The organism is Leptospira paudalimensis, assembly GCF_026151345.1.
Classification (GTDB): Bacteria; Spirochaetota; Leptospiria; order Leptospirales; family Leptospiraceae; genus Leptospira_A; species Leptospira_A paudalimensis.
In genome coordinates this window covers 346257-403927 of the sequence record NZ_JAMQPR010000001.1, presented here as the reverse complement: position 1 = coordinate 403927, position 57671 = coordinate 346257, and the positions used below count along the sequence as shown (strand labels likewise).

The window sequence follows — 57671 nt, the reverse complement described above, 5'->3', positions numbered from 1 at the left end:
ATGATTCCACAAAAAATCTTTTGATCAAAAAAATTCGCAAAGGTACATCCAATTTTTTAAAAACACAAGCAATGTCCAAAGAAGAATCCCACCAATGTATACAAAATGGATTCAATTTGATATTGGAAAATAAATACAAAGAAACAAATGTATTTTTATTTGGTGAGATGGGAATTGGGAACACCTCTTCTGCTTCGATGATTTTATCTCATTTAACAGACATTCCACTTTCAAAACTGGTTGGAAAAGGAACAGGTTTAAATCAAGAAGGGAAACAATCCAAACTTCAAATTTTAGAACGGGCATTCCAAAGAACAGGAAAATTAACGGATCCAATGGAAATTCTTTCTGAATTTGGCGGATTTGAAATCGGAATGATGGCTGGAGCGATGTTAGGTGTCGCATCCGAACAAAAACTTTTCCTTGTAGATGGTTTTATCACTACCGCTGCGTATTTACTTGCTTATCACTTAGATCCAAACGTAAAAGACTATGCAATTTTTTCTCATGTTTCTGATGAAGAAGGCCATATCATTGTTTTGAACCACTACCAAATAAACCCATTGTTAAGACTGAATTTAAGATTGGGAGAAGGAAGTGGTGCTTTGGCCGCTTACCCACTTGTCGAACTCAGTATTCAATTTTTAAATGAAATGGCTTCCTTTGCTGATGCAGGGGTAAGTGAAGCAGATAAAAAAGTATAATACATGATCCGATACATTGCTCTAGAAATTCGATTGTTCTTTATTTGTTTGGCTTTTTTGACAAGAATTCCATCTCCAAGCTGGATTGGATTCAAAGAAGAATGGTTACACAACTCGATAAAATATTCACCTAGTGTTGGTTTACTACTTGGTAGTATACAATTTGTCGTATTCCTATTTTTCCAATTTTTATTTGGACCAACAATTGGCTTCACAATCTCTCTTGGTTTTTTACTGATCCTAACAGGAGCCTTTCACGAAGATGGATTTTCTGATTTTTGTGATGGGATCGGTGGAGGATGGAAAAGAGAGGATATTTTACGCATTATGAAAGACAGCCGTGTTGGCAGTTTTGGTGCTGTAGGAATATGTCTTCTTGTTTTACTAAAAGTACTCGGAGCGAACGAAAGCTTTTCCTATTTCCAAAGAAAAAACCTTCCGATGATTTCGAATCTTACTAACGATTTTCATCTAATTAGCGTTTGGTTGTATTTTGTAAGTGCCCACACACTCAGTCGCTTTTTATCAGTTTTTGTAATGAAACTTTTGCCGTATGCAAAGGAAGAAGGTTATGCCAAACCGATGGCAAAAGAAATTACTTGGCCTCAAATCCAATTTGCAAGTCTTTTGGGAGTTTTACCGTACTTGTCTCTTGCTTATCTACATCCTAATTTTTTCTTAAGTCTTTTGTGTATCATCCCAAGTTACATTTATATGGTTCGATTGATGAAACAATGGATCCAAGGTTTTACGGGGGATTGTCTTGGAGCAGTCCAACAAGTTGTGGAAACTTGTATTTGGATTTCAGGAGTATTTATATGGAACTTTATTTAATCCGCCACCCAGAAACCATAGCACCTAAGGGAACTTGTTATGGTCGTACAGATTTTCCACTCAAATACCCAGTGGAAGATACAGCCGACTCAACCTTTTCTTATTTACCACCTAACTTTGATCATTTTATAGTTAGCCCAGCACCTCGTGCAGTCAAATTAGCAAATGCCTTACTCTCTAAATACAATCCAAATCAGAACCGATTGGATCTTGTGATGCAAACCGATGAACGTTTGTTAGAAATGAACTTTGGTGATTGGGATGGAAAACTTTGGGAAGAAATTCCAAGAAAAGAAACCATTCCTTGGATGAAAGACTTTGTGAATGCCCGAACACCAAATGGAGAAGCATTCACCGATCTAATCCAACGAGTGGATTTGTTTTTAGAAGATTGGAAACCAAATGGGATTTTGAATCAAAAATGGGAGAAAAAACACAATCAAAAACTAAACTCTATGATTGTTGTATGCCATTCGGGACCCATTCGAGCTATCCTATGCCGGATCAAAGGAATTCCACATGAGGAGGCATTTAAGTCCCCAGTGGATTTTGGTTCAGTTCATAAAATTGAAATTTAAGAAGGTATTACACCTTCTTTTTTTCACCTAACGGGCCTAATTTGGCAAGGATCAGTTCGTTTACCAGTTTGGGGTCAGCTTTGCCTTTTGTTTCTTTCATCACTCCACCAACTATGGCACCTAACACACGATCCTTTCCATTTTTCCAACCTTCTACTGATTCAGGTTGGGATTCTAACACACGAATGACAATTTCTTCCAAAGCTTTATCATCCCGAACTACCTTGAGACCTTTTTTCTCGACAATGGATTCTGGTTGGTCTTTCGAAGTTAACATATCTTCAAAAATGGTTTTGGCAATTTTTCCTGTGATCTCTCCTGAGTTGATGAGCTTCACAAGTTTTCCAATGCGAACTGGATCGATGGCAAATTCTTGGATGGAAATATTTTCTTTATTCACAATTCCTAAGATTTCATCTTTGACCCAGTTGGATGTTTTTTTAGCATCACCAGAATTTACAAGAGCCTCTTCGAAGTACTCTGCAATCTCTCTTTCACTGGTTAAGACTTCTGCATCATACTCAGGAAGACCGAGCACAGTTTTATAACGTTCCTTTTTTTGTCTCGGAAGTTCCGGAAGTGTTTTTCGAATGTCCTCAATAAACGAATCCGAAATTTGAATCGTTGGTAAATCAGGTTCCGGAAAATAACGATAGTCATGGCTCATTTCTTTGGAACGCATGGGAATCGTTTTGAGAAGAGTTGCATCCCAAAGTTTTGTCATTTGTTTGAATGACTCACCTCTAGAATAAACATCCTTTTGCCATTCCACTTCATAATCGATCGCTTGTTTTACTGCCTTAAACGAGTTTAGGTTTTTGATTTCAACTCGTGTACGAAATCCTTTTTCCCCTTTGGGACGAATGGATACGTTGGCATCACAACGAAGGGAACCTTCTTCCATATTACAATCCGAAACTTGGATATATCGAAGTATGGTTTTTAATTCGTTTAAATAGGCATAAGCTTCATCAGAGGAACGAAGGTCTGGTTCGGATACAATTTCAATCAGCGGAGTTCCCGCGCGGTTGTAATCCACGTAAGATCGATTGATGGATGGATCATGTGAGTGGATGAGTTTTCCCGCATCTTCTTCCATATGGATCCGAGTAAGAGGAAGGAACTTTTCTTCCGTTTCGCCTTTCAATTGGATATGAATTCCACCTTTGGTTGCATATGGTTTATCAAATTGCGAAATTTGGTACCCCTTAGGAAGGTCTGGATAAAAATAATTTTTACGATCAAATTTTGTGAATTGTGTAATTTCGCAACCGAGTGCCACACCTGCTCTCACTGCTTTTTCAAGCACAACTTCATTTAACACAGGCAAGGTGCCTGGAAGTGCAACACATAATGGAGAAATATGAGTATTGGGACTACCACCAAATTCGTTAGTGGCAGTGGAGAAAATTTTTGAATTGGTATTGAGCTGGACGTGAACTTCCAGACCGATGATGACTTCGTATTCCATGGTTTGGTAACAGGATTTTCACGGAAAATGAACCTGGCAATTCAAATTCCGTCAGTTTTTAATCCAAGGGGTCTGGGACCGTTTGTAATACCAATTTATATAGATTTTTTTGTTCTCTTGAGATCCCAATTTCCCCACTTTGGTGGAGTTTTTTGGTGAACTCGGAAAGTTCTCTCACCCTCGATTCAAATGCCAGACCAATTTTTTTATCTTCTAGCGCTATGTGTGAAAGTAACCAATTCCTAAGATCTTGCACCAAATGTAATCCCACTCGAGGATTTCCCAATTTATATTCATCATTTCTCATTTTGATAAATTCAATAAAACGTTTGTGTTGGTTCATGTGTTGCACAACATCCGTATACCGAAAGTAACGCATTATTTTATCTTCCACACCAAAATGATCTTTTGTATACTCAATTGCTTCAGCGATCACTTTATGAAAAGTCTCACTGGAACCATCACCTAACTTCAAGGAATGATCCAGTTCAACTATCATCTTGAGTAACCATATATGTTGTAAATCAATGATGGGTATACCGGTTGATAGATTATATGTTTTCCAAATATTCCGAATTTCTTGGATCGTATCTATCGCCTGTTCATGTAAAGAAATGTTTGTGGTATCGATTTGAACAATATTTTGGTAAATCAATAGTTGTTCTTTTGAAACCGGATACTTTCCAGACTTTAATAACTGATTACAATATGATTTTAAATCAAAATTAGATGCTTTAAAAAATTCTGCATAATCGGTATCATCATGTAAAATATGTTGGAATAACCATTTTTTCAGGATCTGTAAAATTCCAAGAGCAGCCATCTGGCTATTTTTGGCTTCATAGTATTTTTCCGTTAGTCGCTCAACAAATTTCCTATGTCCAAGTACATGTTCTTTGAAATTAGGATAATTGAAATGTTCCAATATATCCTCCTCCAAAGCGAAATGTTCTGCCACATAATCCAAAGCCTTTCGAAAGGAAGAATGAACATCGATATCTGAATTTGTTTTTTCAGCCTCTACAATTTCTTCTTCTAACTCTAAAATGATATGCACAAGCCAAACATGTTGTAAGTCAATGATGGGAATGCCAAGATGAAAGGGTTCACTCAACCAAGTGATACGAAGAGAATCAAAATGTGCGGAAGAATCCTTTTGCATGATTCCACAAAATTCCGCCACCAAATGTTGTCACGGAAATTGAGGAAAATCCTAAGTTGATATTTATCATGACTTTAGAATCAAACAAAATTCGAAACCTGGGAACTCAGATGTATGTGATTCTAAGTCGAATTTGAGAGTCATCCCCGAGAATCGCTCGGGGATGACTTATGTTTTTGAAAAGAATTTTTGTTTTATACAAAAAACTTTGTAGTGAGTTTCACCATAAGTCTCACAAAACCAGAGTAAGGTGGGTACATCAATTTCGCGATCGAAGCTTTTGGTGTTTGTAAGACCGACCTTTCATGTGAAAAGGTTTTGAATCCAAAAACTCCATGGTAACTTCCATGACCTGAATGGTTCACTCCACCGAACGGTAAATTTGGATTTACCAAGTGTAAAATGACATCATTGATCACTGCTCCACCTGAACTTGTTCTTCGGAGAACATACTTCGAAGTACTTCTTTTCTTTGTAAAAATATACAAAGCCAAAGGTTTTGGTCTTTCGTTGATTACGTGAATTGCTTCATCTAATGTTTTATAAGTGACGATTGGAAGTAGTGGTCCAAAAATTTCATCTTCCATAATCTTTGCATCTAACGCAACATTGGTGAGAATTGTTGGTGCGATAAAGTTGTCAGAACTTCTAACTTCTCCACCGTACGCAATTTTTGCACCTTTTTTCACTGCATCATCGATATAGGAAGAAACTCTCGAAAAGTTTTTTGCATTTACGATACGGCAAAAATCAGTACTTGCTGTAAAATTCTCAGGTTTGGATTTAAAGAAACTTTCAGTAGTTTCCTTTGCATGTTTTACAAATTCATCTATCTTCGATTCTGGAATGAGTAAATAATCAGGTGCCACGCATGTTTGTCCTGCATTGAGAAACTTACCCCACATAATTCGTTCAGCAGCCACTTTCATGTCAGCATCTTCTGCGATAATGGAAGGTGATTTACCACCTAATTCCAATGTAACGCTAGTTAAATTTTTGGCAGCTGCCGCCATAACGATTTTTCCGACAGGTGTAGATCCGGTGAAAAAGATATGATCAAATGGAATTTCAAGTAATGCAGTTGCAACACTCACATCACCTTCAAAAACCGCTACTTCCTCTTCAGAGAAAACTTCACCTAACATTAAGTTAATCACATTTGCTGTGTTGGGAGTAAACTCAGATGGTTTTAACATAACCGTATTTCCAGCTGCAATAGCAGCCGCAAGTGGTGCAATTGCTAAATGGAATGGATAATTCCAAGGAGCAATGATGAGACAAACTCCTTTTGGTTCATAAACAATCCGACTTGTTGCTCCAAGAAGAGTTGGTGGAGTCATCACATTTTTCGGACGCATCCAATGTTTTACGTGACGAATCGCATCGTTAATTTCTGCAATTGTTGGTAAAATTTCTGTAATGTCCACTTCACCAGCAGATTTTCTAAAGTCTGAATGAAGTGCTTTTTGAATTTCAGTTTGGTACTTTAAGACAGCTGACTTTAATTTTTTAAGTTTAAGGATTCGAGTTTTAAAGTTCGTCAATCGAAGTTCGAGTGACTTTTTCTTTTGTGCATTAAAAATACGGTCTATGTCTTTTGGAGTAAAACTTTTGGTTTGGATGACGGCAGTGTTGCTTACATTGGCCGTGGAAAGAGTAGCTTGGGTCATGGGAATCTCCGTATTACTGACTCTCGTTCAGTTAGAGAGGAAATTCAAGAACTTTTTCACCATTGAGGGCGAATCTATGTCTTTTTTATGCCAAAAACCCCTTCCCAAAACCAGGTGGTGGCCCATTTTGGATGTATTGTTTTGCCCGTTCTAAATAAAGGTTGGCTGCCTTATCTGAAGGATCTTGTTTCAAAACAGAAGTAAAACCTGATTCCGCTCCTTTAAAATCACCGTCCCAAAAAAGATTTACACTTTCTTCAAAAAGTTCTTTCGTTTGGATTTTTAAATGGAATGTTTCTTCCACTCCATCAACTAACACCTGCGCAATTCCTATTAACTTCTGTTTGGCTGGAATTTTAATAAAATCCAATAATCTATGTGGGTAAGAATCAGGTTCCTTTAATTCCAAAAGTGCATCTAAACTTAAAATGATTTTTGCTCCGTACTTTTTTGTCATTGATTCTAATGAGTTGGCAACTCCCATTGAGTCAGACAGAACCGCTGATTCAATCCTTTGTTCTTCTCCAACAATCCCTAACATAAGTTCACCGAAGTGAATACCAACTCCGATTTGGATCTCACCAACTCGGTGGTCATGACTTTCTGCATTCCATTTCGCAATCGTTTTATGCATTTGGATCGCCGCAGACAGGGCATCTTCCGGCTCTTTTTCAAAAAGTGCAAAGATAGCATCTCCCACATATTTTTCGATAAATCCATTATGAGAACGAATGATAGGTCCAACTTGTCTTAGGTAATCATTCAAAAACAAAAACGTTTCTTCGGGACTCAGTGTTTCTGAAATTGCGGTAAAATCTCGGATATCAGAAGAAAGAACTGACATTTGTTTTACGATGAAATCTCCTCGTTTTACTCTAGAATCCACTTGTTTTGAAAAAAGTTGGATCAAACGTAAAGGAACAAATTTCGCATATACTTCGTTTGATGCTTCAAGGCGATTGTTTACATCAATCAATTCATTCGTTAGAGTATCCATAGAGGAATAAAAACGTGCATTGCGTCGAGCAAGTAGGATACTTTGAAACAAAAAGAAAACAAAAAGTGAAAATGGCATAAGAGGTTGTGCTTGAAACCAATAATTTCCTGCCATCAAATCATGAGTGGATCCTAACATTAAGATTAGTGATCCATAAAACACCAAACTGCTGTCACGTTTTCTTTGGCGATAAATTCGAAGGATTACATAAAAAGAACAAATACTAAAAAATAAAATAAATACTTGGGAAACAATATTAGTTGTAGTAAACAATTTTGGATCTGTGAGCAAAATGAACAAAACATATGTTACACTAAAACTCCAACAAAACTTTAACATCCAATTTGGAACTTCTGATTTTCCAGGAAACAAACTACGCAGATAACTTAAGAAAAAACAAACAAGTAGTGGAGCTGATGTATAATCCAATACCTGCATCCATTTCCAAGAAAAATCAGGAAATGCATACACAATGTAAAAATTATCTAACACAACCAATCGTAAACCAGTGAACAAACAAAAAAGTGCAAAAAACAAAGAACTTTTCTCTTCTCTACGAAAGAAAAATACTGTTAGTTGGTATAATGCCATTGTAAGCATTGCGCCAAAAACAAAAACTTCACCTGCAGAATAAATTAATGATTCATTCTGTATGACTTCTTTTGTACCAATTTCAATTGGTTTGCGGTATCCTCCGCGTGCATGATGGAAATTACTTACAACATAGATGATTTCTTGTTCGTAGGATTCTGGTTGGAATGATACATATTGGATTTGGTATTTTGGTTTTGCCGAAATTTCATCCATACCAACAACACCAGAACTTGCTATTTTTTGCCGATTGATGTACAACTCATAAGCACTTGTCGCAGGTTGAACTCTCAAATAGTAACGAATGTTTGGATCAGGCACTTTAACTAACAATCGAAAGCTAGCGTATCCATCTCCACCTTCCCCTTCTGGACGGACAGAATTCCAAGACGAGGGAACTTTTACATATGTTTTCTGATTTGATTCAATTTTTTGAAATAAGGAATCTCCATACAATTCATTCCAATAAAATTCCCATTCCCCATTGAGTGAAATTTTTTTATGAGATTCCACATACACATCAGGGATTTCCAAATATCCAAGTTTTGCTTCTTTCGCATTACTATAATTACACGAGAACTGGATAACGATTAGAAATAGTAACCCAAAGAATGGAAATGACATTGGAATTGGTTTTATTTTTCCCATGCGGATACTCCATCCCAGTCTTCTCCAACACCTGCTGATTGGTAGTATTCACACCTTTCGATATAAATCTTTGCGGCAATGTCATCTGGGTTGTTTGCATGGACTTCTCTAAATCCATTTAAAGCTGAATTAAAATCAGCACGTTCGTAATCAAAAATCGCTGCTTCAAATTGTTCCCTGTAGGCTATTTTTTGATCCGAGATAGAATCGATTCCTGGGATCAATACTTCGGCAATCATCACTGTTTCTTGTTTGCCTTTTACACGAACAAAATCTAAAATTCGATAGGGAATTGTATCTAAATCCTCATGTAACATCAGTGAAGTTAAACTTACCAGAATCCTCGCATTGTATTTTTTTGTTAATCCTTGGATACGACTCGCCAAATTGACAGTATCTGATATCACAGTTGACTCGAGCCTTTCTTCTTCTCCCAAAATCCCAAGCATCGTATCCCCTGAGTGGATTCCTATGCCTGCATGTAATGGTAAATAACCAAAACCCCTTCTTCTCTCATTGTATTTTTCCAATTCCCATTGGATATCTTCTGCAGCTTTGATCGAATTTTGTATCCCACCATCAAATAGTGCCATTACAGCACTTCCAATGTATTTATCGATGAATCCATTATTTTTACGTACACAAGGTCCAATACGTCCCAAATAAGAATTTGTAAATAAAATTCGGTTTTCCAGTGGAATGGAATAAATAATATCCCAATATTCCCAAATATCCGCGAACAAAACTGTCATCTCTCGCTCGCTACTGTCACCTAACTTTACTTCTTCGATACTTTCTTTTCCTAAATGAGTCAAAAAATCTCGTGGAATAAATTTTGCATAAAATCGATTCGTTAATATAAATTGTTCATTAATAGATTCAAATTCTTCTTTCAGGAGAATTTTTTTGCGAACCGTTCTAGCCGTACGAAGTGTCACAATTGTGGACTGAACTCCAAAGAATAGAAATACTGCAATCTGTGATAAGGATGATTCACCTTCACCTGTATAAGCGAGGAATACATCATACACAAATCCAAAAAATAAAATCAGATATCCTAAAAAGAAAATATGAGAATCGGGTAAACCTTTTGCCACCATTTGGTACAATCGGATTCCAAGAAAAACTGCGTATACAATCCCTAATACTTGGAATACGACTTCAAATTCTGTATAAAACTCTGGTTTGATGATGAGTCCATATACCAAAATAAACTGAACAAAAGCACTAAAATAACGAATGAGTCTCGTTTCGATAAAACGTGGGAAAAGACCGTCAACAAACCATAAAAACAAAATTCCCAAAACAAATACGGATGCATACTCTACATAGATAACAAGTTCCCAAGGTATGTTTGGAAACATCGCATAAATGGTTTTACTTCCTACAAACGGTAACCGAAAGGCAAACACCAAACAAAAGAATCCAAAATAAAATGCTTCTCTTTGTTTATTCCGATAGAAAAACAAAATAAAATGATACAATCCAAACATAAACAAGGCACCAGTCAGTGCAATGTCCATTGTACTCTCAGCTAAAATATAGTTTTGTACGGTTTCGGCAGTTCCAAAAATAGGTGCATTTGGTAATCCACCTTCCTTGTGATGGAAATTACTCACTTCGATTTTGATTTGGATGTGGTCCTTAGTGACAAATGTAAAACTTTGTCCTTGTGCAGAAGGAATAGTTGTCTTTTTATCTTCACCTGGAAATCCAGAGAGCAATACCCGATTACCTGCTGTTATACGAAAACTCGTCCTCACTTCCGGAAGGTACAATGAATAAATTTGTGATTCATCGGGGAGTAAAATATCAAGAATGTAAGTTCCATACCCTTTCCCATCGATCATATTCGAACGTAAGGGAACATCATTCCAAAGTGATGGTACGGGTAACAGGGTATAACTGGTATCAGGTGCCAATTCCCCCAATGTATGAGGATAAAATTTCCATTCCCCTTGTAGTTTGATGGCCTTTCCTGTTTTCCATGGGAAGGAACGAAGGTCGAGTGTTCCAGACGTAACTTCCTTAGAAGGAGTCACAAGTTGGCATGCCACTGTGAGGAAAACGAGGCAAAGAGTGATACGATTGAAAAGGGTCATCCCTATCCTTCAGAGACATTTCAGACCCTTATTTGGAAAGGAAGTTTTCAAAATGAAAAAAATAATATTTTTTGGTTTGTACGAAGCAATGAGTAAGCTATTATGTCACCTAAATGGCACATTCTTCCGGTCCCAACAAAGCCGCACTGGCATACCAAATTTTAGGCCAATACTTACCGGATGAAGTGTTCGCCCATCTGACTGATGCAGAAATCGAATCTCTACTTCTGAAAGTAGAGATGAATCCTTCCCCGACAAAAGGCCAAGAAAAAGACATCTTACTCTCGTTCACCCATTTCCTTCAAAAAAAAGGAATCCGTTCGAATCCGAACCAAGGAATCCAAACATTCCTCGCAGGGAAACCTAACCCAACCACTGCGAAACAAAATGAGGCAGAATTGCCTTACCTTGGTTTCCAGAACCCAATGGTGGCAAAACCAAACATGCCGGTGGGAAAACCAGAAACAAACGAACTTTATTCGTTATTGGAAGAGATCCTCAAAGAAGAGGAGAACAAACAATCAGGTCCACTTTGGGCTGAATTGCCAAAATTTTCCGTTGAAATGCTTCAAAATATCACTCGAGACGAATCTCCCGAAGTGGTAGCAAGGGTTCTCAGCTTTTCGGACCCAGAATCTGCCTCCGAAGTCCTTGCAGAATACCCTGAAACTCATAGAGAAGAGATCATTTTGGCACTTGCCGAAATTGACTACCACTCGGACAGAGAACGGGACCAACTCGATCGTTTCCTACGCTTCAAAATGGAACTGATTGAGAAAAAAATGCCAGTTTCCAAAATCCGAAGTCGCAAAGCCAAAACCGCAGGGGAAATTCTCACTAGACTTCCTTTTTTGCCATCTCAAAATTTAATTGAACGAATTCAGAAAAAAAGCCCTGAATATGCCGAAACTATAGTAGAACACTACTTTCGTTTGGAAGACCTCCTTCATTTAGGAAGGACAAGTCTCACTCGTTTTTTTTCTGAGATCCACCCCCTTGTCATTGCATGTGCATTGAAAGGTGTTGAGACTGAATTTCGCGACCAAGTGTATTCCAATTTGGAATCTTGGCTTGTGAAAGAGATTAAGATCGAATGGGATTCGTTAGGTCCTGTTTCACTGGCAGAGATTGAAGAAGCCCAAAAAGGGGTTCTCGATCGTTTGCGGGAAGCAATGGATGAAGGCAAAGTGAAACTTTGGAGATTGAAGTAAGGATATGGCAAAACTAGTATTTAAACCCATTCAAATTGCCGACTTACAAGAAGAAGTTGAAATCCAACTTCCTGATAAGTACAAAAAATTTCATAAGACCGACGAACAAGAAGACTTCGAGATAGACCAAGAAGGGAATATCATCGAACAATACCAAGGTCCATCGATTGAAGAGATCGAAGCGGAACTCCAAAGGTATCGCCAAGAAACTGAAGAACAAGTCCGCCAATTATTAGAAGATGCTAAAAAACAAGCAAAAGCCATTGAAGAAGAAGGTAGAACCAAAGCCTTCCAAATGGTTCAGGACTCAAAAGAAAAAATCAAATTAGAAGAAGATTCTGGCCGAGCCAAAGCGGAACAAATCTTAGATCGTGCGAAGATGGAAGTCGAACGTATGATCAAAGAAGCCGAAATGAAACAGGCTGAGATCGAACACGAAGCCTACCAAAAAGGATATGATGCAGGTCGTGAAGTTGGTTTTAAAAAAGGCCAAGGGGAAGTAAGACGACTCATTGACCGATTGGGAACTATCATTGGTAAAGCAATCGACATTCGTGAAGAGATGATTGCCGCTTCTGAAAAACAAATGGTGGAAATGATTCTTGTCATCGCAAGAAAAGTTATCAAAGACGAAATCATTGAACGTAAAGAAATTGTACTCAATAACATTCGTGAAGCGATGAAACGAATCAAAGACCGTGACCGTATCGATATTCGTGTAAACTTTGCTGACTTAGAACTCACAACAGCACATAAAGACGAACTCATCAAACTGATGGAATCACTCAGAAAAGTAAACATCTACGAAGACTCACGTGTCGACCGTGGCGGTGTGATCATCGAAACAGATGTGGGTGCTATCGACGCAAGGATTTCCACTCAGCTCAAAGAAATTGAAGAGGCAATTCGAAACGTAGAACCAATATGATTTCGAAAACCCGTTTTTCCCAATTTTTCCTCGGGTTCTTACTGTTTTTGTCACCAACTATAGCAAGTTTGGTGGCAGAACCATGCGGAACCATGATCACATCCTTTGAAAAACCAGTGGTTTTAAAAACAGATTGGTTATTTAGAAAGGGAGACAATTTAGATTGGCGTGATGAGTCAGTTGAAGAAAGTTTTTGGGTCAAACGTTCCGTGCCTGATTATGGAATTTCTAAAACAGAAAACCTAACAGGGTACCACTGGTATCGTTGTTCTTTTTATTTACCTGACAATTACACAACTCCTGTAGAACCAATTGCCATCCAATTAGGTAGAATACGTGACATTGATGAGTTTTATTTGAATGGAACTTTGATTGATAAAACAGGAACTGTTTTACCTAGACTAGAAGTCGATTTTCAAAAAATCAGAATTTATTCTCTTCCTACACATTTACTCAAACCAGGATTAAATGTGATGGCCATTCGGATTTATGCAGCTACAAACCTAAATGGATTAAAGGAAGCTCCCACAATTGCAAAAGAACGATTGTTACGTGAATCGGTATTCTCAAAAGAACTCTTTGCGATGGTTTGTGGTTATGTTTTTATTTTTATGGGAATTTACTTTTTAGTAGGTTCCATTGTTCGCGGAAGAGCTGGGGAAAATTTCTTTTTTGCATTATTTTCAATTTTTATGGGAATTTATGTTCTCATCCGCACTCAACATAGAGATATTTTATTTGAAAGTTTTACTTGGTCATATGTCGCAGAACTTTTAGTCCTCATTTGTTTACCTGCATTTTTCATTAACTTCATGCACCAATATTTAAAATTGAAACGTAATATTGTCTTACTTGTGTATGAAGTGTTTTTATCCGTACTTTTTATCATCACACTATTTTTCAGAAATCCAAAAACATGGATCTTGGTGATTGCTCTCTTTAATTATGCATTACCAATTGCAATGGGACTTGTGATTTACTTATTTGTTAAAAATGGTAAAACAAATATTAAAAAAGTTAAATTTATACTCATTGGGATCGCTTGTTTATTACCTACAATATTAATCGATAGTTTGTCCGCTTTGGAAATCATCATTTCCATGCCTGGCACTTTATACTTGGGATTCTTAATTTTTCTAGTAATGATATCAATCCAATTATCAAACGATATAGTCATTGGATTGGAAAATTTTATAGAACAAGAAAAAGAACTTATCCAAATGGAAAGAGTCAAAACCGGTTTTCTTATCAACTTATCTTCCGAATTTAAATCGGGAATGGAAAAAATCAAATCTGCAATTGAGAATATCACTACTAATCAAACTAAGTCTCTTGCGAAAGAAGTGGTAAAACCTTCTGCAAAAAAAGCCGCTAAGAAAAAATCAAAAGTTACGAACACAAAACAAATTGGGGATCCTGTTAAACAAGCAGAAGATCATATATCTTACATGAGTTATATGGTCGAGGAAGCAATCTTACTGCGAAAACTGGAAGAACGAACCTATATTCCATTTTATGAAAGTTTCTCGGTATTAGAGTTGGTAAAAAACTGTGTTGCCAGTGTAGAAAATCATTTAGGCCAACATCGAAAAAATACCTTTATTGATATAAAACCAAATGATTTAGAAATTTATTTTCCAAAAGAATTATTGTTCTGTATTTTAAGAAATTTGGTAGAGAATGCATACCAATACACTGATCCAAAAACAGACATTCATATTGATTTTTTTAATCGAGATGGATTTCATCAATTGATAGTGATGGACGAAGGTATGGGCCTTAGTCAAATAGAAATGGAAACTATTTTTCAGAAATTTGTAAGGGGTTATCGTGACAAAAAAAATGAAATCCCTGGTGCAGGAATTGGCTTAACTTTAGTAGAAGCATCAACCAACTTTTTATCTGGAACCGTTAGTTTAAAATCAAGCGAAGGAATGGGAGCCAAGTTCACAATACATATCCCAGAAAAACCAAATAAATGATATCCTTACCATTTCGTCGCCTAGTTCTGCTTTCTATTTGCTTCATTTCACTTCATTGTTCACGTACAACTGATGAATCAACCGTTGTATTAAAGTTAGATGGTGAAGATTGGGGAATATATTTTAATGATAGTGCAGATTTATTAAACCCAGAATTTAATCCAAATAATTTGGACATCACAACTGTTCCAAACAATTTCCGAAATTTAAATAAATCCTATAGAGGTTCAATTTGGATTCGAAAAAGTTTTGAAATTACGACAGAACAACACCAAAAGTCATTAGCCTTACAATTAGGGAAAGTGTATCAGTCGGACGAAGTTTTTGTCAATGGTGTTCTAATCGGTAAAAACAATTCTGCCTTTGGAAAAGACCCTGAAGAATATTCGTTTGGAAGGCCTAGAATCTACCCTATTCCACATGATTTATTGCTTGAAGGGGAGAATGTTTTAATCATAAAAATTGATTCATCTCTTTCCACTTCGGCGGGTATCATTACTGGACCAATCAGAATTGTAACCTATGAAGAAGCAATAAACGGAAATTTATATGATTCACTTGTCGAACTCATTTTCGTAGGTTTTTATCTATTCATTGCTTTGTTTTTCTTTATTAACTTTTTTAACCTAAGAGAGAATAAAGAATACTTAAGTTTCAGCGTATTGGCTCTTATTTTCTCAGGATATGAATTATGCAAAAACGAAGTTAGATTCTTAATTTTTAATGATTTTGCAATTTTAAAATTTTTAGAATATTCCTTTTTACTTATATTGCCTTACGGTTTTATCAAATTCATTCAAGATTTTTTCGAATTAAAGCCGTTTAAATATCAAAGAATTTATCTCTTCTTTCAATTTTTCTTTATCCTCGTTTTTCTCATCATCCAAAACCCTGTGTTTTGGTATAACTTCATTGGATATTGGGATATCCATTTACTTGCTGTTATTGGCTACGCAATTTATGTAACGATACTAAAATTCCGCGAGCAAAAGAGAGGATCAACAATCCATTTATTGGCTCTTGTTTACCTGTTATACTCAATTCTAAAAGAAATTCTAATCGAAAGAGGATATTTAAACTCACCATCATCACTTGAAACTAGTTTTTTAGTGTATTTAATTTTAATGACCCTTGCTCTACGATTTCAGTTTTTGATGATGAAACGAAAACTCCAAAACCGATATGACAGATTAAAGGAAGCCGACTCACTCAGAGAAAAGATTTTCTTTTATATGGACGCAATGATTTCCGGTCCTTTAAAATTAATGAAAGATAAACTTTCAGAATACAGAGAATCATCTCAAAAAACAAAAGATAAAAACTTAGTAAAAGAAGTGATTGAAGTTCAATCTTCCATTGATAATGTCATGGACGATATCATTGAACTCTCAAGATTGGAAGTACTAAAAGAAGTCCCATTTAAAGAACAAGTTAATTTTGTATCCTTTATCAATGATGTAATTCCAGAAGATGACATTACATATTCAATTAAAGTAAATCCAGAAACTGAAATTCTTAATAGTTTAGATTTAATTAATTCTGTTGTAGTTAGACTAGTGGATTTTCCTCCATTTAAAGAATTTAATCATAATGATTTAATCATCACACAAGACCTAAAAGGGAATGTACATTTTAGATTCTTATTGTTCCACAGTAATTCCAAGGTGGCACAAAAATTATTCAACGAATTGTCCGAAAATTACAACCAACTCACCCCAATTAAAGTAAAATGGGCAATTATCCTAGAAATCGTACGTTTGTTAGGTGCAAAGATTGATTTTAAAATCATCAAGAAAAAATATCTAAAAATCGATTTGGGAATCTCAGCAATTGTTCCCGTTTCCGAATTACAACCGATCAAAGATTCAACTGCAGTTGGGATACCAAACCAAACAGCTAAAAAATCGGAAAAAGAAGATTGGAGAGTCACTTTAAAAAGAATTTGGAAATTTTTAAAGGAAACAGAAATCAAACTTCCTAACTTCAAAAAGAAGAAATAAAAATTGTTTCAATGATTATTAAATACATCACCAAATCTAGTCCCGAATCATTAATGAAAGCCTTTGCCGGATGTAAGGAGCTTACATATGATAAAGATGAATTTTTATTTCATGCGGGTGATGAAGTCACTCATATGGATCTCCTTGTCAATGGTGACTTACAGGTATTTAAATATGATGGAAATATGAATGAAGTCACTTTAACTTTTTTCAGACCAGTATGTATTGTGGCGGAATGGGCTGTTATCCAAGGGATACCTTATCCAGCCTCTGCAAGGTTTACTAAAAAAAGTACAATCTTAAGGATGCCACTTTCAGAAGTTCAAAATCGACTAAATTCTAATATTGAACTTAACCACATTCTAATGCACTCATTGATGAATAAAATCGAAACATTAAATTTGGCAATAAATCGTGGTCTTACCATGGATGCAATGCAAAGAGTAGCACATTTCCTTTTTTATGGAACACCCGATTCCCTGGCTTTAAAACAAACGCAAATGGCTTCCTTACTTTATTTAAGACCTGAAACTTTCTCAAGGATATTAAAACAACTGAAAGACCAAGGACTTGTTGATACACAGAAAGGTGAGATTACAATTTTAGACAAAGAAGGGCTCTTGAAAATTTTGGCTTAGTACTTGATTTGTATCAATGAAATGATACTCCTTTCAGATAGTATTAAAGTATGAAACAATCTTTTTTTCAAAACAGTTTCTGGAACACAGCGTTTCGCCCTTTTTTTTGGTTTGGATCAGTTTTCGGAATCTTAGTCATTTCAATTTGGATATTCATACTTTCGAATATTCTTAAAAGCCAAATTCAGATCAATGCCATTCATTGGCATTCCTACGAAATGGTATTCGGTTTTACCAAAGCCATTGTATTAGGATTTTTATTCACTGCCGTTCAAAATTGGACAAATTCAACCATTCTAAAAGGGAAAAATTTATTTTATTTATTGGCCTTTTGGTTAATTGGAAGATTTTCATTCTATTCGTTTGGTTTTTTAAGTTATCTTTCGTTTGGGTTTGATATCTGCTCGGATATCATGGTAATCTACTTACTTGTTCCAAAGTTAATTGTTCCTACCCAAAAACACAACAGGCCAATCTTATACCATTATGCTCTTTTTACCATTTTCCATATTCTGAGTGCACTCTCTGCTTATTCCATTTTAGACCCAGAGAAAACATTACTATTTATCCACCTAAGTATCTTTGTTGTGTTATTTCTAATCCTCATCATAGGCGGACGAGTTGTACCATTCTTTTCAGGTGTCGTCATCCAAGGGTATTCATTTAAACGAATGCCAAAATTAGAAACATTTCTAATCTATCTTCCATTTATCTTTTATCTGACAAAACTAATACAATCATATTTTGAGGCGTACATTTTAAGATCCATTTCCTACTTACAAGGAACAGGTTTTACAATATTGGGAATTTTATCTTTTATAGTTGGATTTTCTTTATTTGTCTCGAATACGATTCGATACATTTCATGGAAACCTTGGAAATCCTACCGAAGGCCTATCCTTTGGATTTTGTACTTAGGTTACTTTTGGGTGTGTTCAGGATTTTTACTTTATAGTTTAGCTGAATTGAATCTATTCCCAATCTCATCAGCCATTCATAGTTTAACAGTTGGTGGTCTTAGTGTATTTATTTATGGAATGATCACAAGAGTGAGTTTGGGTCATACTGGAAGAGCTATCGTTGCTTCACCTCTCACTGTTTTTGCTTATATTGTCTTAAATGTTAGCGTAATCATTCGAGTTATTTTACCACTCTTCAACCAACACAAATATGCATATTATCTGTCAGGAATAGGCTGGATACTGTGTTTTAGTTTATTTGTTATCCAGTATACAATCATTCTTTATTCACCTAGACCCGATGGCAAACCATCTTAATCGAAAGATTTAAATTTATTTCTCTTTCCCATTCATACTTAACTCTTAATGGCTCTTCTAAAAAATTCCTGTAAGGAATCGAGGAGCCTTTCTGGATGAAACAACATTTGATAACTCGCATTTCGCATCATCGCAGGGATCGTTGGTTTTTCCTCTGTTCCTATTGCCAAAGTATAAACTTGTACGCCGTTTAACAAACATTCACCCACAGCTTTATTCACATCCTCAATTCCATACTTACCTTCATACTGATCATAATCATTTGGTCTTGCATCAGTGATTAAGATGATCCATTTTTGCTTGTAACCAGAATCCTTTAATAGAGAATTTGTGTGACGAAGTGATGGACCCACCCGAGTGTATCCGATGGGAGACAAAGGGCCTAAACGATCTCTGACTACCATCCAAGATTCGTTCATTTGTTTTAAGTGAATGAATTGATTGTGATTTCTCGTTCGAGAGTAAAAACCAGCAATGCCAAATGGAATTTTTAATTCTTCCAAACACTCAGAAAACAGTAATAAACTTTCTCTTTCCACATCCAAAATTCGTTTATCGTGAATCCAAGAATCGGTAGATAAACTTAAATCCATTAAAAAGTATAATCCTATATCGGATACATCTCGAATAGGATTCATATAGATTGCTTCCGATGGGCTCTTCTTAGCTTTTAAATCTGCATATCGATCAACAAGTGCATCTAAGTCTATGTCAGCACCCGCAACCAATCGTTTTTTAATTCGAGTTTGGTTGAGTAAAGCAGTCATTTTTTTCTTTAATAATAATAGGGTGCGGTGTTGTTTTTCCAATACTCCAATTGCATAAGAAGAATCCAATGTTTTTGGAAATTCCTCAACCACAGAACAATAATTAGGTTTATATTGCTTTAATTTATAATCCCATTCTGGATATAAAAATGGTTTTTCATTGCTAGTATCTTCCAATATTTCCAGTAAGGTCCCTGCACCAGATTCACTTGTCCTTGTGGTATGAACCGGATCTTCAGTACGTATGATATGTTTGAGGTTTAGTTCCTCAAGAGCCTCCTCTTCCTCCATATCTTCTTCGCCATCAATGTCTCGCCACTGTCCATCAAACTCTTCTACAGTTTCAATTTTTTCAAAATTGTGACCAAGTGTATACTCTTCAATTTTTTTCTCATCTACTTCCAGTAATTCTGCTTCACTTGGATCTAACTTTTGTTTGGATTCTTTCGACTCCATTTTTTGTTTCTGTTTATCCGAAATAAAATCTTTACCTACAGGAAAGTTCATTTTCGAATTGGAAAGTGAAGTGTTTGCATGATAAAAACAGGAAACAATATTTTGGTATTGTTTTGGATCCTTATTTCTAAACATCAATCGATCCTTTCGAATTTCTTTCCAATCTAAATATGCACCAGGATATCGTTTCAGAAAAGAACGAAACAATTGATAAAATGTTTCCTTACCCAAACTGGTTTTGTTGGTATGTTCTTCTTTTAAATACGACAAATAGGCAAGTAGTATCCGTATTTGTATTTTAGTTTCCCTTTCTGTTAAATACCAATAGATTGTTTCTGGAAATTTAAGGAAATTTTCTCCAAGGGAAATGGCCTCACCACCATACACAATGGAGGTGGTTTCTTTTCGCAAAGTTTGAAGGTAACGAACAATTCTCGTTTCTTCCGACTCCATACGATATGGATAGTATGCAGATGGAGGTGTAAGTTTTGTTTTAAGTTTTTTCCAAAGTTTATGACCTTGGTAGAATACAAACTGATCCCATTCCAAAATGAATTCCTAAAAGATTAAATCAAAACTATCTTGTAAAGCCGTCACAGTATCTTCATCATCTGTTAAAGGTAGTATGATAGCAGTTCGACCCGCGAGGCGAGATGGTAGGCTTTTCCCCATCAGTTTGGCACATGATACTAGCAAACGTGTGGATACTGTTTCTGCAAGCCCCAACTCCGGTTTTTTCCTGACTAAATTTGCAAATTGCACTAATTTTTTGGCAATGGAATCAGAAATTCCTGTTTCTCCAATAATGATCTTTTCTTCCACAGATGGTTTTGGATATGGAAAATCCATACTGAGAAAACGTTGTTTGGTGGAAGGTTTTAGATCTTTAAACCCTTTCTGATAACCAGGGTTATATGATGCGACTAACAAAAAGTTTGGATGTGCAATGATTTCTTCGTTTTTTCTTTCAATGAATAATGTCCGTCTATGGTCTGTTAAAGAGTGAATGGTCACAAGAGTATCTGGTCTTGCTTCTGCAATTTCATCCAAATACACAATGGCACCTTCTTTGACACCTGTGGTAAGAGGACCATCCATCCAAACAGTGTCTGCACCTTTGACGATAAATCGTCCTACCAAATCAACAGCAGACGTTTCATCATTACATAAAATTGTAATGAGTTTACGACCCATTTGGTGTGCCATAAATTCCAAAAATCGAGATTTTCCAGAACCAGTAGGTCCTTTTAACAAAAGCGGCAGAGTATTCTCAGCCGCCATTTGAAAAATCTCTACTTCCTTACCTGTTGGTTCGTAATAGGGAATTTTTGTTGTTAACATAAGTTAATCTATATCACCTACATTTTTACCAACCGCTTCATTGGAAGGAAGACCATGTCGAATGAAATCAACTATGAAATATGTGATTCCAATTGTAAATAATGTAGCTGCAAGTAGCATTCCGATAAAATGGAACACGATTTCTTTTTGAACCACAAGAAAGTCCATTCCCAATTTACGTTCCAGATACACCTGAGTGATCCCTGCCACTGCCAACGCTCCAGTCATACCAACCATTCCAATATTGGATGCCCAGAATGCTAGATATCCAGACATACCGGTGAAAAGTTTACGACCTGTCATGTTTGGCATTGCATACGAAATGACAGCTAACACTAACATGGCGTAGGCTCCCCAGAATGCAAGGTGACCGTGCATAGCTGTGATGAGAGTTCCATGTGTCCATTGGTTAACCGATGGCCAAGTGTGTGCAAAACCTAGAAAACCAGCACCAATGAAAGACATCATCGCACTTCCAAGTGTCCAATAGAGTGCAATTTTGTTTGGATGGTCTTTTCCTTTTTTGCGATACATATTGAGAGCCCAGATTGCCATTCCGAGGAACGCAAGTGGTTCTAAGGCAGAAAAAATTCCACCGACCATAAGCCAATACTTAGGAGTACCGATCCAGTAGTAGTGGTGCCCTGTTCCTAAAATTCCAGAAAGAAACGTGAGACCAACAACAACATACAACCATTTTTCAATGACTTCCCTGTCCACACCTGTAAGTTTGATGAGTAAAAAAGCCAGGATACCACCCATGATGAGTTCCCAAACTCCCTCTACCCAAAGGTGAACAACCCACCATCGAAAGTAAGAATCCAAGGTTTGGTTATCGAAATAAATCATACCTGGGAGATACAGTAAGGCAGCACATAACAGACCAAAGAATAATACAAGTTGTGTTGTACTCCTTTTTTTGGCCTCCCAAATGGTCATAGCAATATTGAATAAAAAGGTTAAAACGTTGACAACGACAAGGTAATCAAGTGGCCTTGGAATCTCTAAAAACTTTCTACCTTCCCACCAATTAAAGTGGAATCCAATGATGGCAACAACACCCACAATAACCCAAGAAATCAGTTGGATGTATGCGAGTTTGACACTGTACAATTCTCGATCAGATTCTTCAGGGATGATGTAATAAGCAGCACCCATAAATCCTGTTAATAACCAAACAACTAATAAATTTGTATGTGTCGCACGTGCTGTGTTAAATGGAATATAATCATGTAATCCATCAAAACCAATACGAGCAAAACCCATGATAAAACCATAAACGATTTGTAAAGATAAGAGTAACATACAAGTTGCAAAAAACCAATATGCGACCTTTTGTGATTGGAATCTCATTGTTTCTCCTTATTTTAATGCAGAAAGATAAGTCACTATATCTTTTCTTTCTGTATCACTTAACGGCAACTTTGGCATATTTGTTCCCGGTTTGATCACTTGTGGATCTATCAACCATCGGTTGAGATAATCGACATCAAACTTTGATCCTACATGATCAAGTGCAGGTCCAACATTTCCTCCCTTGCCACCTACTGCGTGACAGGCGACACATAATTGAGAAAACTTTTCTGGTTGAGAAACTTTCACAACATTGGCAGTTGTTTGTGGAGGTACGGCAGTGGAAATTGAACCAACTGGGATATTTGGTTTTGGTGGCCAACCATTGGCATCAATTTTACCAACCCAATCTAGGAATGCGATGACTTGTCCCTTTTCTTCTTTGGTAAAATTGTATTTCACCATCTTACGTTCACCAGGGAACATTGCTTGTGGATCATCTAAGAATACATCGATCCAACTAACTCCCCTTCTCTCGACCACTTTAGTCAAATCAGGGGCATAATATGCTCCCTCTCCAAGTAAGGTATGGCAACCCATACAATTGTTTTTTTCCCAAATCTCTTTCCCTTTTAGCACATCTTCTGTTAAGTTTTGCGCATTGGTACGGGTATCGTTTTGTCGCAAGGTATCGATTGTGAGGAACACAAAGATAGCACCGAACAAAAAAGTTCCACCCAGAAAGAATGCTCTTGCTTGCGATTTTGAAAGCATCCTTACCTCCTTTTTTCCATTTTACAAATGTAAGTGCAGATTGTACAAATTGCCTTGATTCTAATCAAGTTCTAAATAAAAATCCTGTGTTAACATATGCAAGATACCGAATGGAATTCATTTTGAATAAGAATTAGAATCATTTAAATAGTTAAAATGGTTAAATTGTGGCGCAAACCGGACAATTTGAACGTTTTCCCCAATTTTGGAACCTTTCGGATCCATTTTACATGTGATTTTAGTTGAATATTCGATTATTTTAAATTTCTATAGTACGTAAGGAGAATGCATGAACGAAACAACTACCGAGGAAAATGATTCAATTTGGTACCCTCCTGGAGGAATTCTCATTTGGCTCATCGTATTTGTGGAAGTAATCACCTTCTGTATGGGGATTGGATCCTTAGTATATGACAAAACTCAAAATCCAGATGGTTTCCAAACCATGCAAAAACTTTTGCACAGAGAATTTGCTTTCTGGAATACAATTTTCCTGTTAACGAGTGGATTTTTATTAGCCATAAGCGTTTATGCAAAAGAAAACAAAAAAGAGATTCAATTTTTCTATGGAATGTTAGGTGCAATTTTCTTCGGATTTGCTTTTTTATTCCTCAAAAGTCTCGAGTTTTACGACAAATGGACTTTTGGTTATACCTTAGATACAAGTGTATTTTTTAGTTACTACTGGTTACTCACAGGTTTTCATTACTTACATGTGGCCGTAGGAATCATCATCTTATCAATTGTTCTTCTCAACCGCAAAACCATCACCCTTGTGAATTTGGAAGCGGGAGGAATTTTTTGGCATATGTGTGATTTGATCTGGCTTATCCTATACCCAGCATTGTATTTGATCCAATAAGAAAGAAGGTTTTATGTTACGCATTGTAATTACTTATATGATTTTACTCACAATCGTATATCTGTCGTTTTACGGGATGGGATCGTTTGTACCAGGTAATTGGAATTTGATACTGATGAGTGCACTCAAATTCCTTTTGATATCCTATGTATTTATGAATTTAGTACGAGCCCATTTTTTTTGGAAGTTGATTTTCTCAACTTTGATTTTTGTGTATTCGTTTGGGATCTGGTATTTCACTTAAAAATGATCCCAAATGGGAAACGAATGTGGTTTTTGAGGCAAATTTCCTGGTCGATTCAAAATGACCACTTGCATCCCTGCTTCACTTGCCGCATCCGCTTCTTCCACAATGTCTGTAAAAAAACGTATTTCACTGGGTAACGCAGAAAGTGTCTTGGCAATTCTTAAATAACTTTCTTTTTCCCGTTTTCCACCTACAGCTGTATCAAAATAAGAAGTAAAACACTCACGCATATCACCTAACACCGAATATTGGTAAATTAAAACTTGCGCTTCCACAGATCCAGAAGAATACACATGGTTTTGTTTTCCTTCTTGGATGGATTGTTTTAAAAATTTGGGAACATCCTCATAGACTGTACTTTTGATTTCTCCAGACTCATATCCCTCTTTCCAAATTTTTCCTTGTACTTCTTTTAAAGGACCAAATTTACGATCTTTCTCAATGAGATATTCAAAATAGGAAGGGACTAGATCTTTCGAAAGTTGCTTTGTGTTTTCATTTGGAAAATTTTGCGAACGAGATGGGTCCATTGAGAGTTTTTGTACGAACAATGGATCGTTTGCAGATAAATCTTTCTCGTATTCTGCGAGAATTTCCTTCCATTTCTCTTCTGAAAACTGATAGGTCTTTAAAAATGAATGGATGTGTTTTTTTGCATAAGGAAACAGAATCTCATGTACAAAGGCAATTGGTGCCGTTGTCCCTTCGATATCAAGTAAGTTATGTTTGATTTGCATTGTATCTATTTGTTTTCAATTTATGAATGAATCCATATTAGGAAACATTCTGTTTCATTAACAAATGCATTATTTTTTCATCTTTTTCATAATTGAATAAAACTAAAAACCAAGCTAAGGCACATGGAATCCAAAATAAAATTGAGATGGAAAGAGCAAGTCCCCTATCAGGTGTGAGCCCAAGAATCACAGCTGACATTACAGGTCCGAGACCTTTTCCTAAATCATCCGTTAGGTTGTAGATAGAAAAGATTGCACTTCTCGATTTTGGTTCATTTACGTTGAGTAATACAGCTCTAACATTTGGGCCAGTGACAGAGATCATAATTCCTGTTAATACATTGAGACCAATAAAGAGACCCATATGAGGAACAATATCAAACGAGTAAAGCAAAAGAATAGCAGGAAATACTCCAAAGAATGTAGTTCCCATACATAATAATGGTTGGTATGTTTTTTTGATATTGTACAAAAATTGTCCAAGCACTCCACCAAAAAAAGTTCCAATAAAAATTCCAATCGCAGCAAACGTAATCATACCAGCGGAAACTTCTTTTGTTAGGTGATATGTGTGTTCATAATAATCTGCTAAATAAACAAAAAATACACCCCAAGGAATACAGCCAGGAAGTCCTTGTAAAAAAGCACCAAGATTGGTTTTGTTTTCGAAAAGTAACTTAAAGTCTTTCAGCGTGATTTTATGAGAAAGTTCATCGGCTCCCACTTCTTCTGCTCCACCTCGTTTAGGTTCTTTACAGAAAAATAAATAAACAGCGACGAAGAAAAAGGAAGGTGCAGACATGTAAATAAAAGATGTTCTCCATCCATTGATGGGATCAGCTCCACCCAAAATTCCACCTAACAGCTGCCCTACTCCAACACCAAGACCCATAGCCAAAGACACATAGCCAGTAGCAATGGCACGAGATTGGCTAGAGAAATAATCTCCAATCAAACTAAAAAGTAATGGGAAAATTCCACCGAGTCCAAATCCACATAAGGTCCTTAAAATCAAAAACTGATCGAAGTTCTGTGCATAGGCAGTCAATAAACAAGGAATTTCACCTAACAAAACTGTTGCGATCAGTAAATTTTTTCGTGAAAATGCTTGGGAAAGATACCCCATTGACAGTGACACGAGTCCACCCAAGATAAAAAACAAAACAGGAATGATCCCACCAAATTTCCAATCCACTTCATTTGGATCTGTAATCCCTAAGGAAGCTCCAATGTTTTTCATATTGGGAGCAATTAAGTTTTGATCGCCAAACAGAAAGAAGGCCATGCCTAAAATCATCCAGAAGGCTAAAATCCCTCTTGGGCCATGGTTCACAAGTTCTGCAAGACCAAAAAACCGAAGATAGGTGGTTTCTTGTTTTGATTTTTTTTGGTTCATAAATTGGTTTTCCTTTCTGATTGTTTGCGATAGACAAAAATAAAAGACAGTGTAAATAAAAGTCCTAAGAATCCAATGATCGCAAAGGTAGATAAATCCCAACTCGTTAGGATAGATCCATTCCAAATTTCTGGGTTAGGAGAATTTGCCATTGTTGGAAGTGCCTTTCCTCCAACAAAACGAAATTCAACCTTTGCACCAAATTCGAGTGCATTTAATACATAAGCACTGAGACCTTTTGGAACATCTTTATCTAATTTCACCACAGGTGTTTTTTCACCTGTTTCCACTACCATATCTTGTGGTTTCACAAAGATAGGGTATTTACCGTTTTCTGATTCAATTAACATTCGTTCGCTGAATGAATCTTCAGAGTTTGGGATCAAATAAGAAACTTGTAATTCGGAACTTCCAGGTAAAACAGCCCGGTCCAAAATTCGTCCGCCATTTGGACCATCGGGTACACCCAGTGGAATCGCCATTTTACTACCTGGTTGTTGGAGTTGTGCCATAATCTCCGTTGCTTCTTTCGCAACCGAATATTCCAATGCACCTGACTTTGGATCATATGATTTTGGTGGATTACTGACATTATCGATGAGGAACAATTTAAAAATACGTAGTCCCTTTTTTTCTCGCATAACTTGCATTAAGCTTTTAATAGCCACTTGTTTTCGGTCTGCCCCTGAATCATATACGGTTATTTCTTGAGGAGAAGTACGAAACTTAGTTGTTGGCGGAATCATTTTATTATAATTTGCGCCTTGGTATTGGACTTGTAAAAGGATGGGTGCGCCTTCCGGTAAATCCATTTCTGGGAATCGAAATTTTCCAGACTGTGGGCCAATTTCTCCGAGTGGAACCATTGCCCCTTGTAAAGCCATCATCCGAATGGAATCAGCCTTTCCGAATCCTCTTGTGGTACCATTTTGAATGGTTCCAAAGATGGAAATTTTTTCCGCATAACTTGCGCTTGAGAGAAGAAAGAGGACTAAATAGAGAATACGATTGCTACGAAACATTTTGATACTTTTTCTCGTTCTTTCGGTTCCAATCCAAGTGAAAAAACGAAAGTTTTTAAAAATTTAGAGGCGACAAGAGAGGGTACTGGACATAATGCTTTAGATAGGAAAGGAAAACCCGGCTACATGAAGCAATTGAGCGAAATCGTTCACAATTCCTCAAAAGACGAGAGAGATATACTACTAGAATACCAAAATATCGATGTTTCCAAGTTAGAAACATTGAATGTTTTAGGAATTCCAATAGACAATGTCACAACAGATGAAGCGATTGCGAAACTTTTCCGCGTGCTTGAGAAAAAAGAAGGCATGCACCATGTTTTATTCTTAGATCCGATCAAACTCATGAGGATGCGTCCTAAAAAATCGCTCCACCGTATCGCCGAAAAAGCGGGTACCATCTTAGTTGAAGGTGCTGGCATTGGTTGGATGACAAAAGGACGATTAAAAGAAAGAGTCACACCAATTGCAGTGATGATGGATCTCATCCGACTTGCAGAACTCAAAGAATTTACCGCGTTTATCTTTGGCGCAAAAGATGAAATCGTAGAACGTATTTATTTTAATCTCACAAGGCACTTTCCGAAAGTTCGTATTGTTGGTAGGCACGCAGGCCATTTAGATCGCCAACGTGAAATGCGAGTGAAGGAAGCCATTCGTAAAACAGGACCTGATATTATATTCCTTGCCATGGACTTCCCTGAACAAGAAATTTGGATCGAAAACAACACAGGTTATTTTGGTAAAGCTGTTGTGATTGGTGTAGGTGGCGCCTTAGATATGTTATCTGGTGCTGACAAAAAAGCCCCTGAATGGTTCAAAGAACGTGGTCTAATCTGGTTATGGAGAATTATCGCAAGACCATACCGAATCCGACGTATGTGGGAAACGTTTTACTTTCTATTACTTGGAATTCGCGAACGTTTTCGCAAACAATAAAGTTTATTTTTTAATCTGAGCCAATCGATCCAGTGTAGGAGCTAACCAGTCTTCTAACAATGGTTCTCTATCTAGTTTGGCTCTAGCAAAAACCAAATCCTTATTTGAGTTGGCAATTTCACTTACGGAACCAATTTTACGCGCTGTTTCCATTGCTTTCCAATAGTATTTGAGTGCATTGATGGTATCTTGTTTTTTCTCATACACTGCACCTATATTATTGTAAAGTGCCGTTAAAGTCTCATACACTTCTCTATGATCAGAGTTTTCAGTGTCAATTCGACCAAGGCTTTGTTCCTTCAGCTCAAAATCATCCTTTAACTTCAGATAGTTGCCAAGTGCTGCATTGTATTGTCTTGTATAATAAAATGCATTTCCTTTCCCAAAGAGTAAGGTTGGGTTATTGTATATATCTTCTTCAGGGAGTTCTGCCCAAAAATCTAAACTTTGTGCAAAGTCACCATGGTTATAATCAATCCAACCTAAATAATAATAACATTCTCTAACAATCTTTGGATCTTTGGAAATATCACGGTCAAGAGCTGCGAGAAATGATTCACGTGCCATAAAAAGACCATTTCGTCTCTCTTTTTCTTCATAGGAAAGAGTTCCAATACTTCGTTCTGGATAGATTTTTTTGCCAGGGAACTCTCGTATATTGTCTGTTACGTTTATCCCAGCTGCTTCCAAAAATTGAATTTTACCTAAGTTAAACGAAATCCTTCCAGGACTTCCTTCAAGTAAGGTTTCATCTTCGTCCCTTTCTCCTAATCGATCACGATAGTTTTGGTATCGATCATCGGCTTCTTTTAAAAGTTTAACAGCTTCATCATAATCTTCTGTTTGGATATAATATTCAGCCATCAGTAAAACTGCTAAATAATGTCTAATATCATAAGTTGATGCTAGTTCTAATTGTTTTAGAGCACGAGCCGCTTCTTCTTTTTTGAAATAAAAACGTGCTCTTTGGTAATAACCTTCCGCAAATTTTGAACCACCATCTTTGCCATAAGCAATGTTTAGCAGGTATTCTACGTTATCATCAATCTCCATGCCTGTGACTTGGTCTTCAGGATTGATGTTGTATTTGATTCTTACTTCTTCAGAATCTAAATCAATATAAAAGGAAGCAAGTTTTGCCAAAACAAAAAGTGAAAGTTCGTCTTCAATGTTTAGAGCATTACGAACTTGTCTATGGTGGTTTAAAACATATTGTGGATTTTTATCACGTTTCCACATTTCAATATATGTAGATAAAATTCCACCGTGTCCAATTGGATTTTTTGGATACTTTTCAATGATATCGTTATAGTATTTAACAGCTGTTCCAAACTCTTGTTTGTTATAGAAAATTTTTGCAATACCAGCAATGGCATCAACATTATCAGGATCTCCACCATCGGTGAACACTCGTTTGAAGTATTCGATTGCAAGTTGATCATTTTTATATTTTTTGCGATTACTTCCAGGTGGAACTTCGATAAAGTCTTTTCTGTGAAAGGAATGAAAGGTTCCTAGTGCAATATAAGTATCAATATCATGCACATTGTATTTGAGGCGTGATGCAATGTAAGCACCGGCCTTTAATACCTTTCTTGGTACTTTATCTTGAGAGGTTAAATAAAATGCAAGTTCAGGGAGAGGTCTTCTACCAGCAGTTTCGACACCTGCGTCATTCCATTCCGTTTTTTTCGCAAAACTGATGTTTGGAACTTCTTTACGATTTTCCCAAGCACGTTTGTGTTCCTTGTCTTCTGGTTCATAACCAAAATCTGGTTCTACCTTCCCAAAACATTTTTCAAACGCTCTTTCATACAAACCTGCTTTGGTATAAGCAGTACAATATTTATTCAAAAACTCTAAGTTATGTGGGAAAATCTCTTCCCCTTTGATAAAATAATTCTCAGCATCAGCGAGTAATTTTTTCTTTTCTAGAGCATCAGTTTCATAACTGTATTCTTCTATTTTTTCAAGTCCAAGTGCATACTGCGCTTTCGCACGGTAAGGAACGATTACATACTTCCATAAAGTAATAATTCCAAATACTAAAAAGATAGCTGCTGCAGAAGATAAAATTGTCCTTCTGATTAACTCACGTTTGCGAGCTGCACCTTCTTTAGTATATGCATCTTTACTGGCAATGATGGGAACTCCATCTGCCGCAAATTTTCCACTCGAATCACTGAGTTCTACACGTTCACCTAGTAGGCCACTTAAGAAACTAGCAATGTCTTCCGGTTTTTGTTGGGCTTTGATGAGCTCAATGATTTCTTTTTGGTTCCGAACAGGGATACGTTGGTTAACAATCGCATCAATAACGGTTCGTCTTAATTTTGGAGGATAACGAAGTAACTCAGATTGAATGACGGCAAGTTCTTCATCCGTTAAACTGGATTCAAGAGATTCTTCAGGTTCTTCCTCTTTGCCAAGAGACATGAGGTCTTCTTCAAATCCACCAGGACCTTCATCATTTCCACCAAAGTCGTCCATGGCGGAAACTGGCATATCATCAATGGAAGGTGCTAGGTCATCAAATGAAGGAGCAGCTAAATCATCATCAAGACTTGGTGGTTCCATCCCCACACCCAAGTCACCGAATGGATCATCAAATCCACCACCAATATCTGCAGGTTCTGATTCTCTTGCAGACGTGGATGGAGTATCCATACTTCCAAAAGGATCATCTTCAAAACTTGTTCCCGCGTCAGTTGCGGCAGGAGTGGATCCCATATCGGCAAATGGATCATCACCAAATGAAGGTTCGCTGGATGTAGCAGGTGTTGACAAATCTCCAAACGGATCATCACCTGTAGGAGCATCAGTGGAAGGAGAATCTAAACTACTAAAAGGATCATCACCAAAACCAGCACCCGCATCTGAATCGGATGGAGTGGATCCCATATCAGCAAATGGATCATCTCCCGAAGGAGTTTCGCCACCAGATCCAAAATCAAAATCATCACTTGTACCTTTTGGTTCATCAGAACCAGAATCAAAGCCAGCAAACAGGTCTTCGTCGGTTGTTTTTGGAATTGAATCGTCGTCGCCCCCTAAATTGGCAAAGGGATCATCCCCAATTTCAGGCGCTTTTGTATCTTCAATGGGTGCTTCATCAATCGCATCTAAATTGGCAAAAGGATCATCGGCACCTGCCCCGGAGTCACTCGGAGAATCGAGGTTTGCAAATGGATCGGCTTCGTCACCGGCAGGTGTTGAAAATGGATCCTCATTCCCAGACAACTCATCTGAGGGAGAATCCATGCCTAAATCATCAAAATCAGTAGTAGGAGGAGTTGTTTCTTGGGGTTTAGGACTATCTTCGCCTAATAATTCATCTAAATCGATCCCATCGTCTTCTTCAGGTTGGGAACTGGACAGTTTGGGCGGACCAAAATCGTCATCATCATCGAGGCCAGAAAAAGGGTCTGAGTTGTCACCTGAGCTCGTATCATCCCCACCAAAATCGTCTGGCAGAGCATCATTTGATTCTTCGTCAGTAGGTTCTGGCTCTTCGTTGCCAGAAAAGGGATTTGTATACCCTAGTTTCTCACGTAAGACCTTTGCCATCGGGTTGAGCTCTTCCGAAGACATAGGGTTCTTATTGAGAGCCGAAAACATCGTCTCGATTTGTGTAATTTCTTCCGGACTCAATTTGTCTATCGGCTCAGCCATGCGAAGGTCTATTCCTAATGAATTATCGGCCCCTTCTTAAAATGACAGAATATTTTTTTTATTATGTCAGATGATTCTTCAATCAAAAAACCTTTCACGCTCTTTTTTCAATCCTGCCGAAAATAAAGACAAAGGACACAAGAGACAACTGCATTATGTTGAAATCCAAATTCATCCGAATTGCCCTCATTTTACTCTTTTTGACAGGTATTGGAATTTTTGCCGACGATGGCATGGATTGGATCGGAAGTTTTTCTTCCGGAGAACTCGAAATGTCAGATGAAACCGAAGACCAAGACACTGTTTATTACCTATGGCAATTGGAAAGTCTGAAGAAAAACATCGCACCACGTTACATTCGTTATCTTGATGTCGAATCCTATGTTTCGAGTGGGAACCTTCTCCACCGAGGGATTCTTTTCACTTATAATGGCCTTAGAGATGAATCTGTGGAAATCTGCGGTAGTTTTAACAATTGGGAATGTGCTGAAATGAAACGAAACCAATATGGAATTTATTACACAGTCATCGAACCAAACCAAATCAAAGACAGTTATGAAGAAGACCCTGTTTATGAGTATAAATTTCGAGTGAATGGCCTGCTCACCTACGATCCAGAAAACTTCGATAAGGTGGAAGATGGATCTGGGTCTTATTATTCACGTTTTGTTTTGGATTCTAAAGACACAGATCGCCAAACAAAAACGATGGTATTGGAAGATTCCGCAAACGAAGAACGTGACTTACGTACAGTCAAATTTCAAATTTATTTACCAAATGCAGAAGTGGTTCGGGTAGTAGGAAATTTTAATGATTGGAACCCTGAACATGATTTTTTGAAAAAAGATCGTAAAGGGGTTTTTACATTAGAGAAAAAATTACTCCCTGGTGAGTACCACTACCAATTCATCGTAGACGGTGAAACTATGTTAGATACTTACAATCCGACTACGAATATTAAAATCGATACAAATGAATCTGTTTCGTCTCTTTTGGTTCCTGAGCGCAACTACGCATTAGAAAGAAAGATGTAAAACTTAAAAGTTTTTTAGTCCTATTTCCATGATTCTTTTTTGATTTCAATTTTGGGAAACCATATTGGATTCACTGGGATCGAAACATCAGTTTTGTTTTTAACCATATCCGCATACTGATCCCACTTTAAATCTTCGTATGGTTTGATGAAAATTGAATTTCGAATTACAAAAAGGAATACAACAACCACGAGAATTGGTAAATGAACAGTTGTCTGAATTTTATTTTTTTCGAATAACAATACAAAGGTCAAAATACAGAACATAAAATATGGCACTAAACCATACCGATTGATCATCAGATTAATGACATTTAGAAAATAAAATGATTCCTTTGCCCCATTTACGAGTGTCGTATAAGTGGCCTGCTCTGCGTTTAATGACAAACCACCCCGAAGTAACACTGGAATCAAAACGGTTATCAAAAAACTGCCCAACAAAATCGAAGTTTGAACACCTTGCATTTTGAATTTTTTGCAATAAAAGTAGAGTAAAACTAGTTCGAGTATCCAGAAATACTTATGATATGTTATGAATTCTACTGAATTCGTGTTCATGAAGTATGTTGCGACAATCAATCGAATTAATTTTTCGATATGGATTAGGTTTAAGAAATAGTTCCAATCAATGCCAACCACTGAATCCCTGGAACCCAAATAAAACATCAAAATTCCGTATCCCAATCCAATCACAAACAAAACTAGATATACCCAACGTTTTCGATCAAATTTGCAAAGGAATGGACGAATTAAAAATAGAGGAGCATAACAGATAGCCAATGGAGCAGAAAAAATCCCCAACAATACATATACTGTGATCAATAGATAACTGAATCCATTTAGTTCACCACCAATGATAGCCAAAAGAAAAACCCCTAAAGATAGGAAAAAATGCACATTGGTGATATTGTTAAATGATTCAATTCCAACTGGTGAACAACAAAGTAAAACAATCACAATTGTTCTTAAAAAATCACTTCTCAAGATATAACGAAACTTTGTGAGAGAAAAAATAGAAACAGAAATCGCTGAAATCAAAATTGCAGAGAGGTTAAACACCAAAGGTATCAATGCATAGGGAAACAAATTCGCAAAAAATGCAATGAATCTAGGTACTAAGTGGATGTATCCCGCATACAGAAAAAAGATAGTATCAGGGAATCCGGTAACCCATTCATCTCGGAGAAAGATTTGTCCATCTTCAGCCCATAACTGAGCATTTAAAATTGAATCCGGTTTTCTCAAAATGAGGATCACAAACGATAATAGTAAATTAGAAAAAAATAATATGAAATTATGGTACTTTGTGGTTGTACCTGAAGTAGTAAAATCTTCTTTAAAATTATGAAATAAACTGGCGAACAATTCGATCAGTTTCAACTTCATATCATCTATGATTCGTTTCATTTTTGTATATGATTCATTCATTCGAAATTGATCAAAAAAGTAGATTTCTTTCTAAATTGAGTTCATGGAACCAAAATGACGATCATTATTTTATTGTTCTAAAGTTGCGGTCATAGACCCTTTGGAGGAACTCATACGAGGGTCAGGACCATACTCCAAAATCCGCTCATGAACAAACTCTGCGTGTTCTAGTTCTCCAGAAAAGACGATGGTTTTTTTACGGGTATCCACCTCCACTGCATGTTGGAAGGCTTTTTCCCAAGTCATTTGACAAACATCCATGAGCATCTCGATGACATACTCATAGGTGTGGTGGTCGTCATCCCACAAAACGACCTTCCATGGGCCGTCATTTTTGGTTGGTTTGATTTCGGTTTCTTCTAAAATAGAAGGTTGGGATGCTCCGGAACCGGTCATGACCGAAGCTTTTCCCTTATTTTTTCTTTTTGGAAATGGCAAGTTCCGCGTGGGAAACTACATCTTTGGCTCGAAGGCCAAAATAATCAAGAAGCCCACTCCAAGTACCTGATTTTCCAAAACTATCCTTCATTCCCACTTTGATGACGGGAACAGGGTATTCTTCTGATAAAAGTTCAGATACAGCAGAACCAAGTCCGCCAATGACATTGTGTTCTTCACATGTTACTACCGTACCGCATTCTTTTGCTTTTGCAATGATGGTCTCTTTGTCTAAAGGTTTGATTGTTGCCATATTAAGGAGAGTTGCATGGATTCCTTTTTCTTTGAGGAGTCCCACTGCGGTCATGGCTTCGTTTACCATCACTCCGTTAGCAATGATACAAACATCCTTACCTTCCGACATCACTTCAGCTTTTCCAATTTGGAATTTGTAGTTTTCACGTTCGATGACTGGAATGGCAGGTCTTCCCACTCTTACATAAACAGGTCCTTTGTAATCAGCAATTGCATGAATCACTTGTTTGGTTTCATTAAAGTCTGAAGGACAAATGACAGTCATTTCTGGAATGACACGCATAATGGCAAAATCTTCAATACATTGATGAGAAGCACCATCTTCTCCAACAGTGATACCACCGTGAGAAGCTACAAGCTTTACGTTTAACTTTGGATAAACGACACTATTCCTTACGACTTCCCAGGCACGACCCGATAAAAACATAGCAAAACTTGAAGCAAATGGAACAAATCCAGAAAGAGCTAAACCTGCCGCATGACCAACTAAGTTTTGTTCCGCGACACCGACGTTAAAAAATCTTTCAGGATACTTCTTTTTGAAGTCAGCAGTTTTAGTGGAACCAGATAGGTCCGCATCTAAAACGACTACATCTTGTCTTGATGCACCTAACTCAACTAAGGCTTCGCCGTATGCATCTCTTGTTGCTTTTTTGTCCGCGGTTGATTGGCTAGGTGCTCCCATGATTATCCTTTTTTTAACGCTTCTGCTTTGTCAGTTTTTTCCCAAGTAAATGTGCTTCCAGTTCTACCAAAATGGCCGTAAGCAGCAGTTTCTTGGTATTTTCTTCCTTTTCCAAGGAGATCCAAACTTTCTACAATTCCTTTTGGAGTGAGTTTGAAGTTTGCTAGTACTCGTTTTGCAATTTCTTCATCAGAAATAGTTCCTGTTCCAAAAGTATCCACAAGAACTGATACAGGTTGTGCGACACCAATTGCGTATGCTAATTGAACTTCACATTTGTGGGCAAGGCCAGCTGCAACAACGTTTTTCGCAATGTAACGACCCATATAAGCTGCAGAACGGTCAACTTTTGATGGATCTTTTCCAGAGAATGCACCACCACCATGGCGACCCATTCCACCGTAAGTATCAACGATGATTTTACGTCCTGTTAGACCAGTATCACCATGAGGACCACCAATCTCAAATTTTCCAGTAGGGTTAATGAAGTAACGAGTGTTAGTTAACAATTCCTTTGGAATCATTTTTTTGATACACTCTTCGATAACCGCTTCTTCAATTTGTTTATGAGTCACACCTGGTTTGTGTTGTGTGGAAATTACAACTGTATCAACACGTTTTGGTTTTCCATCTTCGTATTGAATCGTAACTTGTGATTTTGCATCAGGTCGTAACCATTCAATTTTGTTCGTATGGCGAAGTTCGGATAGATGTTCTAGGAGTTTGTGTGAGTAATAAAGAGGAGCTGGCATTAACTCTGGAGTTTCTGCAATTGCAAATCCAAACATCAATCCTTGGTCACCAGCACCTTGTTCCGTGTGAAGACCTTCTCCTTCGTTTACCCCTTGGGCAATGTCTGGAGATTGTGCATGCACGTGGGAAGCAACCACAGCAAAATCAGCATCAAAGTACATATTGATGTCGTTGTATCCAATTTTGCGAATCACATCGCGTGCAATTTCTTGTGTGTCTACTTTTCCCTTACTCGTGATTTCGCCAGCAATAACGACAAGATTTGTCGTAACAAGGGTTTCACAAGCAACACGGGACTTTGGATCTTGGGCTAAATACGCATCTAGAATGGCATCAGAAATTTGGTCACAGACTTTGTCCGGGTGTCCTTCAGATACGGACTCGGAAGTGAAGATATAGTTTTTAAGAGAGGACATTTTTTTTACCTTACTTGGTTAAAGTTTCGTTTTTAGGTGGTACGTCAATAGAATTGTCAGGAAAGAGTCCACGCACGTAGGATTCCAGTGACTCCGCGTTCGCCTGCATTTCTGTTTCTAATTTTTTAGCATATTCATCGATTTGGCTTTCCGTAAGACCCTTCGGAACAAGGAAGGGTTTTCCATATTGGATGAAGAGCCTGGCCCCAAATTTTGGGAAAAAATGGCGGTCCCAACTCCGAAATACATAAGCACGGTCATAACAGGAATGTAGATACAAAATTGGAAATCCAGTGAGAGAGGCAGTCACAATCACACCTGGTTTTACTTCCCTTCTTGGGCCCTTGGGTCCATCCACGGTGAAAATGGGAACTGCGCCTTGTTTCATTTCTTTTAGGATATTACGAAATGCACCCGTCCCACCCCTAGTAGAGGAACCTCGTACCGAACGAAGGCCAGACCTGGCAAATGTTTGGTGGATGATTTCACCATCTTTGGATTGGGATACAAGTGCCACCATGTCTGCTTTTTTCTTTCGTTTTAAGTACTGCGTTGCATGCCTGTATAGTGAAAGTGTTGTTTCATGAAACACCGCGATGATGTAATCCCTTCCCTGTTCGATGACATTTGTTGATTCCTGAGGGATGATCAATTTTTGGTTTCGTACAAATAAATACCAAACTCTTACTATGAAGTGAACTACAAAACTTAAGATGATGTATTTGGTTTTGGAATAGGGTTTTTGTTTATTATCTGGAATCAAAAAGAATGGTCCTTACCGATCTCCCACAGAATATCGTTTTCATAAATTTTTACCATCGGTTTGGATGGATTTGTAGGTTTGTCATTTAACAAGGAATAAATCATAGATTTGGCAACATATTCTGCTTGGATGGGTTTGTATTTTTTTAAGCCAAATAATCCAAATGGAATGATGTGACCAAGTACCTCTCCAATTTTTTCCCCAATCCGGAGTTCTTCTCGTTCTCCAATGAGAAGGGAAGGCCTAAAGATTCCTAAAAAGGGAAATGAAAGTGCCATCAATTCCTTTTCCAATTCTCCTTTCACTCGGTTGTAAAAAATGGAAGAGTGAGCATCAGAGCCCATCGCTGTAATGATATAAAAACCTGGGACATTTTTTTCCTTCGCTTGTTTTGCTGCAAGGAGTGGATAGTCATAATCAATTTCTCTAAATTTCTCCTGACTCCCAGCCTTACCTATGGTTGTACCCAAACAACAAAACACGGCATCAATTCCATCTGGAACACTCACTTTACCTGATTGGAAATCTTCCCAAGTGACTTTTATCACTTCAATGGGAAGATTTGGTTTGGATGAGTTTTCAAAATGACGAGCCCAAACGATTACTTTTTTAATCTGAGGATAAAAGAGAAGTGACAATAACACTTGTTTACCGACAAGACCTGTTCCACCGAGTAACAATATTTTCATTTTATCTCCAAACTTCTTGCGAGCATCGAGTCAGTTAAATTGATTTTTTCTAAAAATTGAATTCCAGCGATATGATAAATGACGTTTTTGATTTTGGAAGTTTGAGTCCACATGACGGTACCTTCAAAAAACAACCGTTTTGTGCCTTTTGACCAAACAATACTTCCGAGTACTAGTGATTCAATTTCATCACCAAGTAAATCGTCTTCTCCCAAAAAACAAAGTCCCTCTTCGGAAATGTTTCCTAATTTTCCAAATAAAGTGATCCCTTCGAGATCCAAATGGACTTCAAATTCGGAAAAATCACCTGGGGAAATTCTGGGAAGCCTTCGCTCACTTTCCATAGCAACAAAATACATGGAATCCTAGAATTGGAAACGAAAAAAGCAAATTAGAACTGAAAGTAAATGAAAGGAACCGAGTTTTCGGGTGTAGCTAAATTTAAGACAAGAAACAGAATTGGATACATCGCAAATTCAAAACTGGCAGGGATTTTTTTCCCTTTCCCCTTTTCGAAGAGAAAATAACCGATAGCATGTCCAATCGTCAGAAAACCAATGATCCAAAGGAAATCCTTCCACATATAGGGGCGTAAATTTCCATCTTGGAAAAGGAAAATCCCTTTTAAATGGATCCAAGCATTTTCCCAAGTAAGCGAACGAAAAAAAACTGCACCTAAGAAGAAAATGGAATTATTGAGTACATTTTGAAACAGCCAGATAGGAATTTGAAGCAGTGACGAAAATTGGCCAGAAGTTGATTCTTTTTTGTCAGGAAACCACTCTTTCCAAATCTCTTCCAAAACATAAAAAAATCCATTGAGAGATCCCCAGAACACAAAGGTCCACTGGGCACCATGCCAAACCCCACTCACAAACATGGTAAACCATAAATTAAACTTACGACGTACGGAAGTTACACGGCTTCCACCCATAGGGATATAAATATAATCTCGTAACCAAGAATTGAGGGTCATATGCCACCTTCGCCAAAAGCCGGATACAGATGTGGCGAGAAATGGTAAATTAAAATTGGTAGGCAATTTGTACCCGAGTAACATGGCACTGCCGATGGCCATATCCGAATACCCGCTAAAATCCAAATACACTTGGATTCCACCAAGAGCTGCCGCAATGAGCAAGGCATAAGCATGATGACCTGCTGGATTTGCATAAATGGCATCAATAGTTGGAGCAACCATATCAGAAAGTACTGCCTTTTTAAAATAACCTAACATAAAAAAACGAATCGCAACTCGAAACTCAATGTCTTCTAATTTTTTAGGGCTATACAACTGGGGCATAAAGGTCCTTGCTGTAACAATTGGACCTGCAACAAGTTGTGGGAAAAAACTCACAAATAATGCAAACCGAATAAAATCAGTTTCCGCTGGAATTTCTTTGCGGTATACATCAATTGTATAAGACAATGATTGGAATGTAAAAAAGGAAATTCCTGCTGGCAAAATGATTTTTAAAACAGGTAACATATCGCCACCAAACAATACATTGGTGACCGAATTCATTGAAGTCACAACAAAATTATAATATTTAAAAAAACCTAGGATAAAGACTAAGTTTGTGATCAAACTAAAGAGTAATAAATAATATCTGATTTTTTCTCTCGTTTCATTTGCGAGTTTGAGACCCACATAAAAGTCAATGGCGGTGGATAATAATATCAGTGCACCAAATCGATAATCCCAAGACATGTAGAAAAAATAACTACTGATGAGTAGGAAAATATGTAAGATGCGAGTTTCTTTAGATTGGTTCGAAAAGATTGCTGGGAACAAATACCAAACGGTAAAAAAGACAAAAAGAAAGAAGACAAAGTATTCAAAATCAGAAAAGATCAATGGGTTCGCCTTCTATTCAGACCAGAATCATCGAAAAAATACCAGTGTCAATCATTTCGACTTGCAGAACATTCCCATTTCACTTATGATTGGACACTAGTTTTCAGCTAAAAACATAGAGGTAGAAAATGAAAAAAATATTAAAAACAGCTCTAGTAGGGTTATTGTCATTCGGCCTTCTTTCCAATTGTTTTGGAAAATTTGGACTAACAAAAGCGATTTATTCGTTTAACGGAAGCATTCAAATTGGAACTGGTAAAGTAGCGGGATTCTTTCGTTCCTTACTTATGCTTTTTCCAATTTCAATTGCATATTATGTAGGTGGAATTCTAGACGTTCTCATTTTCAACCTAATTGAATTCTGGACTGACCGTAATCCAATCGCGATGGCAGAGTATGACTTTGATGGAAAACTAGTGAAAGAATACACTGAAAATGGACAAACCATCACTCTTACTTACACAGAATGGGGTAAAGTTTTAAGAATGGATGCTCCTACTGCAAAAGGAGTTGAGTCAGTTTACTTTTTAAAAGACAAACCAGAAAAAGCATACAGACTCATCAATGGAAAGTATGTAGAAATCCAACAAGTGAGTGGACCAATCCTTCCTCCGATGAGTGCAAAACACATCTAAGACCATCATTGCCCCTAATTTTAGGGGCAATCCATTGCCGATACTCTAATATATGAAACGAATTCCTTTTGTCGTATTCCTTTTGCAATTTGTTTGGGGGTGCCAAACACCACAACAGGTGATGATTCCAACCTTCCCCACACAATCCGAACAAATCAATTTGAATCGAATCAAAATGATCACCAAACAAGAGGCAAATCCAAGCCAGGAATCAAATTCCAAAAAACCCCTCACCCAAGAACCAGGAGTGAGTGTTGAATATTCAGAAAACAAAATTCCCTTTATCCAATTAGATTTATTTTTTGAAGATGCAGGTATCAGCATCATAGAAGAAATCATCGCTGGCACCATTATAGATCATCACATAGTCGTCTTAAACCAAAAAGGTGAAATCATCGCAAAACAACCTGTTAACTTCCAAGCCTATGAAATTTTGGAAACAAAAACAGAAGTGATGCGAAATAAGGTGATTGTTGGAGAATCTAAAAAACCAGTGAAGGTGAATAGTACAACTCCAGAAACTAGGATCTCCAGAGAAGCCATTGAAAGACAATATTCCGATCGTGATACTGTACCCCAAGTACTCGAAATTTTTGAAGGAAAAGTTCCTTCTCCAGGTGAATACATCAGCATTTATTTAGAGTTAACGTATGTTCTACCTTATTTGGAACCAAATTGTGAATCATATGGTGGAAATTGTTTTGGTGCCAAACAAAAATTTTTCGATGATGTGACTTCGCGGAATCGTCGTGAATTAGATATTTTGAGAAATCGTTATGTCAATGGGGAAATTGCACAATTTCCAAACTTAACTTCAGAAGAGCAGACAGAATTTAAAACAAATATTAAATCAAAAATAGATTCTTCCAATGGAACGTATGGACCCAAACATACATTTACAAAATTTTTCTTTCGAGAATGGAACTTAGTGTCTTCACCACGGTACTTTCGCATTCTTTCCGTTGGCAAACTGGGAAAACAAACCATGATAGAAGAAGACAAACGAACCGATGAGTCAAAAGAAAATTCACAATCGGAAAAAGATGACAATCATTCTATCTTTGATTCTCCAACTCATACAAAACATAAAAAGAGAACCATCACAACTCCATAACATTCAAACACACGGGTGATTGGTGTCACAAACACCCGTGTTCCGGTTAAGCTACTTTTTCTTCTCGTTTCTTCATACTATCGAATCGAACCGTGGAGGCAGTGACTTTCACTTTTGATTTATTTTCTCCATCTGGAGTTTTCCATCGGTTTTGTTTTAAATTGCCCATCACCGTCACTTTACTTCCTTTTTTTAAGTACTCCACACAGTTTTCACCCAACTTTTCCCAAGCTTCCACTTCAAAAAAGGAAACATCATCCTTTTCCTTTGCATCTGGGTTGTTTTGAGAGTGATTGACTGCCACTGTGAATTGTGCCAGTGACTTACCCCCAGCAATTGTTTTCTCTTCCGGATCAGAAGTTAAATTCCCATCCAAGATGATGTACGATAGATTTTTCATTTGAGTATCCCTATAACAGTTTTATTAGCCACATCTCCTTGAGGTGAAAAACTTGAGTGATGGTACAAAAAAATGTTATCTCAAGGGTTTTTATTCATTCTAAAAAAAAACTGATTTGGGATAGACAACAGGATTCTTCTCTTATTGAATTAGAGTGTGGCGCTTCCCGATTCTGAAATATTGCAATTATTAACCTCGATTAGCCGAGAATTGGTATGTTTACACGAAACTGATGGGACTTATATTTATGTGAGCCCTAATTCTAAATCCATCATCGGATATGAACCAGAGGAACTCATTGGAAAAAATCCTTATGATTTTTTTCATCCAGATGACAGAAGGTTAATTTTTGAAAGATCACACCAACCTCTTTTAAGAGGTGAAGAAAACATCCACCCCACTTTTCGCTTCTTACATAAAAATGGAACTTATATTTGGTTACAATCAGACAATCGATTGACCACTCATTCCATAACAGGACAAAATTACCTACACACATCTTCACGCGATATTTCAGAAAAAATAGAATCCGATGCAAACTTAGCTTTGTCCGAACGTAAGTTCAAAACCTTATTCCGTGATTCCCCCATTGGACTTGTCTTAACGAGCACACATGGTTACATCGATGATGTCAATGAAGCCTTTGCGAAATTTTTAGGTTATGAAACCTTTGAACTGTTAGGGAAACATTTTTCTGAAATCAGTTCCTTAGGTGAACTCGAAGAAAATTTACGGTATAGAGATTCTGTCCAAAAAGGAATGATCGATCATTATTCCATAGAAAAACAATATGTACATAAACTAGGTCATTTGGTATGGGCCTACATCACTGTCACTGTGTTACGCGATGATTCAGGAAAGGCAATTTATTATTTGGCACAAATTATCGACATTGATGAAAGAAAAAAAACGGAAACCCTACTTTTAGAAAACAATGAACATTTAAAAGCCACTAAAAATTCCCTTCTCATCCAAAACAAACAACTGCAATCTTATAACCAAATTATCTCCCATCATTTAAGAGCACCTGTCAGTAATCTCAGAAGTTTATTAGATTTATTAAAGATCACGGGTGTAGAAGAAGAACGAAGGGAATTACAAAATCATTTGGAAGAAGTGACAGAAAATTTGGAAACCGTACTTTCCGAACTCATCACAACCTTAAAAATCCAAAGTTTGGAAAATTACCAACCAGAGTGGATCTCCATCCTTCTTACTTTTCAAAAAGTGCAGAAACTGATGGAAGGAGAATTCCAGAAAAAAAACGTCCACATCGAACTGAATGTGACAGAAAAAGAATTGGTTTTTGTTTCCAAAGAATACCTAGAAACGTTATTTTTACAACTCATCAGCAATTCACTTCAATTTGCTGATCCGTCTCGGGAACTACGAATCGGGGTAGAATCCTTTTCCATGGGTTCCGAAACAACAATTTCCTTCTCAGATAATGGATTAGGGGTTGATTTATCTCGGTATGGGGATCAAATTTTTCAGCTGAAGAAGACTTTTCATCGTCAGATGAGTGGGAAAGGTCTCGGTTTATTTTTAATGAAATATACGATGGAATCATTGGGCGGAAGAGTCGAAGTCAAATCGAAACCTGGGGAAGGTGCAACGTTTTTACTTCATTTTCCGAATGGGAGTGCTGCTAACTCATGACTCCGAGAATTTGTATCATCGATGATGACAAAATTTACCAATTCACAACAAAGAAGATCATTGCCAATGCTGGCATTTCTGGTGAGGTTTTGGTATTTTCAGATGCAGAGAACGCACTTAGTTTTTTCCAATCTGAAACGAAAAACACATCAATACTTCCTGATATTATATTTTTGGATATCAATATGCCTTTTATGGATGGTTGGCAATTCTTAGAAGCAATGGAACCTTTACTTTCCGAATTCCCAAAACAGATTCAAATTTATTTGGTAAGTTCTTCTGTTGACGATGCGGATACAGAAAGGGCAGCAAAAATTCCTTACGTCTCTGGTTATATTTTTAAACCATTTACCAAAGAAAAACTTTTGGATTCTTTGGCTCATCTACAATCTTAGCTTGTCAATAACTTAGTTCGAAGGTAGATATGGATGCAAAAATGATGAACACAATTTTGAATTGGATCGAAACAAACCCACTCTCTGCCACTTGGGTCGGACTGTTTTTATTTTTTGCACTTGTTTTCCTTCGAGACATCACACAAAAAAAGCACACCATTCAAAGGAATTTTCCTATCGTTGGAAGGTTACGTTACTTTTTAGAAATGATTGGTCCCGAACTCAGGCAGTACTGGGTCGCCAATGACAAAGAAGAAAGACCATTTGACCGCACAGAAAGGAGTTGGATTTACGCAACAGCCAAAGGCCAAAATAATAATTTTGGATTTGGAACGACAGAGATCCAATACGAACCTGGTTACCCCATTATCAAACACAAAGCATTTCCTTATCCTGAATCAAAAGCCTACATACACAACGGTGACCCGAGTTGTATACCATGCCTTAAGGTCATTGGGCCGAACCGAAAATTTCCTTATAGACCTTATTCCATCGTCAATATTTCAGCCATGTCCTTTGGTTCCCTTGGAAAAAATGCAGTCTTAGCTCTCAATCGTGGAGCAAGAGATTCTGGTGCTTACCATAACACTGGTGAGGGGGGACTTAGCCACTACCATATGGAAGGTGCCGATATTGTTTGGCAAATTGGAACTGGATACTTTGGTGCAAGAGACAATTCTGGAAAATTTAACTTAGATGTTTTAAAAGAAAAAGTCGGAAAAAATGCCTGTGTAAAAATGATCGAAATCAAATTATCACAGGGCGCAAAACCAGGAAAAGGTGGAATTTTACCTGCTAAAAAAGTAAACGCAGAGATTGCGTCAATTCGACATGTTCCTGAAGGAAAAGATTGTATATCACCTAACTCTCATAGTGAGTTCACAAATGTAAAAGAACTTGTGTCTTTTATCGAAAAAATTGCAACCGGAACAGGTTTGCCAGTTGGGATCAAAAGTGCAGTTGGCGAAATCGAATTCTGGCAAGAATTAGCAGAAGAAATGAAACGTACCTCACAAGGTCCAGATTTTATCACCATCGATGGTGGTGAAGGGGGAACTGGTGCAGCCCCACTTACATATGCAGATCATGTGTCTTTACCCTTTAAAATTGGATTCCAAAGAGTGTACACATTGTTCCAAAAAGAAGGTTTGTCTGACAGAATTGTATGGATAGGTTCGGGAAAATTGGGTTTTCCTGACCGAGCAGTTGTCGCCATTGCGATGGGTTGTGATCTCATCAACATCGCAAGGGAAGCCATGTTATCGATTGGTTGTATCCAAGCCCAAAAATGCCATACAGACCATTGTCCTGCCGGTGTTGCCACACAAAACTGGTGGTTACAACGCGGAGTTGATCCAGAAATCAAAGGCAAACGAGCTGCCAAATACATCCAAGGGTTTCGCAAAGAACTTTTAAGTTTAGCTCATTCTTGCGGATACGAACACCCAGGACAATTTACTGGCCAAGACATAGAGATCAGTATGGGAATGAATCGTTACCAAACCTTAGAAGGTTTACTCGGATACAAACGAGATGAAGTGAAATTTACAAAATTACAGGATTATACAGTTTTTCCAAAACGACAAGCTTAGATGAAAAAACTCATTTTGATATCTCTTTTATTCCTAGTTAGTTGTCTGTCAGAAGAAAGGAATGTAAATAAAGAAGCAAAAAATGGGTTTATCAATTTAAAGAATCATTCGTTTCAATTGGAACCTTTTGTGGCTCTAAATGGGGAATGGAAGTTTTTTTGGAATACCTCTCCAGATAACATCCAAGAAACAAGTTTGGATCGTGTCCTTAGTTTGCCCCAACATTGGAACGGATATCAAATGGATTACGGCAAACTTTCTGGATTTGGTCATGCAACCTTTCGTATGCACCTCGAATTACCAGAAGACTTACCAGAGACAATGGCACTTACAGTTCATGAACAAGACACCTCTTATGCAATATATATTAATGGAAAGTACTATGGTGGATCGGGGATACCAGCAAGTAACACCAACCAGTTCCTTCCGATGGTTAAGTCCACCATTGTTGTTTTACCACATGATAAAAATCTCACGATTGATTTGTATGTAGCCAATTATGTTCATAGAAAAGGTGGCGTTTGGAACGACATTGTTTTGTCATCATACATTAAAGCAGAGAATCGTCTCACCAAACATAAAATAAACGAAACAATCTTGTCCTCCATTTTTGCATTTGTTGGAATTTTCTTTTTAGTAATGTATTTTTACAATCGAGACGGAAGACAAACTTTAGGAATCTTTTTGTTTTCTTTGGCTGTATTACTCAGAACCATATCAACTGGCGAACGTATTGTTCTCGAATTTATCGACATGCCGTACTGGGCACTGCTACGATTGGAGTATGTATCTTGGTATTGGTCTGCACCACTACTCTATCATTATTTTTATACGATTTTTCCATTTGACTTTTCTAAAAAGGTTGGGAATGTTTTTTACTTTCTCTCAGCAATCTTAACTCTGGGACTCATTTTGCCACCAGTATATTTCACAGAAACTGCATCCATTTACCCGATTGCATTTGTATTAAATGGTCTTTTTATTCTGTTTTATTTATTCCGAGCCTATCAAAAAAGCAGGATGGAAGCGAAACCTTTGTTATTCGGAATTGGACTCATACTGATTGGAGCTAGTAATGATGTTTTACATGCGCAAGCAGTGATCCATACCACTTACATTGGTCCTTCCACAGTTGTGATCTTTGTCTTTTTACAAGTATTTACTTTTGGTAGAATTGTCAGACAAAACATCATCAAAACTTTAGAGTTTGCTGAGGAACAAAAACAATTTAGTTCTTCCTTTAGTCGATTTGTTCCAACTGAATTTTTATACCATTTAGGGAAAAATGACATCAGGCAAGTTGACTTAGGAGACCAAGTTCAAAAACGAATGACTGTATTATTTGCAGACATTCGATCCTTTACTGAATTTTCTGAAACACTCACTCCAAAGGAAAACTTTGATTTTCTAAATAGTTACCTCCAACGTGTTGGACCAATCATCCGTCATAATAATGGGTTTATTGATAAATTCATTGGTGATGCAGTGATGGCATTATTCCCGTATAATATCAGTGATGCGGTAAAGGCTGCTGTTGAAATGCAAGAGGCAATTCGAATTTACAATAGCCATCGAGCAAATTGTGGATATATTCCAATTGAAGTTGGTATAGGAATCCATACAGGAAATTTAACCCTCGGAATTTTAGGTGAACACAAACGAATGGAAGGAACTGTGATTTCTGATGCAGTAAATTTAGCATCCAGAATTGAAGGGATCACAAAACTATTCTCTTCTAGGATCGTCATCAGTGCGGAAACATTTATCGAGGCGTCTGACAATTTAGGGTTTCACTACCGCTTACTCGATCGAGTGAATATCAAAGGTAAAACAGAATCGGTTTTTGTTGTTGAGGTGTTAGATGGTTATGAGCCAGAAAAATCGAAACGATTGATTGCTTGTAAAGACGATTACACTCTTGCCCTTGATGCCTATCGTAGGGAGGATTTTGAAGAAGCAAAAGAAGGTTTTGCTTCCCTATTAGATAAAAATCCTGATGATTCAGTATCCCGTCTATTTTTAGAACGTTGCAAAGATACAATTGAAAAATCCAAACTTGAGTTTGGCACTAGTTAATCGTTTTGTTACGGGATTGGTTCAATCGATGTCCAATTCCCAATACAATCCCAACGAAAAAAACACCAATCGTTAATTTCGGTTCTGCATAAAATACCGATCCAAAGGCAAATACACCAAATCCCATGGCAATTAAAGGTAAAATTGGATACAAAGGAGCCTTGTAAGGTCGATCTAAATTTGGTTCTCTTTTTCGCAAAAAAAGATAAGATACCAAACAAAGTAAATACATTCCACAGGCACCTAATGCGGATATGGTGATAAGTTCTGCAGTATTCAAAAACAACATACAAAAAATTCCAAGAACTCCACCGGAGATGACAGCATTTTGAGGGACAACCGATCCTTTGGTCAATTGAGATAAATATTTTGGAAGGTATCCTTCCTTACTCATTGCATATAACAACCTTGAATTGCCCAAAATAATCCCAAAAAGAGAAGCTACAAGTCCGAATAATCCAATAAAAGTAAACAAAATGGGCCAAATTGATTCGGTTCCATACAAAGAGTTTAATACAAATGACAAAGGATATTCAATGTTAGCAATGTCCTTTGTATTTGTTACCGAAGCTGTGAATCCATAAATCATACCTGCTAAACAAAGTAATGTGATGATACCTGCGATATAACCTTTCGGTATGTCCTTCGCAGGATTTTTTACTTCTTCCGCTGCTAAAGCAACTCCTTCCACAGCTAAAAAAAACCAAATCGCAAAAGGAATCGAAGTGAATACTGCTGAAAAAGAAACATTTGTTTCCTTTTTCCAAGTCGGAATTTGATCCATTGATAGATATGGGATCAACAATCCTAAATACAATAAAAGTCCAATCACTGCAATGAGAGTTACAAATAATTCAAATCTTGCAGTTTGTTTGATGCCTGTTAAATTCATGAGCAACAATAACAAAAACATCCCAATGCCTGCATAAAATGAAGGAATGATAGGGAATAAAAAGTGAATGTATCCACCTAATGCAGATGCAATAGCTGGTGGTGCTAATAAAAATTCAACTAATACGAGATAACCAGTAAAAAATCCGAATGTATCACCTAAAGCACGTTTAGCATAAGCTGAAGGACCACCTGCTTGTGGAATACTTGCTGCAAGTTCCGTAAAACAAAGAGCAAACATTACATAAAAAATGGCTATCCATACAATCGAAATTCCAAACTCCCAAAAGTTTGCATTTGACCATCCAAAATTCCAACCGAAGTAATCTCCTGAAATGACAAGTCCGACTGCCATACCCCATAAATGCACAGAATGAAGGGCTTTGTGTAATTTTGGAGTTTCGTTCATTTTTACTCTCTCGATTGAAATTGTAGTTAATTCCACATTGGTATGTTCTTTATATGATTTATGTCTTCCTATTTTTTTAAGCAATGAATGACTCAATAGAACACTGGTTCGATGGAGTCATTTGTTGCAAAATTGACACGTTATTTCCAAAAATCTTTAAATTTCTTAATTGCAATTGAGAAAGAGACTGGTATTTATAGGAGAAATCCTAGATTTATCGGTATTTTTAAATGCGAAACTGCAATCTAACATTCCTTATTCTTATTTTCTTTCTTTATTTACCTCTCCAAGCCGTTCAAACAGTTCTTTTGAAACAAGGAAAGTCTGTTAAAGGAATCATTACCAATCAAAACGTTGAGAATGTTGAAATTGATACACAAGATGGGAAACACATGGTGATTTCCAAAAAATCAGTCTTAAAAATTCTCTATAAAGACTTAGCGGAAGCCGAAGAAGAAAAAATCAGAAAAGAAGAAGAAGAGAAACGAAAACTAGAAAAAGAAAAAGCAATCGCAGCTAAACAAGAAGAGATACGTAAAAGACGTGAAGCTCTCGCAGAACAAGAGGCATTAAATCGATCGAAAACTAATGAAGGAACAAAAGTCACACATAGTTTACGGGATTCATTTGTTCTTACCTCTGTAGCTGATGGAAATATGATTACACTCGCACCCGAGTTAGCAAAATGCCAAACGTTCCAAGAATACCCTGAGTATTTTTGGTTGTTTGGTGGTTTGAGATTCTCAGAACCAGATTGGAATGTTCTTTTGCCCAAAGATAGTAGACCCGTTCGTATCCGCCAAACATCGACTTGGAAAGACCTTGCGATCACTCTTCTTGGTGGATTTGCGATTACAGTCACAAGAAAAACCATTATCGTAGATGTTTGTGAAGGGAATGGATATCGTATGGTATCCGATTCGGAAATCAATCGAATCAAAGAAGAAGCCGTTGAACAAATTAAAACCGAACAAGAGTTAAAAGAAGCCGAAGAAAAATACGAACTCGAATTACTTGAAAAAGACTTAGAAGCTTTGAAAAAGAAAAAATAACGGAGAGAAGTATTGAATCATGAATCTTAGATCTATACAAATAACAAATTTCTCTTTTCGTAATCTCAGCAAAAGAATCGGTATCTTTATTGTACCGATTCTTTTATTCCAAAATTGTTATTTGAATCCTTTTGTTTATGATCTATTGAATCCAGATATAGAAGAAGAAAATAAGAGTGGTCTCTTGCTTGGTTTAAGTGGAATATCTTCCTCTATTTATGTCACGGGAATCATTCGGAACGGTTCTGGAGTCGCACAAGAAAATAAAGAATATACCGTGGTGTCATCTGACGGTAATGTATTCGGAATAGACAGTTCAGGAACCACAGATAAGTCTGGTCGGTTTTATTTAAGCATAGGACAAGGTGATACAAAAATTCGTGTTACAGAATTAGGAGAAGATCTTGTGACATTTACGATCAATGCCAATGGACCTATGATCCAATTAAAAACTGTCGATCCAGTTAATTATGAAATTGAAAGTTTATTTATGTACAATCCTGGAAATAAACCAATGTTTTTCGATTTGGTTAGCACAAGTCCCGCAAACAACGAATCGTATTTCGGATTGAATCCTAATCTAACACTTACATTTTCAGATTCAGTACCGGAATGGGATTTGTCAACTTTATCTAGTTTAGTAGCTAATAATATATTTGTTTCTCCCGCTGGTATGAGTATCATGAGTCCAAGTATATCGCCACCAAACACCATTATTCTAATGACTAACGTTTCCGTTTACAGCACCCAATATACAGTTCAATTTGGACCTGGCTTTTATTCTGCTACAAATGTTCCATTAACTCCTCGATCTGTAAAATTTACTTTATTAACTCCTCCGTAAATGTTCTCATTATAATATAAAAATATAATTTATTGACATACCATTTTTTTCATAATATCATTTATCAATAGATTGAGCTAGGAAATGGAAAATGAAAACACGAATTCCAACCATTCTAATTTACCTTTCATGTTTCACTTTTAGCAATTGTTACTTCAATCCTATAGTAAATTCCATACTCGCACCTCCTGAAACCAAAGATAACAATGCATTCCTTGGACTCTTAGGTATGAATGGCCAAACTGGTTTGATCACAGGGCAAATCCGAAATGAATTTGGTGTAGCTGTTGCTGGACTATCACTCAATCCTTCCAATCCATCACTTCAATCGAAAGCAAATATTCCAATGTATACAACAGATTCGGGGGGACGTTTTTACATACCTTACTTTGCGGGTAGAATCGTTCTGAATGTAGTGCAAAATGAGGTACCTTACTTTACACTCACTCTGAATGTTTCATCGCCAAATACGATCACCGCAGAAGTGAGTAATACATCATTAGCCATTGAAATCTCAAATTTAAAATTGATCAGTGCAACATCTCCAACAGATTTTTTTGAATTAATTGGATTATATTATATCGATGGTGAAATGAATGAAGTCAGTTTAGATAAACAAAATTATTATTCCACCTTAGGATCCATTGTGCTAAAATTCAATATGGCACCAGCAAATGTTGAATCAAACAACCTTACCTTTATCCAAAATGCGATACAGATTTCACCGTCTCCCTCAGTTGGGTACCAAGCACTTGGCATCGTAGACAACAAAATGTCTTTTGTTGGTGCAGAAGGATTTACAATGAATACAGGTTATAACTTCCAAGTGACCAATGCCATTCAATCATCAACAGGTATATCGTTAACTCCACGAAAGGTTCAATTTTGTTATGAACCTTCAATTCCTTGTAGTTTCTAAATTTTATCTGGAAGAACGAAGTAACCATATGAAATTCCTTTCTAAACGATTAACGATTCTCTTTTTTATTAGTATATCACTCTCTTGTATCTTAAATCCAATTGTACAAACAGTTGTGAACCCTGAAGATTCTTCCGAACCAAACCCAATAACAATCCTTGGAATTGTTGCAGCTCTCTCCCCCCAATCCATCCAAATCACAGGTCAAATTATAGATGCAAACGGTATTGCCGTTTCGAATGGCACACTTACCATTTTGAGCCGTTCCAACCCATCCGAAGGATTATTAGATTCGGTAGACCTTAACTATGGTGGGAGGTTTTATATGAAAGTTTCCACTGGTGATACAAGGATTCGAGTGTCTCAATCCAATGTAGAATTGTTTACATTCACTCTATCCATTCCAGAACTTGGCATCATTTCAGTTTCCAATCAAACGTTAGCTGGACCTCGCATCAATAATCTTGAATTTTATCAGATTGGTTTTGAACCAAATTACTTCGATGTATTTGCTGTAAATCCATTTGACCAATCTTCATTTACAGCATGGCCATCGATCATCCAAATTACATTTACTGAAGATATTGAAGTCCCTTCCAATATGCAAACCTATTTGGACACCAATGTCTCCACTTCACCTACGATCAGTTTGGATGGTAGTTTATCAAGTGTGATCAATGGAAAAATTTTGGAAATTCGGAATTCATCTGGATTTCAAATTGGAACAAATCGTTATACCCTCGGTATAGGGATCAGGTCTGCTTCCGGAAAAATACTCTCTCCCCGTAGCTTTTCCTATACTTGTAATGCTCCTTGTAGCTCTCCTTAAGGAGAGTGGACGAATGTTTTTATACTCTTCATTCTTTCGCAAAAAAGAAGCATTTTCTCAATGCATCCCTGTTGATTCATTTAACTCATACTTGACAAACCTACGAATCTCAAATAGTTTTTTCAGATTGTGATCCAGTTGACTTCGACTTGTAAGCATTACATTTCCCTTCCCAAAACCAATCTGAATAGAAATAGACACTCACAAAACTTTCTAAACAAGATCTTGGTTCTGGTCACACTGCTTCTCCTCTTAACAGTGCAATGTTCCAATACAAATGAAGAATCCATTGATGCACTTGTCGCCAAAGTATCAAACCCAAAAGAACTTCGCAATAGTTGGGTGGAAGACGGTGCCGGAGTCCTAACAGATACTACTATCATCGACAGTATGATCAATGCTGAAGAAAGTTCATCTGGCTTGGAAATTGCAGTCGTAACTTTACCAACTATCGGTAATTATGTGCCAAAAGATTTTGCAGTGGCTCTCTTCAATCATTGGAAAATTGGGAAAAAAGGGAAAGACAATGGAATTTTAATTTTACAAGTCATTGACCAAAGGAGAGTTGAAATTGAAATTGGATACGGACTCGAAGGTGACCTTCCTGACATTGTCGTCAGTGAGATAAGAGAAATTTATACTACTCCTCCCTTTAAATTGGATAACTTCCAAAAAGGACATGTTGATACTGTTGCCGCTCTCATTAAAAAATACAACCACCCCGAAATTCCAGTCATAAATTTATTGTCAGAAGGCAGTGATACACATAGCAATGATGTTAGTTCAGACGCTTCCGACACTTCCAATTCCAATGATGTCAAACGAATCAACGTATATGATTACAAAGGAAAAAAATTTACCGACCTTACCTCAGAAGAAAAACAAATCTTAGAACAGACGATTGACACATACAATACAACTTCTAATTTCTTTTTGACTGATGAAGAATCTCGGCTCTTAAATGAAAAATATGAAGAAACAGAAAGATTAGAAAAAGAAGAATCCTTTCATTTTAAGTCAACTTTTGTTCTTGGTTATTTAGGTCTTTTCATTTTTTTAAATCTATTACAACGAGTCATCGTTTGGATTTTGCCTTCTCCGACTGCCAAATACCACATTGTCCTCAAAACAGATTTTATCTTATACTATGGAATTGTCATTAGTCCACTGATTTTAGTCATTACAATGTTATCCCTTTATCTGGGAGAGGCTCTTTTCCCTGTTTCTATCTTTCTCATCATCGCAAGTATCATTGTTTACTTTATCTTTCTTGGCGACCATCGAATGAAAAAGTTAAATATGAGATTACAAGCAATTCGGAATATTCCGAGAAAATGTGAAACATGCGGATCAACGATGACAAAACTTTCAGAGGAAGCAGATAACAAACATTTGTCGGATGGCCAAATCTCGGAAGAAATTGTCAACTCAGTTGACTATGATGTTTGGGTTTGCCAATCATGTCGCAATCACGCCATCTTAAAATTTCGGAACATCAATCCAGAATACATTTACAAAGGCACTTCGTTTCCTAAAATCAAGATTTGTCCTGAATGTAAATTTGAAACTTTTGTTTGTAAATCCAGTAGAATCCTTTCAGAAGCAACTTACAGCAGTTCGGGGAAAGTGGAAGTCAAACGAAATTGTGCTCATTGCAAACACCATGAAATCGAATATGAAACCATTCCCAAAAAACAAAAAAGTAGTTCTGGATCAGGATCAAGTAGTGGTGGCGGGGGTGGTGGTGGAGGAAGTTTTGGAGGTGGTTCGTCCGGCGGGGGCGGAAGCGGAGGAAGTTACTAAAGAACCGCTTGATCCTTTGTTCAAAACCGTTAAAAACGGTGGAAAGGCGATTTCAGAACGTTTTTAACGGAAAATTTTGATTTTTTTTCAGTCAGTGTAATTTTCCATTGTGAGCCTAATAGTCCTCTGCTGGATTAGAATTTCCTAATATTGTACGGGAAATTTAAATTTGAAAACGGCTTCTGTTATGCGAATCAAACTCACCTTTTTACTATTTGTTTTTTTAATTTTTAACCAATGTGTCGGTATAATCCCTGGAAACACATCACAACAAGGTTTGAATCCATTGGCTTTTTTATTTGGCCTTCTTGGCGGGAGTCCCAGTTCCTCTCAAAATTTATCCCCTGGCACAATAATTGACCTTTCTGGAGATGGGAATCCTGATGCAACCCTTGTGGATTCCGATGGGGATGGAGTTTCTGATGGAATCAGTCTAACAGGTGGTCCGACTCCTAACCTTACCTTACTTGATACAAACGGTGATGGGATTCCAGATGCAGTCGACAACAATGGTGATGGTATCGCTGACTACTATATTAGTCCCAATCCTCCTAAATTTCTTACAACAGGTCCTGGTGGGACCGGAAATCCTGTGGTAATCATTATCGATGCCAATGGCAATCCACTTGGCTTTGATACCGATGGAGATGGAACCCCGAATGATACGGCTATTGTTACAATCCTTAGTGACACTACTCCCCCTACCATCACCAGTTCTTTGTTAACCGGCACTTTTTCCACCACACAAACAACAACTCTCACTTGTTCTGACAACGAAGCACCAGGATCCATTGTTTATACCCTGGATGCATCAACTCCTAACTTTTCACCGAAACAAGGCACCATCATTGCTAAGGCTTCCCAAGCAATTTCTCTCTCTACTGAAGGAAGTCATACCCTCCAAGCAATTTGTCGTGACCTTGCAGGAAATCTTTCTACGCCGATTAGCATTGTTTATACGATCGATACCAAAATCCCTGCTCTCACTTTAGTGAGCCAATCTTCAACTTCCGTTAGTGCAAGTGCGAATGCGATAAATAGCTCTACTTCCACTTGGAGAACCGATAAGGATGGTTCATTCGCGATACGTGAAGGGAGTTCTTGTGATTCTGGAACGATTGTATCTTCTGGATCTGCAACTGCAAACGTAGACCAAGGTTTTGTCCGTTCATATACTCATTTTTCTAGCGAAGGTACGAAAACCTTCCGCATTTGTGTGACTGCTTCGAATGGACTGACAGGATTTGTTTCTTTTAGTCTACAAAGAGATGATACTGCACCAGTGGTAACAGCAAATCCTGGTACAGGAAACTATGGGGTATCCACATCCATTACTCTCTCCTGTTCCGACACAGGTGGTTCGGGATGTGACAAAATAGCTTATGCGGCACAAGTTGGATCTACTCCTGCAAATCCAACAATACAAGGAACAACTGGAACTGTTTCCAATGGAACTTTATATAATGCAGCTCTTGCCATGTCAGATGCGTCAGTCACCTACACGAAGTTTGTAGCTCGTGATAAAGCGGGAAATGTTTCCAATGTTAGTTCAGAAATCTACACTGTTGATACAGAAGTAGCTTCCATTACCGTAAATTCTCATGTAACAACTATCAATCATTTGTCGAATGTATCAATCAACTGGCAAAGTACAAAATCTGGCCCATTTCAAATTCGGCTAGATGGAACCAATTGTTCAAACGGAACAGCTCTGTCTAATTCAGGGGACAATGTCAATGTCACTGGCAATGTTGTTGCCACAACCGATACACTCACTACGATAGCAAACTCGCATTTTAGCGAAGGTGATCACACCATTAGGATCTGCGTAACAAACCTTGTTGGAAGTTATGGATCTACCACCCGTTCGACTAAAAAAGATACTACTGCACCTGTAGTGACGATGGCATCTCCTTCTGGAGTTGGCCCCTTTGTTTCTGGAACCCAACTCCAACTCAGTTGTTCTGACACTGGTGGAAGTGGATGCGAAAAAATCATTTATACTTTGAATGGCACAGAACCGACGTTTGACGGAAGTGGAGCGATTACCAATGGAACTGTGTATTCATCACCTGTCGCTTTAGCAAATGGATCCAACCAAGTTAAATACTTGGCTCGGGACTTGGCAGGAAATGTTAGCTCTACTGGAAATGAAAGTTTCCAGGTGGGCCCTCCTGATTCACCTTCTTTTGTGGAAGCACAGGCTGGTGGGACTTCAGCATTTGTACAGTGGTGGCCTGTCGCTGGAGCAACATCGTACACAGTGTACTATGATAATAATCCAGGAGTGACTCTAACATCCACAAGTTATGGTCCTGTAACAGGTCCGTATGCTACAATTTCGGGACTTACCGGAGGGACTTTGTATTACTTTCGAGTGGTGGCAAATAATGCTGTCGGGACTAGTGATATTTCGCTATTTGAATCTTTTGCATA

48 protein-coding genes (2 of these 48 cut by a window edge) are annotated in these 57671 nt (G+C 37.3%); 25 read left to right on the top strand and 23 right to left on the bottom strand.

All coding sequences use genetic code 11. The features are described 5' to 3' along the window. The 3 genes in view from cobT to ND855_RS01895 are tightly spaced (at most 6 nt apart) and all read left to right on the top strand, a layout consistent with a single transcriptional unit that may run on beyond the window. Positions 1 to 704, top strand: the 3' portion of a protein-coding gene (gene cobT, locus ND855_RS01905) for a nicotinate-nucleotide--dimethylbenzimidazole phosphoribosyltransferase (protein ID WP_265359327.1). 355 nt of this gene lie to the left of the window's left edge; 704 of the gene's 1059 nt are visible here — the last part of the coding sequence; its start codon lies beyond the left edge, outside the window; its stop codon occupies positions 702 to 704. Between the two features lie 6 nt (positions 705 to 710). Beyond that, positions 711 to 1538: an adenosylcobinamide-GDP ribazoletransferase gene (locus tag ND855_RS01900; protein ID WP_265359326.1), complete on the top strand. Its 828-nt coding sequence runs from the start codon at positions 711 to 713 to the stop codon at positions 1536 to 1538. Further along, complete coding sequence (locus tag ND855_RS01895; RefSeq protein ID WP_265356939.1) at positions 1523 to 2116, top strand: histidine phosphatase family protein; 594 nt, start codon at positions 1523 to 1525, stop codon at positions 2114 to 2116. The genes ND855_RS01900 and ND855_RS01895 overlap by 16 nt, the downstream gene beginning before the upstream one ends. A gap of 7 nt (positions 2117 to 2123) precedes the next feature. Here ND855_RS01895 and gatB read toward each other — a convergent pair whose 3' ends face one another. The 5 genes from gatB to ND855_RS01870 form a co-directional block, all read right to left on the bottom strand. Beyond that, positions 2124 to 3587 (bottom strand): Asp-tRNA(Asn)/Glu-tRNA(Gln) amidotransferase subunit GatB, encoded by a 1464-nt coding sequence (gene gatB, locus ND855_RS01890; protein WP_265356938.1) that lies wholly within the window; start codon positions 3585 to 3587, stop codon positions 2124 to 2126. Between the two features lie 58 nt (positions 3588 to 3645). After that, complete coding sequence (locus ND855_RS01885; protein ID WP_265356937.1) at positions 3646 to 4749, bottom strand: bacteriohemerythrin; 1104 nt, start codon at positions 4747 to 4749, stop codon at positions 3646 to 3648. 194 nt (positions 4750 to 4943) lie between these two features. Continuing rightward, a complete protein-coding gene (locus ND855_RS01880; RefSeq protein ID WP_265356936.1) occupies positions 4944 to 6419 on the bottom strand; it encodes an aldehyde dehydrogenase family protein in 1476 nt (491 codons plus the stop codon). 85 nt (positions 6420 to 6504) lie between these two features. Further along, positions 6505 to 8655, bottom strand: coding sequence for an adenylate/guanylate cyclase domain-containing protein (locus tag ND855_RS01875; protein WP_265356935.1), 2151 nt, complete (start codon positions 8653 to 8655; stop codon positions 6505 to 6507). Beyond that, the gene (locus tag ND855_RS01870; RefSeq protein ID WP_265356934.1) at positions 8643 to 10757 is read right to left on the bottom strand and encodes an adenylate/guanylate cyclase domain-containing protein; all 2115 of its coding nucleotides are present in this window, start codon (positions 10755 to 10757) and stop codon (positions 8643 to 8645) included. The genes ND855_RS01875 and ND855_RS01870 overlap by 13 nt, the downstream gene beginning before the upstream one ends. Positions 10758 to 10870: 113 nt before the next feature. On the opposite strand from ND855_RS01870, the gene ND855_RS01865 reads away from it, so the two are divergent. Genes ND855_RS01865 through ND855_RS01840 form a run of 6 tightly spaced genes read left to right on the top strand, consistent with a single transcriptional unit; the run spans position 10871 to position 18793 of the window. Next, entirely contained in the window at positions 10871 to 11968 is a 1098-nt protein-coding gene (locus tag ND855_RS01865; protein WP_265356933.1) for a FliG C-terminal domain-containing protein, read from the top strand. A gap of 4 nt (positions 11969 to 11972) precedes the next feature. Next, positions 11973 to 12896 (top strand): flagellar assembly protein FliH, encoded by a 924-nt coding sequence (gene fliH / locus ND855_RS01860; protein ID WP_002973208.1) that lies wholly within the window; start codon positions 11973 to 11975, stop codon positions 12894 to 12896. Beyond that, positions 12893 to 14878 carry a sensor histidine kinase gene (locus ND855_RS01855; RefSeq protein WP_265356932.1) on the top strand — a complete coding sequence of 662 codons (1986 nt, stop codon included), beginning with the start codon at positions 12893 to 12895 and terminating at the stop codon, positions 14876 to 14878. The genes fliH and ND855_RS01855 overlap by 4 nt, the downstream gene beginning before the upstream one ends. After that, on the top strand, positions 14875 to 16878 hold the full coding sequence (locus ND855_RS01850; RefSeq protein WP_265356931.1) for a 7TM diverse intracellular signaling domain-containing protein: 2004 nt from the start codon (positions 14875 to 14877) through the stop codon (positions 16876 to 16878). Before ND855_RS01855 ends, ND855_RS01850 begins: the two co-directional genes overlap by 4 nt. Before the next feature lie 11 nt (positions 16879 to 16889). Beyond that, complete coding sequence (locus ND855_RS01845) at positions 16890 to 17516, top strand: Crp/Fnr family transcriptional regulator (protein ID WP_265356930.1); 627 nt, start codon at positions 16890 to 16892, stop codon at positions 17514 to 17516. A gap of 50 nt (positions 17517 to 17566) precedes the next feature. Continuing rightward, positions 17567 to 18793: an NnrS family protein gene (locus ND855_RS01840; protein ID WP_265356929.1), complete on the top strand. Its 1227-nt coding sequence runs from the start codon at positions 17567 to 17569 to the stop codon at positions 18791 to 18793. A gap of 38 nt (positions 18794 to 18831) precedes the next feature. On the opposite strand, the gene ND855_RS01835 is transcribed toward ND855_RS01840, so the two are convergent. Genes ND855_RS01835 through ND855_RS01820 form a run of 4 tightly spaced genes read right to left on the bottom strand, consistent with a single transcriptional unit; the run spans position 18832 to position 23424 of the window. Beyond that, on the bottom strand, positions 18832 to 20565 hold the full coding sequence (locus tag ND855_RS01835) for a nitric oxide reductase activation protein NorD (RefSeq protein ID WP_265356928.1): 1734 nt from the start codon (positions 20563 to 20565) through the stop codon (positions 18832 to 18834). 9 nt (positions 20566 to 20574) lie between these two features. Then, on the bottom strand, positions 20575 to 21357 hold the full coding sequence (locus tag ND855_RS01830) for a CbbQ/NirQ/NorQ/GpvN family protein (RefSeq protein WP_265356927.1): 783 nt from the start codon (positions 21355 to 21357) through the stop codon (positions 20575 to 20577). A 3-nt stretch (positions 21358 to 21360) separates the two neighbouring features. After that, entirely contained in the window at positions 21361 to 22710 is a 1350-nt protein-coding gene (locus tag ND855_RS01825) for a cbb3-type cytochrome c oxidase subunit I (RefSeq protein ID WP_265356926.1), read from the bottom strand. Between the two features lie 9 nt (positions 22711 to 22719). Next, complete coding sequence (locus tag ND855_RS01820) at positions 22720 to 23424, bottom strand: c-type cytochrome (protein ID WP_265356925.1); 705 nt, start codon at positions 23422 to 23424, stop codon at positions 22720 to 22722. A gap of 289 nt (positions 23425 to 23713) precedes the next feature. Here ND855_RS01820 and ND855_RS01815 point away from each other — a divergent pair, with 289 nt between their 5' ends. After that, on the top strand, positions 23714 to 24286 hold the full coding sequence (locus ND855_RS01815) for a cytochrome c oxidase subunit 3 (protein ID WP_265356924.1): 573 nt from the start codon (positions 23714 to 23716) through the stop codon (positions 24284 to 24286). 13 nt (positions 24287 to 24299) lie between these two features. After that, positions 24300 to 24530, top strand: coding sequence for a prokaryotic cytochrome C oxidase subunit IV (locus ND855_RS01810; RefSeq protein ID WP_265356923.1), 231 nt, complete (start codon positions 24300 to 24302; stop codon positions 24528 to 24530). Here ND855_RS01810 and mtnC read toward each other — a convergent pair. Genes mtnC through ND855_RS01795 form a run of 3 tightly spaced genes read right to left on the bottom strand, consistent with a single transcriptional unit; the run spans position 24527 to position 27688 of the window. After that, on the bottom strand, positions 24527 to 25270 hold the full coding sequence (gene mtnC / locus ND855_RS01805) for an acireductone synthase (protein ID WP_265356922.1): 744 nt from the start codon (positions 25268 to 25270) through the stop codon (positions 24527 to 24529). The genes ND855_RS01810 and mtnC overlap by 4 nt on opposite strands. 37 nt (positions 25271 to 25307) lie before the next feature. Continuing rightward, entirely contained in the window at positions 25308 to 26666 is a 1359-nt protein-coding gene (locus ND855_RS01800; protein WP_265356921.1) for an MFS transporter, read from the bottom strand. Continuing rightward, positions 26663 to 27688, bottom strand: coding sequence for a hypothetical protein (locus tag ND855_RS01795; protein ID WP_265356920.1), 1026 nt, complete (start codon positions 27686 to 27688; stop codon positions 26663 to 26665). Before ND855_RS01795 ends, ND855_RS01800 begins: the two co-directional genes overlap by 4 nt. A 126-nt stretch (positions 27689 to 27814) precedes the next feature. Between ND855_RS01795 and ND855_RS01790 the strand changes: the two genes are divergently transcribed. After that, on the top strand, positions 27815 to 28627 hold the full coding sequence (locus ND855_RS01790) for a WecB/TagA/CpsF family glycosyltransferase (protein ID WP_108960765.1): 813 nt from the start codon (positions 27815 to 27817) through the stop codon (positions 28625 to 28627). A gap of 3 nt (positions 28628 to 28630) precedes the next feature. Here the strand turns inward: ND855_RS01790 and ND855_RS01785 are convergent, their stop codons facing one another. Next, a complete protein-coding gene (locus ND855_RS01785) occupies positions 28631 to 32299 on the bottom strand; it encodes a hypothetical protein (RefSeq protein WP_265356919.1) in 3669 nt (1222 codons plus the stop codon). 155 nt (positions 32300 to 32454) lie between these two features. On the opposite strand from ND855_RS01785, the gene ND855_RS01780 reads away from it, so the two are divergent. Continuing rightward, positions 32455 to 33333, top strand: a complete 879-nt coding sequence (locus ND855_RS01780) for a glycogen-binding domain-containing protein (RefSeq protein WP_100727374.1) — start codon at positions 32455 to 32457, stop codon at positions 33331 to 33333. Positions 33334 to 33353: 20 nt separating this feature from the next. Here ND855_RS01780 and ND855_RS01775 read toward each other — a convergent pair whose 3' ends face one another. From ND855_RS01775 to ND855_RS01740, 8 genes are all read right to left on the bottom strand, one after another. Continuing rightward, positions 33354 to 34739: a hypothetical protein gene (locus tag ND855_RS01775; protein WP_265356918.1), complete on the bottom strand. Its 1386-nt coding sequence runs from the start codon at positions 34737 to 34739 to the stop codon at positions 33354 to 33356. A gap of 90 nt (positions 34740 to 34829) precedes the next feature. Next, positions 34830 to 35156, bottom strand: a complete 327-nt coding sequence (locus ND855_RS01770; RefSeq protein ID WP_108961024.1) for an ATP-dependent Clp protease adaptor ClpS — start codon at positions 35154 to 35156, stop codon at positions 34830 to 34832. A 16-nt stretch (positions 35157 to 35172) separates the two neighbouring features. Continuing rightward, positions 35173 to 36138, bottom strand: a complete 966-nt coding sequence (locus tag ND855_RS01765; protein WP_265356917.1) for a transketolase family protein — start codon at positions 36136 to 36138, stop codon at positions 35173 to 35175. 2 nt (positions 36139 to 36140) lie between these two features. Further along, positions 36141 to 37307 carry a methionine adenosyltransferase gene (metK, locus tag ND855_RS01760; protein ID WP_265356916.1) on the bottom strand — a complete coding sequence of 389 codons (1167 nt, stop codon included), beginning with the start codon at positions 37305 to 37307 and terminating at the stop codon, positions 36141 to 36143. Between the two features lie 10 nt (positions 37308 to 37317). Continuing rightward, positions 37318 to 38070 (bottom strand): lysophospholipid acyltransferase family protein, encoded by a 753-nt coding sequence (locus ND855_RS01755; RefSeq protein ID WP_265356915.1) that lies wholly within the window; start codon positions 38068 to 38070, stop codon positions 37318 to 37320. Continuing rightward, positions 38067 to 38759 (bottom strand): Rossmann-fold NAD(P)-binding domain-containing protein, encoded by a 693-nt coding sequence (locus tag ND855_RS01750; RefSeq protein ID WP_265356914.1) that lies wholly within the window; start codon positions 38757 to 38759, stop codon positions 38067 to 38069. Before ND855_RS01750 ends, ND855_RS01755 begins: the two co-directional genes overlap by 4 nt. Beyond that, complete coding sequence (locus tag ND855_RS01745; RefSeq protein ID WP_265356913.1) at positions 38756 to 39118, bottom strand: PilZ domain-containing protein; 363 nt, start codon at positions 39116 to 39118, stop codon at positions 38756 to 38758. Before ND855_RS01745 ends, ND855_RS01750 begins: the two co-directional genes overlap by 4 nt. Positions 39119 to 39150: 32 nt before the next feature. Beyond that, positions 39151 to 40617, bottom strand: a complete 1467-nt coding sequence (locus ND855_RS01740; protein WP_265356912.1) for an MBOAT family O-acyltransferase — start codon at positions 40615 to 40617, stop codon at positions 39151 to 39153. A 128-nt stretch (positions 40618 to 40745) separates the two neighbouring features. Between ND855_RS01740 and ND855_RS01735 the strand changes: the two genes are divergently transcribed. Then, positions 40746 to 41252: a DUF3332 family protein gene (locus tag ND855_RS01735; protein ID WP_265356911.1), complete on the top strand. Its 507-nt coding sequence runs from the start codon at positions 40746 to 40748 to the stop codon at positions 41250 to 41252. Positions 41253 to 41304: 52 nt separating this feature from the next. After that, entirely contained in the window at positions 41305 to 42366 is a 1062-nt protein-coding gene (locus tag ND855_RS01730; RefSeq protein WP_265356910.1) for a hypothetical protein, read from the top strand. 46 nt (positions 42367 to 42412) lie between these two features. Here ND855_RS01730 and ND855_RS01725 read toward each other — a convergent pair whose 3' ends face one another. Beyond that, entirely contained in the window at positions 42413 to 42766 is a 354-nt protein-coding gene (locus ND855_RS01725; protein WP_265356909.1) for a single-stranded DNA-binding protein, read from the bottom strand. Between the two features lie 156 nt (positions 42767 to 42922). Here ND855_RS01725 and ND855_RS01720 point away from each other — a divergent pair, with 156 nt between their 5' ends. Genes ND855_RS01720 through ND855_RS01705 form a run of 4 tightly spaced genes read left to right on the top strand, consistent with a single transcriptional unit; the run spans position 42923 to position 48488 of the window. Further along, positions 42923 to 44425, top strand: a complete 1503-nt coding sequence (locus tag ND855_RS01720; protein ID WP_407658692.1) for a PAS domain S-box protein — start codon at positions 42923 to 42925, stop codon at positions 44423 to 44425. Next, positions 44422 to 44820 carry a response regulator gene (locus tag ND855_RS01715; RefSeq protein ID WP_265356907.1) on the top strand — a complete coding sequence of 133 codons (399 nt, stop codon included), beginning with the start codon at positions 44422 to 44424 and terminating at the stop codon, positions 44818 to 44820. Before ND855_RS01720 ends, ND855_RS01715 begins: the two co-directional genes overlap by 4 nt. Positions 44821 to 44861: 41 nt before the next feature. Then, on the top strand, positions 44862 to 46412 hold the full coding sequence (locus ND855_RS01710; RefSeq protein WP_265356906.1) for an FMN-binding glutamate synthase family protein: 1551 nt from the start codon (positions 44862 to 44864) through the stop codon (positions 46410 to 46412). Next, a complete protein-coding gene (locus ND855_RS01705) occupies positions 46413 to 48488 on the top strand; it encodes an adenylate/guanylate cyclase domain-containing protein (protein ID WP_265356905.1) in 2076 nt (691 codons plus the stop codon). Here ND855_RS01705 and eat read toward each other — a convergent pair. Then, positions 48481 to 49788: an ethanolamine permease gene (eat, locus tag ND855_RS01700; RefSeq protein ID WP_265356904.1), complete on the bottom strand. Its 1308-nt coding sequence runs from the start codon at positions 49786 to 49788 to the stop codon at positions 48481 to 48483. The two genes, ND855_RS01705 and eat, sit on opposite strands and share 8 nt — an antisense overlap. 230 nt (positions 49789 to 50018) lie before the next feature. Here eat and ND855_RS01695 point away from each other — a divergent pair, with 230 nt between their 5' ends. The 6 genes from ND855_RS01695 to ND855_RS01670 all read left to right on the top strand — a co-directional run. Further along, entirely contained in the window at positions 50019 to 50840 is an 822-nt protein-coding gene (locus ND855_RS01695; protein ID WP_407658690.1) for an LA_0442/LA_0875 N-terminal domain-containing protein, read from the top strand. Between the two features lie 19 nt (positions 50841 to 50859). Then, positions 50860 to 51684 (top strand): Ig-like domain-containing protein, encoded by an 825-nt coding sequence (locus tag ND855_RS01690; protein ID WP_265356902.1) that lies wholly within the window; start codon positions 50860 to 50862, stop codon positions 51682 to 51684. A gap of 91 nt (positions 51685 to 51775) precedes the next feature. Beyond that, positions 51776 to 52603: a hypothetical protein gene (locus tag ND855_RS01685; RefSeq protein WP_265356901.1), complete on the top strand. Its 828-nt coding sequence runs from the start codon at positions 51776 to 51778 to the stop codon at positions 52601 to 52603. Next, positions 52575 to 53432 (top strand): carboxypeptidase regulatory-like domain-containing protein, encoded by an 858-nt coding sequence (locus ND855_RS01680; protein WP_265356900.1) that lies wholly within the window; start codon positions 52575 to 52577, stop codon positions 53430 to 53432. The genes ND855_RS01685 and ND855_RS01680 overlap by 29 nt, the downstream gene beginning before the upstream one ends. Positions 53433 to 53774: 342 nt before the next feature. Next, positions 53775 to 55235, top strand: coding sequence for a TPM domain-containing protein (locus tag ND855_RS01675; RefSeq protein ID WP_407658729.1), 1461 nt, complete (start codon positions 53775 to 53777; stop codon positions 55233 to 55235). Between the two features lie 187 nt (positions 55236 to 55422). Beyond that, positions 55423 to 57671 carry the 5' portion of a chitobiase/beta-hexosaminidase C-terminal domain-containing protein gene (locus ND855_RS01670; RefSeq protein WP_265359325.1) on the top strand. The gene runs 1123 nt beyond the window's last position, so 2249 of the gene's 3372 nt are visible here — the first part of the coding sequence; the start codon lies at positions 55423 to 55425; its stop codon lies off the right edge, out of view.

Excerpts from the sequence above, each read along its gene's own strand:
- ND855_RS01735 (WP_265356911.1), top strand. The coding sequence starts at position 40,746 with ATGAAAAAAATATTAAAAACAGCTCTAGTAGGGTTATTGTCATTCGGC.
- ND855_RS01775 (WP_265356918.1), bottom strand. The coding sequence starts at position 34,739 with ATGAAACGAATCATAGATGATATGAAGTTGAAACTGATCGAATTGTTC.
- ND855_RS01840 (WP_265356929.1), top strand. The coding sequence starts at position 17,567 with ATGAAACAATCTTTTTTTCAAAACAGTTTCTGGAACACAGCGTTTCGC.
- ND855_RS01705 (WP_265356905.1), top strand. The coding sequence starts at position 46,413 with ATGAAAAAACTCATTTTGATATCTCTTTTATTCCTAGTTAGTTGTCTG.
- ND855_RS01870 (WP_265356934.1), bottom strand. The coding sequence starts at position 10,757 with ATGACCCTTTTCAATCGTATCACTCTTTGCCTCGTTTTCCTCACAGTG.
- ND855_RS01830 (WP_265356927.1), bottom strand. The coding sequence starts at position 21,357 with ATGTTAACAACAAAAATTCCCTATTACGAACCAACAGGTAAGGAAGTA.
- eat (WP_265356904.1), bottom strand. The coding sequence starts at position 49,788 with ATGAACGAAACTCCAAAATTACACAAAGCCCTTCATTCTGTGCATTTA.
- ND855_RS01865 (WP_265356933.1), top strand. The coding sequence starts at position 10,871 with ATGGCACATTCTTCCGGTCCCAACAAAGCCGCACTGGCATACCAAATT.
- ND855_RS01765 (WP_265356917.1), bottom strand. The coding sequence starts at position 36,138 with ATGGGAGCACCTAGCCAATCAACCGCGGACAAAAAAGCAACAAGAGAT.
- gatB (WP_265356938.1), bottom strand. The coding sequence starts at position 3,587 with ATGGAATACGAAGTCATCATCGGTCTGGAAGTTCACGTCCAGCTCAAT.
- ND855_RS01785 (WP_265356919.1), bottom strand. The coding sequence starts at position 32,299 with ATGGCTGAGCCGATAGACAAATTGAGTCCGGAAGAAATTACACAAATC.
- ND855_RS01715 (WP_265356907.1), top strand. The coding sequence starts at position 44,422 with ATGACTCCGAGAATTTGTATCATCGATGATGACAAAATTTACCAATTC.
- ND855_RS01790 (WP_108960765.1), top strand. The coding sequence starts at position 27,815 with ATGAAGCAATTGAGCGAAATCGTTCACAATTCCTCAAAAGACGAGAGA.
- ND855_RS01850 (WP_265356931.1), top strand. The coding sequence starts at position 14,875 with ATGATATCCTTACCATTTCGTCGCCTAGTTCTGCTTTCTATTTGCTTC.
- ND855_RS01825 (WP_265356926.1), bottom strand. The coding sequence starts at position 22,710 with ATGAGATTCCAATCACAAAAGGTCGCATATTGGTTTTTTGCAACTTGT.
- ND855_RS01745 (WP_265356913.1), bottom strand. The coding sequence starts at position 39,118 with ATGTATTTTGTTGCTATGGAAAGTGAGCGAAGGCTTCCCAGAATTTCC.
- ND855_RS01810 (WP_265356923.1), top strand. The coding sequence starts at position 24,300 with ATGTTACGCATTGTAATTACTTATATGATTTTACTCACAATCGTATAT.
- ND855_RS01725 (WP_265356909.1), bottom strand. The coding sequence starts at position 42,766 with ATGAAAAATCTATCGTACATCATCTTGGATGGGAATTTAACTTCTGAT.
- ND855_RS01855 (WP_265356932.1), top strand. The coding sequence starts at position 12,893 with ATGATTTCGAAAACCCGTTTTTCCCAATTTTTCCTCGGGTTCTTACTG.
- ND855_RS01880 (WP_265356936.1), bottom strand. The coding sequence starts at position 6,419 with ATGACCCAAGCTACTCTTTCCACGGCCAATGTAAGCAACACTGCCGTC.
- ND855_RS01845 (WP_265356930.1), top strand. The coding sequence starts at position 16,890 with ATGATTATTAAATACATCACCAAATCTAGTCCCGAATCATTAATGAAA.
- ND855_RS01685 (WP_265356901.1), top strand. The coding sequence starts at position 51,776 with ATGAAAACACGAATTCCAACCATTCTAATTTACCTTTCATGTTTCACT.
- fliH (WP_002973208.1), top strand. The coding sequence starts at position 11,973 with ATGGCAAAACTAGTATTTAAACCCATTCAAATTGCCGACTTACAAGAA.
- ND855_RS01885 (WP_265356937.1), bottom strand. The coding sequence starts at position 4,749 with ATGCAAAAGGATTCTTCCGCACATTTTGATTCTCTTCGTATCACTTGG.
- ND855_RS01895 (WP_265356939.1), top strand. The coding sequence starts at position 1,523 with ATGGAACTTTATTTAATCCGCCACCCAGAAACCATAGCACCTAAGGGA.
- ND855_RS01750 (WP_265356914.1), bottom strand. The coding sequence starts at position 38,759 with ATGAAAATATTGTTACTCGGTGGAACAGGTCTTGTCGGTAAACAAGTG.
- ND855_RS01695 (WP_407658690.1), top strand. The coding sequence starts at position 50,019 with ATGCGAAACTGCAATCTAACATTCCTTATTCTTATTTTCTTTCTTTAT.
- ND855_RS01875 (WP_265356935.1), bottom strand. The coding sequence starts at position 8,655 with ATGGGAAAAATAAAACCAATTCCAATGTCATTTCCATTCTTTGGGTTA.
- ND855_RS01770 (WP_108961024.1), bottom strand. The coding sequence starts at position 35,156 with ATGACCGGTTCCGGAGCATCCCAACCTTCTATTTTAGAAGAAACCGAA.
- ND855_RS01690 (WP_265356902.1), top strand. The coding sequence starts at position 50,860 with ATGAATCTTAGATCTATACAAATAACAAATTTCTCTTTTCGTAATCTC.
- ND855_RS01780 (WP_100727374.1), top strand. The coding sequence starts at position 32,455 with ATGTTGAAATCCAAATTCATCCGAATTGCCCTCATTTTACTCTTTTTG.
- ND855_RS01820 (WP_265356925.1), bottom strand. The coding sequence starts at position 23,424 with ATGCTTTCAAAATCGCAAGCAAGAGCATTCTTTCTGGGTGGAACTTTT.
- ND855_RS01710 (WP_265356906.1), top strand. The coding sequence starts at position 44,862 with ATGATGAACACAATTTTGAATTGGATCGAAACAAACCCACTCTCTGCC.
- metK (WP_265356916.1), bottom strand. The coding sequence starts at position 37,307 with ATGTCCTCTCTTAAAAACTATATCTTCACTTCCGAGTCCGTATCTGAA.
- ND855_RS01795 (WP_265356920.1), bottom strand. The coding sequence starts at position 27,688 with ATGTTTCGTAGCAATCGTATTCTCTATTTAGTCCTCTTTCTTCTCTCA.
- ND855_RS01800 (WP_265356921.1), bottom strand. The coding sequence starts at position 26,666 with ATGAACCAAAAAAAATCAAAACAAGAAACCACCTATCTTCGGTTTTTT.
- ND855_RS01730 (WP_265356910.1), top strand. The coding sequence starts at position 41,305 with ATGAAACGAATTCCTTTTGTCGTATTCCTTTTGCAATTTGTTTGGGGG.
- ND855_RS01680 (WP_265356900.1), top strand. The coding sequence starts at position 52,575 with ATGAACCTTCAATTCCTTGTAGTTTCTAAATTTTATCTGGAAGAACGA.
- ND855_RS01815 (WP_265356924.1), top strand. The coding sequence starts at position 23,714 with ATGAACGAAACAACTACCGAGGAAAATGATTCAATTTGGTACCCTCCT.
- mtnC (WP_265356922.1), bottom strand. The coding sequence starts at position 25,270 with ATGCAAATCAAACATAACTTACTTGATATCGAAGGGACAACGGCACCA.